Annotated in this window: 69 protein-coding genes, 2 tRNA genes and 2 pseudogenes (1 of these 73 only partly in view); 66 read left to right on the forward strand and 7 right to left on the reverse strand. The window is 57.0% G+C overall.

All coding sequences use genetic code 11. From position 1 onward, the window contains the following. Positions 1 to 853 precede the first annotated feature (853 nt). Together G7K71_RS19150 and G7K71_RS19155 are read right to left on the reverse strand one after the other, a co-directional pair. Positions 854 to 1,168: a hypothetical protein gene (locus tag G7K71_RS19150; RefSeq protein WP_243174783.1), complete on the reverse strand. Its 315-nt coding sequence runs from the start codon at positions 1,166 to 1,168 to the stop codon at positions 854 to 856. Positions 1,169 to 1,180: 12 nt separating this feature from the next. Further along, positions 1,181 to 1,369: pseudogene (locus tag G7K71_RS19155) on the reverse strand (helix-turn-helix domain-containing protein); the annotation flags it as partial. Positions 1,370 to 1,485: 116 nt separating this feature from the next. On the opposite strand from G7K71_RS19155, the gene G7K71_RS00010 reads away from it, so the two are divergent. The 4 genes from G7K71_RS00010 (at position 1,486) to G7K71_RS00025 (ending at position 3,223) form a co-directional block, all read left to right on the forward strand. Continuing rightward, entirely contained in the window at positions 1,486 to 1,722 is a 237-nt protein-coding gene (locus tag G7K71_RS00010) for a helix-turn-helix domain-containing protein (RefSeq protein ID WP_166342630.1), read from the forward strand. A gap of 93 nt (positions 1,723 to 1,815) precedes the next feature. Next, entirely contained in the window at positions 1,816 to 2,658 is an 843-nt protein-coding gene (locus G7K71_RS00015) for a Bro-N domain-containing protein (RefSeq protein ID WP_166342632.1), read from the forward strand. Between the two features lie 27 nt (positions 2,659 to 2,685). Continuing rightward, entirely contained in the window at positions 2,686 to 2,859 is a 174-nt protein-coding gene (locus G7K71_RS00020; protein ID WP_166342634.1) for a hypothetical protein, read from the forward strand. 136 nt (positions 2,860 to 2,995) lie between these two features. Continuing rightward, the gene (locus G7K71_RS00025; protein WP_166342636.1) at positions 2,996 to 3,223 is read left to right on the forward strand and encodes a hypothetical protein; all 228 of its coding nucleotides are present in this window, start codon (positions 2,996 to 2,998) and stop codon (positions 3,221 to 3,223) included. On the opposite strand, the gene G7K71_RS00030 is transcribed toward G7K71_RS00025, so the two are convergent. Continuing rightward, the gene (locus tag G7K71_RS00030; protein ID WP_166342638.1) at positions 3,220 to 3,540 is read right to left on the reverse strand and encodes a hypothetical protein; all 321 of its coding nucleotides are present in this window, start codon (positions 3,538 to 3,540) and stop codon (positions 3,220 to 3,222) included. The genes G7K71_RS00025 and G7K71_RS00030 overlap by 4 nt on opposite strands. A 371-nt stretch (positions 3,541 to 3,911) precedes the next feature. Between G7K71_RS00030 and G7K71_RS00035 the strand changes: the two genes are divergently transcribed. From G7K71_RS00035 to G7K71_RS00210, 36 genes are all read left to right on the forward strand, one after another. Continuing rightward, positions 3,912 to 4,409: a hypothetical protein gene (locus tag G7K71_RS00035; protein WP_166342640.1), complete on the forward strand. Its 498-nt coding sequence runs from the start codon at positions 3,912 to 3,914 to the stop codon at positions 4,407 to 4,409. Between the two features lie 14 nt (positions 4,410 to 4,423). Continuing rightward, positions 4,424 to 4,594, forward strand: coding sequence for a hypothetical protein (locus tag G7K71_RS00040; protein WP_165613268.1), 171 nt, complete (start codon positions 4,424 to 4,426; stop codon positions 4,592 to 4,594). A 33-nt stretch (positions 4,595 to 4,627) separates the two neighbouring features. Beyond that, a complete protein-coding gene (locus tag G7K71_RS00045; RefSeq protein WP_166342642.1) occupies positions 4,628 to 4,786 on the forward strand; it encodes a hypothetical protein in 159 nt (52 codons plus the stop codon). A 1-nt stretch (position 4,787) separates the two neighbouring features. Beyond that, positions 4,788 to 6,833 carry a Mu transposase C-terminal domain-containing protein gene (locus G7K71_RS00050; protein WP_166342644.1) on the forward strand — a complete coding sequence of 682 codons (2,046 nt, stop codon included), beginning with the start codon at positions 4,788 to 4,790 and terminating at the stop codon, positions 6,831 to 6,833. Positions 6,834 to 6,861: 28 nt separating this feature from the next. Further along, a complete protein-coding gene (locus tag G7K71_RS00055; protein WP_166342646.1) occupies positions 6,862 to 7,890 on the forward strand; it encodes an AAA family ATPase in 1,029 nt (342 codons plus the stop codon). A 10-nt stretch (positions 7,891 to 7,900) separates the two neighbouring features. Next, positions 7,901 to 8,089, forward strand: coding sequence for a hypothetical protein (locus G7K71_RS00060; protein ID WP_166342648.1), 189 nt, complete (start codon positions 7,901 to 7,903; stop codon positions 8,087 to 8,089). 239 nt (positions 8,090 to 8,328) lie between these two features. Further along, the gene (locus G7K71_RS00065) at positions 8,329 to 8,898 is read left to right on the forward strand and encodes a hypothetical protein (protein ID WP_166342650.1); all 570 of its coding nucleotides are present in this window, start codon (positions 8,329 to 8,331) and stop codon (positions 8,896 to 8,898) included. Then, complete coding sequence (locus tag G7K71_RS00070; RefSeq protein ID WP_166342652.1) at positions 8,880 to 9,092, forward strand: hypothetical protein; 213 nt, start codon at positions 8,880 to 8,882, stop codon at positions 9,090 to 9,092. Before G7K71_RS00065 ends, G7K71_RS00070 begins: the two co-directional genes overlap by 19 nt. After that, positions 9,067 to 9,294, forward strand: a complete 228-nt coding sequence (locus G7K71_RS00075; protein WP_166342654.1) for a hypothetical protein — start codon at positions 9,067 to 9,069, stop codon at positions 9,292 to 9,294. The genes G7K71_RS00070 and G7K71_RS00075 overlap by 26 nt, the downstream gene beginning before the upstream one ends. After that, the gene (locus G7K71_RS00080) at positions 9,291 to 9,794 is read left to right on the forward strand and encodes a host-nuclease inhibitor Gam family protein (RefSeq protein ID WP_207712553.1); all 504 of its coding nucleotides are present in this window, start codon (positions 9,291 to 9,293) and stop codon (positions 9,792 to 9,794) included. Before G7K71_RS00075 ends, G7K71_RS00080 begins: the two co-directional genes overlap by 4 nt. A 109-nt stretch (positions 9,795 to 9,903) precedes the next feature. Then, positions 9,904 to 10,254, forward strand: coding sequence for a hypothetical protein (locus G7K71_RS00085; RefSeq protein WP_166342656.1), 351 nt, complete (start codon positions 9,904 to 9,906; stop codon positions 10,252 to 10,254). 10 nt (positions 10,255 to 10,264) lie between these two features. Further along, complete coding sequence (locus tag G7K71_RS00090; protein WP_072870698.1) at positions 10,265 to 10,795, forward strand: hypothetical protein; 531 nt, start codon at positions 10,265 to 10,267, stop codon at positions 10,793 to 10,795. Between the two features lie 26 nt (positions 10,796 to 10,821). Further along, positions 10,822 to 11,220: a DUF5406 family protein gene (locus G7K71_RS00095; RefSeq protein ID WP_166342658.1), complete on the forward strand. Its 399-nt coding sequence runs from the start codon at positions 10,822 to 10,824 to the stop codon at positions 11,218 to 11,220. A gap of 29 nt (positions 11,221 to 11,249) precedes the next feature. Further along, positions 11,250 to 11,705 (forward strand): hypothetical protein, encoded by a 456-nt coding sequence (locus G7K71_RS00100; RefSeq protein ID WP_166342660.1) that lies wholly within the window; start codon positions 11,250 to 11,252, stop codon positions 11,703 to 11,705. A 3-nt stretch (positions 11,706 to 11,708) separates the two neighbouring features. Continuing rightward, positions 11,709 to 12,128, forward strand: coding sequence for a phage protein GemA/Gp16 family protein (locus G7K71_RS00105; RefSeq protein ID WP_166342662.1), 420 nt, complete (start codon positions 11,709 to 11,711; stop codon positions 12,126 to 12,128). Between the two features lie 133 nt (positions 12,129 to 12,261). After that, positions 12,262 to 12,588 carry a hypothetical protein gene (locus G7K71_RS00110; protein ID WP_166342664.1) on the forward strand — a complete coding sequence of 109 codons (327 nt, stop codon included), beginning with the start codon at positions 12,262 to 12,264 and terminating at the stop codon, positions 12,586 to 12,588. A gap of 11 nt (positions 12,589 to 12,599) precedes the next feature. Next, positions 12,600 to 13,373, forward strand: a complete 774-nt coding sequence (locus tag G7K71_RS00115; protein ID WP_166342666.1) for an N-acetylmuramoyl-L-alanine amidase — start codon at positions 12,600 to 12,602, stop codon at positions 13,371 to 13,373. 3 nt (positions 13,374 to 13,376) lie between these two features. Continuing rightward, complete coding sequence (locus G7K71_RS00120) at positions 13,377 to 13,763, forward strand: phage holin, LLH family (protein ID WP_166342668.1); 387 nt, start codon at positions 13,377 to 13,379, stop codon at positions 13,761 to 13,763. Then, the gene (locus G7K71_RS00125; protein ID WP_166342670.1) at positions 13,757 to 14,074 is read left to right on the forward strand and encodes a hypothetical protein; all 318 of its coding nucleotides are present in this window, start codon (positions 13,757 to 13,759) and stop codon (positions 14,072 to 14,074) included. The genes G7K71_RS00120 and G7K71_RS00125 overlap by 7 nt, the downstream gene beginning before the upstream one ends. Before the next feature lie 3 nt (positions 14,075 to 14,077). Beyond that, positions 14,078 to 14,380: a hypothetical protein gene (locus G7K71_RS00130; protein ID WP_166342672.1), complete on the forward strand. Its 303-nt coding sequence runs from the start codon at positions 14,078 to 14,080 to the stop codon at positions 14,378 to 14,380. A 1-nt stretch (position 14,381) separates the two neighbouring features. Beyond that, on the forward strand, positions 14,382 to 14,927 hold the full coding sequence (locus G7K71_RS00135; protein WP_166342674.1) for a phage protein Gp27 family protein: 546 nt from the start codon (positions 14,382 to 14,384) through the stop codon (positions 14,925 to 14,927). A 2-nt stretch (positions 14,928 to 14,929) separates the two neighbouring features. Continuing rightward, the gene (locus G7K71_RS00140; RefSeq protein ID WP_166342676.1) at positions 14,930 to 16,063 is read left to right on the forward strand and encodes a phage terminase large subunit family protein; all 1,134 of its coding nucleotides are present in this window, start codon (positions 14,930 to 14,932) and stop codon (positions 16,061 to 16,063) included. Then, on the forward strand, positions 16,041 to 16,565 hold the full coding sequence (locus tag G7K71_RS00145) for a hypothetical protein (protein WP_166342678.1): 525 nt from the start codon (positions 16,041 to 16,043) through the stop codon (positions 16,563 to 16,565). Before G7K71_RS00140 ends, G7K71_RS00145 begins: the two co-directional genes overlap by 23 nt. Further along, positions 16,565 to 18,115, forward strand: coding sequence for a DUF935 domain-containing protein (locus tag G7K71_RS00150; protein ID WP_166342680.1), 1,551 nt, complete (start codon positions 16,565 to 16,567; stop codon positions 18,113 to 18,115). Before G7K71_RS00145 ends, G7K71_RS00150 begins: the two co-directional genes overlap by 1 nt. Continuing rightward, entirely contained in the window at positions 18,099 to 18,812 is a 714-nt protein-coding gene (locus G7K71_RS00155) for a phage minor head protein (RefSeq protein ID WP_166342682.1), read from the forward strand. The genes G7K71_RS00150 and G7K71_RS00155 overlap by 17 nt, the downstream gene beginning before the upstream one ends. 247 nt (positions 18,813 to 19,059) lie before the next feature. After that, the gene (locus tag G7K71_RS00160; protein ID WP_313884846.1) at positions 19,060 to 20,391 is read left to right on the forward strand and encodes a phage protease; all 1,332 of its coding nucleotides are present in this window, start codon (positions 19,060 to 19,062) and stop codon (positions 20,389 to 20,391) included. Then, on the forward strand, positions 20,391 to 20,795 hold the full coding sequence (locus tag G7K71_RS00165; protein WP_166342684.1) for a hypothetical protein: 405 nt from the start codon (positions 20,391 to 20,393) through the stop codon (positions 20,793 to 20,795). Before G7K71_RS00160 ends, G7K71_RS00165 begins: the two co-directional genes overlap by 1 nt. A 15-nt stretch (positions 20,796 to 20,810) precedes the next feature. Beyond that, positions 20,811 to 21,686 (forward strand): Mu-like prophage major head subunit gpT family protein, encoded by an 876-nt coding sequence (locus G7K71_RS00170; protein ID WP_166342686.1) that lies wholly within the window; start codon positions 20,811 to 20,813, stop codon positions 21,684 to 21,686. A 17-nt stretch (positions 21,687 to 21,703) separates the two neighbouring features. Next, positions 21,704 to 21,919: an HI1506-related protein gene (locus G7K71_RS00175; RefSeq protein ID WP_166342688.1), complete on the forward strand. Its 216-nt coding sequence runs from the start codon at positions 21,704 to 21,706 to the stop codon at positions 21,917 to 21,919. Then, positions 21,919 to 22,365 carry a gp436 family protein gene (locus G7K71_RS00180; protein WP_166342690.1) on the forward strand — a complete coding sequence of 149 codons (447 nt, stop codon included), beginning with the start codon at positions 21,919 to 21,921 and terminating at the stop codon, positions 22,363 to 22,365. Before G7K71_RS00175 ends, G7K71_RS00180 begins: the two co-directional genes overlap by 1 nt. Beyond that, a complete protein-coding gene (locus G7K71_RS00185) occupies positions 22,365 to 22,844 on the forward strand; it encodes a phage virion morphogenesis protein (RefSeq protein ID WP_166342692.1) in 480 nt (159 codons plus the stop codon). The genes G7K71_RS00180 and G7K71_RS00185 overlap by 1 nt, the downstream gene beginning before the upstream one ends. Further along, positions 22,832 to 23,350 carry a hypothetical protein gene (locus G7K71_RS00190; protein ID WP_166342694.1) on the forward strand — a complete coding sequence of 173 codons (519 nt, stop codon included), beginning with the start codon at positions 22,832 to 22,834 and terminating at the stop codon, positions 23,348 to 23,350. Before G7K71_RS00185 ends, G7K71_RS00190 begins: the two co-directional genes overlap by 13 nt. A gap of 3 nt (positions 23,351 to 23,353) precedes the next feature. After that, on the forward strand, positions 23,354 to 23,563 hold the full coding sequence (locus G7K71_RS00195; protein WP_166342696.1) for a hypothetical protein: 210 nt from the start codon (positions 23,354 to 23,356) through the stop codon (positions 23,561 to 23,563). 5 nt (positions 23,564 to 23,568) lie between these two features. Beyond that, on the forward strand, positions 23,569 to 24,987 hold the full coding sequence (locus tag G7K71_RS00200) for a DUF2586 domain-containing protein (RefSeq protein ID WP_166342697.1): 1,419 nt from the start codon (positions 23,569 to 23,571) through the stop codon (positions 24,985 to 24,987). A gap of 15 nt (positions 24,988 to 25,002) precedes the next feature. Continuing rightward, positions 25,003 to 25,434 carry a hypothetical protein gene (locus G7K71_RS00205; protein ID WP_166342699.1) on the forward strand — a complete coding sequence of 144 codons (432 nt, stop codon included), beginning with the start codon at positions 25,003 to 25,005 and terminating at the stop codon, positions 25,432 to 25,434. 28 nt (positions 25,435 to 25,462) lie between these two features. Beyond that, a complete protein-coding gene (locus G7K71_RS00210) occupies positions 25,463 to 25,789 on the forward strand; it encodes a hypothetical protein (RefSeq protein WP_166342700.1) in 327 nt (108 codons plus the stop codon). 223 nt (positions 25,790 to 26,012) lie between these two features. On the opposite strand, the gene G7K71_RS00215 is transcribed toward G7K71_RS00210, so the two are convergent. Continuing rightward, positions 26,013 to 26,219, reverse strand: coding sequence for a hypothetical protein (locus G7K71_RS00215; protein ID WP_166342702.1), 207 nt, complete (start codon positions 26,217 to 26,219; stop codon positions 26,013 to 26,015). A gap of 62 nt (positions 26,220 to 26,281) precedes the next feature. Between G7K71_RS00215 and G7K71_RS00220 the strand changes: the two genes are divergently transcribed. The 14 genes from G7K71_RS00220 (at position 26,282) to G7K71_RS00285 (ending at position 39,843) form a co-directional block, all read left to right on the forward strand. Next, complete coding sequence (locus G7K71_RS00220) at positions 26,282 to 28,750, forward strand: phage tail tape measure protein (RefSeq protein ID WP_166342704.1); 2,469 nt, start codon at positions 26,282 to 26,284, stop codon at positions 28,748 to 28,750. Between the two features lie 2 nt (positions 28,751 to 28,752). Continuing rightward, positions 28,753 to 29,400 (forward strand): hypothetical protein, encoded by a 648-nt coding sequence (locus G7K71_RS00225; RefSeq protein ID WP_166342706.1) that lies wholly within the window; start codon positions 28,753 to 28,755, stop codon positions 29,398 to 29,400. Beyond that, positions 29,393 to 30,199 (forward strand): hypothetical protein, encoded by an 807-nt coding sequence (locus G7K71_RS00230; RefSeq protein ID WP_166342708.1) that lies wholly within the window; start codon positions 29,393 to 29,395, stop codon positions 30,197 to 30,199. The genes G7K71_RS00225 and G7K71_RS00230 overlap by 8 nt, the downstream gene beginning before the upstream one ends. Before the next feature lies 1 nt (position 30,200). After that, complete coding sequence (locus G7K71_RS00235) at positions 30,201 to 30,746, forward strand: hypothetical protein (RefSeq protein ID WP_166342710.1); 546 nt, start codon at positions 30,201 to 30,203, stop codon at positions 30,744 to 30,746. Between the two features lie 11 nt (positions 30,747 to 30,757). Next, the gene (locus G7K71_RS00240) at positions 30,758 to 31,189 is read left to right on the forward strand and encodes a GPW/gp25 family protein (RefSeq protein WP_166342712.1); all 432 of its coding nucleotides are present in this window, start codon (positions 30,758 to 30,760) and stop codon (positions 31,187 to 31,189) included. After that, positions 31,186 to 32,337: a baseplate J/gp47 family protein gene (locus G7K71_RS00245; RefSeq protein WP_166342714.1), complete on the forward strand. Its 1,152-nt coding sequence runs from the start codon at positions 31,186 to 31,188 to the stop codon at positions 32,335 to 32,337. Before G7K71_RS00240 ends, G7K71_RS00245 begins: the two co-directional genes overlap by 4 nt. Next, positions 32,334 to 33,845, forward strand: a complete 1,512-nt coding sequence (locus G7K71_RS00250) for a phage tail protein (RefSeq protein WP_166342716.1) — start codon at positions 32,334 to 32,336, stop codon at positions 33,843 to 33,845. The genes G7K71_RS00245 and G7K71_RS00250 overlap by 4 nt, the downstream gene beginning before the upstream one ends. Continuing rightward, positions 33,846 to 34,229 (forward strand): phage tail protein, encoded by a 384-nt coding sequence (locus tag G7K71_RS00255; RefSeq protein WP_166342718.1) that lies wholly within the window; start codon positions 33,846 to 33,848, stop codon positions 34,227 to 34,229. 15 nt (positions 34,230 to 34,244) lie between these two features. Beyond that, positions 34,245 to 34,673: a hypothetical protein gene (locus G7K71_RS00260; RefSeq protein WP_166342720.1), complete on the forward strand. Its 429-nt coding sequence runs from the start codon at positions 34,245 to 34,247 to the stop codon at positions 34,671 to 34,673. 15 nt (positions 34,674 to 34,688) lie between these two features. After that, positions 34,689 to 35,057: a hypothetical protein gene (locus G7K71_RS00265; RefSeq protein WP_166342722.1), complete on the forward strand. Its 369-nt coding sequence runs from the start codon at positions 34,689 to 34,691 to the stop codon at positions 35,055 to 35,057. Continuing rightward, the gene (locus G7K71_RS00270) at positions 35,058 to 36,596 is read left to right on the forward strand and encodes a hypothetical protein (protein ID WP_166342724.1); all 1,539 of its coding nucleotides are present in this window, start codon (positions 35,058 to 35,060) and stop codon (positions 36,594 to 36,596) included. It abuts the gene before it with no gap. Positions 36,597 to 36,679: 83 nt separating this feature from the next. After that, positions 36,680 to 37,012 (forward strand): diversity-generating retroelement protein Avd, encoded by a 333-nt coding sequence (gene avd / locus G7K71_RS00275; protein WP_072871395.1) that lies wholly within the window; start codon positions 36,680 to 36,682, stop codon positions 37,010 to 37,012. 310 nt (positions 37,013 to 37,322) lie between these two features. Continuing rightward, positions 37,323 to 38,381 (forward strand): reverse transcriptase domain-containing protein, encoded by a 1,059-nt coding sequence (locus tag G7K71_RS00280; protein ID WP_166342726.1) that lies wholly within the window; start codon positions 37,323 to 37,325, stop codon positions 38,379 to 38,381. Positions 38,382 to 38,688: 307 nt separating this feature from the next. Further along, the gene (locus tag G7K71_RS00285) at positions 38,689 to 39,843 is read left to right on the forward strand and encodes an RtcB family protein (protein ID WP_166342727.1); all 1,155 of its coding nucleotides are present in this window, start codon (positions 38,689 to 38,691) and stop codon (positions 39,841 to 39,843) included. A gap of 28 nt (positions 39,844 to 39,871) precedes the next feature. Here the strand turns inward: G7K71_RS00285 and G7K71_RS00290 are convergent, their stop codons facing one another. From G7K71_RS00290 to G7K71_RS00300, 3 genes are all read right to left on the reverse strand, one after another. Beyond that, complete coding sequence (locus G7K71_RS00290; RefSeq protein ID WP_013822593.1) at positions 39,872 to 40,081, reverse strand: 4Fe-4S binding protein; 210 nt, start codon at positions 40,079 to 40,081, stop codon at positions 39,872 to 39,874. A 541-nt stretch (positions 40,082 to 40,622) separates the two neighbouring features. Beyond that, positions 40,623 to 40,698, reverse strand: a tRNA-Lys gene (locus G7K71_RS00295). Then, positions 40,699 to 40,776, reverse strand: a tRNA-Pro gene (locus G7K71_RS00300). A 272-nt stretch (positions 40,777 to 41,048) separates the two neighbouring features. On the opposite strand from G7K71_RS00300, the gene G7K71_RS00305 reads away from it, so the two are divergent. From G7K71_RS00305 to G7K71_RS19160, 12 genes and pseudogenes are all read left to right on the forward strand, one after another. Next, entirely contained in the window at positions 41,049 to 41,360 is a 312-nt protein-coding gene (locus tag G7K71_RS00305; RefSeq protein ID WP_166342729.1) for a phasin family protein, read from the forward strand. A 231-nt stretch (positions 41,361 to 41,591) separates the two neighbouring features. Then, on the forward strand, positions 41,592 to 42,353 hold the full coding sequence (locus G7K71_RS00310) for an AAA family ATPase (RefSeq protein ID WP_166342731.1): 762 nt from the start codon (positions 41,592 to 41,594) through the stop codon (positions 42,351 to 42,353). A gap of 246 nt (positions 42,354 to 42,599) precedes the next feature. Continuing rightward, positions 42,600 to 44,615: an anaerobic carbon-monoxide dehydrogenase catalytic subunit gene (gene cooS, locus G7K71_RS00315; RefSeq protein WP_166342733.1), complete on the forward strand. Its 2,016-nt coding sequence runs from the start codon at positions 42,600 to 42,602 to the stop codon at positions 44,613 to 44,615. A gap of 27 nt (positions 44,616 to 44,642) precedes the next feature. Beyond that, positions 44,643 to 46,845, forward strand: a pseudogene (acsB, locus tag G7K71_RS00320) (acetyl-CoA decarbonylase/synthase complex subunit alpha/beta). A 125-nt stretch (positions 46,846 to 46,970) separates the two neighbouring features. Then, positions 46,971 to 48,308 (forward strand): acetyl-CoA decarbonylase/synthase complex subunit gamma, encoded by a 1,338-nt coding sequence (gene acsC / locus G7K71_RS00325; protein ID WP_166342735.1) that lies wholly within the window; start codon positions 46,971 to 46,973, stop codon positions 48,306 to 48,308. Between the two features lie 146 nt (positions 48,309 to 48,454). After that, on the forward strand, positions 48,455 to 49,213 hold the full coding sequence (locus tag G7K71_RS00330) for an AAA family ATPase (RefSeq protein WP_013822587.1): 759 nt from the start codon (positions 48,455 to 48,457) through the stop codon (positions 49,211 to 49,213). A gap of 40 nt (positions 49,214 to 49,253) precedes the next feature. Further along, positions 49,254 to 50,204 carry an acetyl-CoA decarbonylase/synthase complex subunit delta gene (locus G7K71_RS00335; protein WP_166342737.1) on the forward strand — a complete coding sequence of 317 codons (951 nt, stop codon included), beginning with the start codon at positions 49,254 to 49,256 and terminating at the stop codon, positions 50,202 to 50,204. A 29-nt stretch (positions 50,205 to 50,233) separates the two neighbouring features. Next, positions 50,234 to 51,028: a methyltetrahydrofolate cobalamin methyltransferase gene (locus G7K71_RS00340; protein ID WP_013822585.1), complete on the forward strand. Its 795-nt coding sequence runs from the start codon at positions 50,234 to 50,236 to the stop codon at positions 51,026 to 51,028. 227 nt (positions 51,029 to 51,255) lie between these two features. Further along, the gene (locus G7K71_RS00345; RefSeq protein WP_166342739.1) at positions 51,256 to 53,265 is read left to right on the forward strand and encodes a CoB--CoM heterodisulfide reductase iron-sulfur subunit A family protein; all 2,010 of its coding nucleotides are present in this window, start codon (positions 51,256 to 51,258) and stop codon (positions 53,263 to 53,265) included. Between the two features lie 17 nt (positions 53,266 to 53,282). Continuing rightward, entirely contained in the window at positions 53,283 to 53,855 is a 573-nt protein-coding gene (locus tag G7K71_RS00350; protein ID WP_013822583.1) for a 4Fe-4S dicluster domain-containing protein, read from the forward strand. A gap of 3 nt (positions 53,856 to 53,858) precedes the next feature. Beyond that, a complete protein-coding gene (locus tag G7K71_RS00355) occupies positions 53,859 to 54,749 on the forward strand; it encodes a CoB--CoM heterodisulfide reductase iron-sulfur subunit B family protein (RefSeq protein ID WP_013822582.1) in 891 nt (296 codons plus the stop codon). A gap of 87 nt (positions 54,750 to 54,836) precedes the next feature. Next, positions 54,837 to 54,870, forward strand: partial view of a hydrogenase iron-sulfur subunit gene (locus G7K71_RS19160; protein WP_013822581.1) — the start only. The gene runs 419 nt beyond the window's last position; the window shows 34 of its 453 coding nt (coding positions 1–34); the start codon lies at positions 54,837 to 54,839; its stop codon lies off the right edge, out of view.

Genomic DNA, 54,870 nt, shown 5'->3' on the forward strand with positions numbered 1-54,870 from the left:
GTGATTTCTCAAATAAAATGAAAAAGATGGGATAAGGCGGGTTTGGGAGGGAAAAGACGGGTTAAGCCAGGAGTGATGCGGGTTTGGACCGCTTTTATTTTTTTCATTTTGGTGTGAGAAAAATTCAGATGATCGGCCCGGTGTTTGCAATCTTATGGCAATATGGTGATTATTACCTGGAAATTTAGTCGTGGTCTGGTGGGTGCGTTACCGGCTATTTATAATCTGTTACTATATCGTTACCGGGCATAGATTTGCGGAGCACCGGTGTTCAAGAATCCAGGAATGATGGGAGTTACAAGGATCGATACAGGGTAACAATGTCGGTGAACGATTGTTTTGAGGAGAAGGTGTTATACGGTGGCTGGGCTTCCGGAGGGTCATTTTTGTGGTTAATTCAGATGGTAAAACTGGCAATTCGTGGGATTGGATTGCGGAACTTGATTGCGGAACCGGTTTTGATTGCGGAACCACTGCTGAGGCCTTGAAAATCAAGGTTTTAGGGCAATGGGTGTGCAGTTGCGGGCGGGTGATTGCGGAACTGGGGAGGGTCCCAAAATATGCATAATTATGCATTAGAATTGTATAATTATGCATATTCAGCGAAAGGCGGAATGTCCTGTAAATACTGGGGAAATTGAAACTGCCGCAGGCCTGGCGCAGTAAGAATGCAGGAAAATCAATTGCTGGCGGATTCCATAAATACTTTAAGGTAACAAAAGTATCATTAAAGAATTCTGGCCGATGTATCTCCAGGACGAGGAGGGCCGACCGGTAAAGTAAATGTGGGGGCCGTCATCAATTTATGGTAAACTAGATATTTAGATGGCGGCAACTGGTAATAAGTGTAAGGTTAGCCAGCGGAGGCCTGCCCCAGGGATTCTTTTTGTTTTTTTTGGGCTTCCCCGATGACATCATCAGGGAAGGCCCGGCGGAATTGAACTTTAATCCAGCCCTTCATATCGTCGTCGGCAGCGGACCAGAGGTCGTAAAGGTCGTTCAGCATCCGGTCCAGGTCGGGGTCACCGGTGTCGGCGCGGTGGGCAGGCCGGCCGGCGGCCACGGCCAGGCCGCGTTCTTTCATTATACTATTGACGGCTTTCAGAAAGTCCTGCTCTCCAAAGCGGGCAAGCAAGTTTTTAAGGGTTTCTTCCGGGGAGATAAACATCTCCCCTTTTCCTGTTTTTAGCCATTCATCTGAGATGCCATATTCATGTTTAATGAGGCTTAGTAACGTCTGAGATGGTTCTCTTAAGCCAAGCTCAAGCGAAGAGACGTAACCCCTATCAATACCAAGAGGCTTGGCAAATTCAGCTTGCGTAAGTTTTAGGGTTTTCCTGGCTTTTCGCAGCCGTTCAGCAAGACTCATAAAATGCACCACAGATAACTTTTGTTATTGACTACTCACCACAGTTACATTATCATTATGTCCAGAGGGTGTTAAAAATTTTCCAAGGGCATGTCTACGGAAAGGAGGCTTCAGTGTTGGCCACAAAAAAGGGCCTGACCGGCCTGGAAATCAGGATCGAGCTGATGAGACGGGGCATCAAGCTCGTGGACATAGCGGCCCGGGCCGGGGTGAAGCCACCTGCAGTCACCAGAATGCTTAGCGGCAAAGACAATTACAAGGGCCGGCGGCTGCGCCCTGTTATCGCCGAGGCCCTGGGCCTGCCGGAAGACGAGATCTGGCCGCCCGAGGTCGAACGCAGAGCGGCGCGCTAAGGGCCGCCGGTCATTTCCACTGGAAACTTGTTTACACCGATTTAATCTTATCAGAACCAAGAGGGGGTGGCAATGGAAAGGAGGCGGTAATTTTTGGACCGGGCACGGTCAATTTTCCGGCGAAAGGCGGGTGTGGTCATGGAAAATGTGCTGCCGGTGCTGGCAGAGCGGAGCGAGGTCCGGATCGTGGAGGTGGACGGCCAGCCGGTGGTGACGGCGCGGGACCTGGCCAGGGCGCTGGGGTACAGCCAGGAGCGTAACCTTCACAATCTTTACTATCGCAATAAGGCTTCGTTCACTGACAGGGATGCGGGTATCGTCAAATTGACGACCCCTTCTGGAGAGCAACCGGTTCTATACTTCACCAAACGCGGCGCTTTGAAAGTTTGTATGAAATCCAACCAGCCGAGGGCGGTGATGGTGCAGGAGATCCTAATCGACCTGTACGAGGCGGTGGAGCGGGGCAACCTGGTACCGGTGCAGCAGCTTTCCCAGTTGATCGTCCAGCAGGGGCAGGTGGTGGCCCAAAGCCTGCAGCTGATGCAGGCGGTACAGAAGGAGATCCGGGGCCAGGGACAGTTGCTTTCAGCCATGCATGGTCAGATGGAGGTGGTGGTGCAGGCGGTGGTCACCCTCCTGCAGCGGGCGGCGGCCTCGCGGTGCACCATACCGGTGCCGGAGGCCGGACCGGGTGAGGACCTGCGGGTGACTCTACAGGTGAAGCGGCAGAAGAGCGCCAAGAGCGGTCGGCGGTCAGTATCCAAGCTAGAGAGGCTGGGTGTGGCAGACCTGGTGACAAGGCTTTTGGGCAAGGGATATAGCTATCAGGAGATCGGGGAGGTCTTGAAGGCCCAGGGGATCAGCGTGGGCAAAAGCTCCATCGCCAGGTTCGCCAAGAACCGCATCCTGGACGGCTTCGGCCCCGGGGTGATTTAACCGAGAAGCCATAAGGAGGGGTTTGAAATGCCGGAGCGCGAGAAAAAGGGAACCGCTTTTGAGATCCCTTTTGAAGATGCGGCCAAGGTGTGCAAGTTAATCCTGGGGTTCACGCCCACCGGCATCATATACGGGCGGGAACAGGCCGGCGACGGGTGTACCGGTTCGTGGAGTTCGTCGACGGCATTTACGGCAGCGTGAAGATGGATTACTACTGGCTGGAGGACCACCTGTGCGAGGTCAGGCAATAGCGGCGTTAGCCCGAGCGGCCAACAGGCGGGGTATACCGGTGAAAAGATAAGGCCCGCGAGGGGCCGGGCTGAAAGGAGTGAGCGGCATGGAGATGCAGGGCAAGGTCGTTTCACATGATGAGGAGAAGATTGGTGAAGCCAGGAAGTGGATAATAGAACAAGGGTTTGCGTTCGTTGCGCGGTACTCAGAGGTCCCACATGTCATGTTAAATCTATTCTGCAATGGTAGGTTGCCGAAACAGGTTGCGCTTAAAGTTGCCTGCAAGGTGCTAAAGCTTAAGGAAGAGCTAGAAGAACTCCTTAAAGATATCTAATAGTTCCGCGGAAAAATATAGTCATCGCTGTTATACCAAAATTCAATGAAAAACCATTTAAAGAGGGTATCTATACCGGCAGGGACTTTGATGGTGGCACTTTTGATTTCTTCAAGCAGTTCCCTTGCTGCGTCATAACGACCTTTAAGGTTAATCTGTATGTGAAGCGGTAATTTTTTAAAATATTGGGCGGCCTTCTCCTGGAGGGTAAAAATACTGGCCAGCTTTTCAATATGTTCATTTACCTCGCTGTCGTAACGGTTATAAATGTTGATATCTTCTCCGATATCCTTGCAATTGTCGTAGACCAGATCCAATCTGCGGCAAGTGGCGGGTGGAAGAAAGTTTGATACGAAAGCGTCCAGGATCAGGACTAAAAACTTGGGGTCGGAGGCGATCGTTGATATAGTAGCTCATCTCCTTTCCGGATGAATAATCCGGGTGATATTCACCGGGAGAACCTCCGTAATTTGGATGCTGGCAACTCCATTTTACACCGGGGGGTTCTCCCGGTCAACAATATAACCGCCGGTGAGGCAGGGTCTGGATGCGGTACGCGCCCTGCTTCACCGGCTGAAAGGGGGCGGCCGGAGGCAGCCCCCGGATGCTGCCCCAAGTTTAAGGAAGGATTATAAGAATTTTTGTAATCTGTGGAAGCGGGATTATTGAATTGAGGGGGGATTACGCGGTGGCCACAGGCAGAAAGAAGAAAAACGTGGCCGCCTCGCGGGGAGGGTTCGAGCAGCTCACGATCTTCGACGTGATCAGGGAAGACGAGGCGCGGCAGCAGGAGGAGAGACCGGCGCCGGGCAGCTTCAATATTTCCAGCCGGCTGAGAAACGCGATTTCCGAGGGGCTGAAAAGGTCCAGCCTGAGCCGGTACGAGGTGGCGGCCAGGATGTCGGAGCTGGTGGGGGTGGAGATAACCAAGAGCCAGCTTGATTCGTGGACGGCCGAGTCGAAAGAGTATCACCGGTTCCCGGCGGAATACCTCCCGGCGTTCTGCCTTGTGACGGGACACCTGGAGCCCCTGCGGATGATGGCCCGGATGCTGAAGTGTTATGTCCTTGAATCCAAAGAAGCCCTACTGGCGGAGCTGGGCCGGATAGACCAGGTAAAGCGGGACCTGGCCCGGCGGGAAAAAGTGGTAAGAGAGATGATCGAAAAGATGTGGGCTACCGGCTAAAGGAGGTACGGGCGGTGAAAAAAGTGTGCTGCGTGTGCGGCAAACATCCCCGGGTGCGGCGGAAGGACCCCTGGGGCAAATGGGAAAGGATAAGCGACTTAAGGCCGGCGGCGGGAGGAAAGCTGATCTGCAGCGCGTGCCTGGGCGAACTGGTGAGGGATACGGTGGTCATGCTGAAGAGTTAAGCCCGGAACCGGGCTAAACAAGGGGGTCTAAAAATGACGAAATTACTGACCCTGGAGGAGCTGAAGAGCGCATTCAAAGGATATCTCGGAACTTATCAACAGAGCAGGCACGCCGGGGGTTGGAACGAGCCTGGAAAACGCAAAAGATATAAGGACAAATGTCGTGAGAGGTACCGGAAGCGGATTAAGTAAAGTGGCATATTTTTCTGGCATATTTTCTGGCATATTTCCCCTGCATGGGCTAAAGGAGGGAGCTGGGCTGCTGCAGGCGGTATGGCTGTCCACAAGCGAGGCGGCGCGCGCCCTGGGGGTGACCGAGCGGGCCGTGAGAAAAAAGATCATGGCGGGCGAGCTGCAGGCCCGGGTCCAAGCGGGCCGGGGCGGCTTGGGCGGACAGGTATACCTCGTGCCCCTGGATGCCCTCCCCCCGGAAGCCCGGCGGCGTTACCTGGCCGAGGTTGCGGCCGCACCTCCTTCTCCCCCTACCCCGCCGCCGGAACCGGAAAACGACCCGAATGAAGGGGAAAAAATCGGGTCCCTGGCGGAACTGATTGCCAAGTACGGCGAGGAGAAGGCCCGGAAGATCATCAACGATGCCAGGGCAAAGTGGGAGGCGGTTGTCCTGGAGGCATTGGAGGTGATGAACGGCCCCTGGGGAGACAAAGCCAGACGCCTGGAGGCACTGGCCAGGCGGCGAAAAGTAAGCAAGACGACACTGTACCGGATGGCGGACCGGTACCTTAACGAGGGGGTGATCGGGCTGGTACACGACCGGTACCGCAGGACGGGCGAGGGCACAAAAGGCAAGAACCGGCGCTCGGTAACACCGGAGGTGGAGAAGTTCATCCGCGCCATGTACCTGAAGTACCCACCACCGAAGAAGAGCAAGGTATATGAAGAGCTGAAGAAAGCGGCGGCGGCGAAGGGCTGGCCGCTGCCATCCCGGGCGACGGTATACCGGGTGATCGCGGACATCAAGCCGGCGGAGGAAGTGCTGGCCACACGCGGGGACAAGGAATACGAGTCAAAGATGATGCCCAAGGTGCGGCGCACGTACAGCCACCTGATGGCCATGGAGGAAATAGTAGGAGACGGGCACCCGTTCGACATCTTCTTAGAGTTCAACGGCCGGGCGGTGCGCCCCAATCTAAGCGCCTGGATGGACCTGCGCAGCCGGAAGATTGTGGGCTGGTGCGTCACCGCCGGCCCGGCCAACAGCGACACCATCGCCGTGGCCCTGCGGCACGCCATAATCACCCACGGACTGCCCGGGACTTTATACACCGACTGGGGTAAAGAATACATCAACGAATACATAAAAGACGTGTGCCGACGGCTGGACATCGGTATCAGAAACTGCATCCCCAGGACGCCACGGAGCAAGGCCATCGAGCGCCTGTTCCGTACGGTGCACGACCAGTTCACGCTCTACCTGCCCGGCTACTGTGGCAACACTCCGGAAAACCGACCGCCGGGGTACGACGAGAAAAAGCTGCTCAAGCAGGGCAAGCTCTTGAAGTTTGAGGACTTCGTGCGGCGGTGGGCGCAGTACGTAGAAGTTTACAACAACCAGGTGCACAGTCAAATTAAAGACACGCCGGCAAACGCCTTCGCGGCAGCGCAGCACGTGCGGCCGGGCCTGGTCGACGAGCGTGACCTGGACATCCTCATGATGCGCAAGGAGCGCGTAAAGGTCCAGCCCGGCTATATCAGGCTCCTCGGAAGAGATTACTGGTCGCACAACGTGGACCTGGGCATGCTGGTGGGCGAATGGGTCCAGGTCTGGTACGACCCGCACCGGGTGGGCGAAGTGCTGATCTGGTACCGGGGCAAGTGCATCGGCACCGCCAGAAACGAAGAGGCCCTGGCCCACGGCCTGGACCGGGCAGAACTGGCAGAGAGGCTGCGGGCCAACCGGCGGGTAAAAAAGGCCCTCAAACTCAAGATGGCCAGCTACGTGGAGGGAATCGAAGACGTCCTACCTGGTGAAATCGTGCGGAAGGCCAAGCGCATCAGGCGTTCATACGCGGGCACCGACCTGGACGGACCTGTGGAAAAAGCTGTGGATGAAAACGTGCAGCGCCTGACGGGCGGGGAAAGCGCAGCCCGCCAGGTTCGGGAGGTGCTGGAGAGCACCGGGGAAGGTGCAAGCCGGGCTCCCGGCAAGGGCAAAAGCGGCGCGGGCAGCCGGTCGAAAAGGCTGCTGCTGGCCTGGGGCGACCGGGTGCTGGCGAAATGAGAAAAAACGTTACGGAGGTTGATAGAGCATGGCGGAACCGGCCGAGGTAATCGGAATGCAACCCGCAATCGAAGAGGACGCGGAAAAGCTGCGGGCGTGGCTGAATGACCTGATCAAAAACCGGGGGGTGACGGTGACCACCATCGCCCGTGAGATGGGAGTTTCTCACTCCCTAATCAGCCAGTTTCTCAGCGGGACAAAGAAAAGCGCCAACCTCATAGCAAAGCTCCAGCAATTCAGGACCAGGGTGGAGCAGGCCGCCGCCGGCGAGACACAGGAGCGGGCGGCTGAGAGCACAACAATCCTCCCCCACCCTGCTTTCCCGGCGGGGCTGTTCATGACCGAGGATCTGCGGCAGGTGCTCGGCCTGTGTGCCATGTGCCAGGAGGACGGAGAGATCGGGGTAGTGATCGGCCCCGCGGGGAGCGGCAAGACCACGGCCCTGCAGGAATTCTGCCGGCGGGAGCAGCGGGCGGCGTACATCAAGGCCGACGTGACCATGTCGCCGAAGGAGCTTTTATTCGAAATTGGACAGAAGCTGGGTGTGAGCCTGAGCGGTTCCCGGCGGGCCATGGCCCGTCAGATAGTCAACCAGTTGCGCCTGGACCCGGTGCTGATCATCGTGGACGAGGCCGACGTGCTGGTCAGCCGGGACTCGGTCTTAAAACTGGACGTCCTGCGGGGCATATGGGACGAAGCCCACAGCGGACTGGTGCTAGCCGGTCCGCCCGTATTGGCGAAGTACCTGGTCAAGGGACCCGGGGGGCAGAGCAACCTGGCCCAGTTTTACAGCCGGGTGCGCAGGGCCTATTATATGAAAGGCGTGACCAGGGATGAAGCCATGCAAATTCTCTCCGGATACAGAATGACGGAAGGGGCCAGGAATTACCTGGTGGCGGCCGCCGTCAGCAAGGCCCACGGGGGTTTGCGGCGGTTCACCAGGCTGTTGCAGAACGCCCTGGACCTGTGCGAACCGGGCGAGACCATCACCACGGAAATCGTCAGGGAGGCCGACGGCATGCTGGTGTCACCAAAGACATTGGGGCTGGAGTTCTGAGGTGCCGGGTATGAAACAGCAGGACTATTTAAAGAGGGTTATAACGGAAAGGATCCGGATCCTGAAAGACTGCAGGGAGAAGGCGAAACCGCAGTACAGGGAGAGCTACGACATTTCAATCAGGACTCTTGAGTGGGTCCTGACCCAATTTCCCCGGGAGGGAGGTGCAGGCACGGATGGCGATAGTCTGCACAATTAGGGAGTGCATCTAATACAACCCGCTTTGCGACGGGAACTGTTCTTTCGATGGCAAAGCGGGAATCGAGCTGTTATATGAAAATGGCGAATATGTTGGAGCTTGCGTCGCCATGACGCTGTAGGAATAGCCGAAAACCCCGGGTAAAACCGGGGTTCGTGGAGGGGATGGCCTCCCCCACCTGACGACCGCGATGGCGGGCCGGGACCGGTGCCCGGCGGCAGGCCGCGAAAGGAGGGATAATGTTGAACAAGAAAAGCGTGGTAGACCGGTTCACCCGCCCCATATGCCGGGTGGACATACGAACCGGCGAGGGCTTTTGCCGGTTGAAGGAGTTCTGGATGTCGGGTGGATACAGGGAAATAACGCCGGAAGAATTTGAGCGGATGGAGGGGCAGGCCGGAGCCACATCCCCTCCCCGCCCCGCCACCATCCCGCAGGATGTGGAAGCGGCTGACAGCTTGCTCACAGCGGAGGAGATCCGGCGGATTGAGATGATGGCCTGCGACGGGTGGACGATCAAGGACAAACTCCGGGTGCGGGCCTGGCTGGCCGCCGGGATGGACTGCCGCCAGGCGGCCCGGCTGCTGGGCCGGGATGCCCGGAGCGTGGCCGGGCTGTCCAGGCAGCTGGGGACGCTGGAAGAGCATATCAGGGTGCTGGTCCTGGCGGCCCGGGGCATGAACGATGCCGAGATCGCGCGGGAACTGGGTATGAAGCTGAAGCGGGTGGCGGGCATCAGGTTGAAGTACATGCCCGCTAAAGAAGCATGTACAAATTCGGGGGGATCTAGATGCAGGCGGTGGCAGTGACCTGGGATGAGGTCCGGGCGGCGCTGGAAGCCGTGGAGGCCGCCAGGCAGAGGCTGGATTACGCCGACCACCCGGACCTGGTCGATGCGGCGGTGCTGGAGCTGGGGGCGGCGGAGAAGCGGTTGAATTACCTGTTGCGGGTGGCCAGGAAAAACGGGGGGATGAGCCGTGGAAAAGATCTTTACTGTCGGTGACAGGGTGATGGTGGCGGGACGGGCGATGATGGCCGGGCGGGTAATGGCGGCATGCCCGGGGAAAGGCCGTTACCTGCTGATTGAGCTGGAGGATAATGATCCGCCTGAACAGATGACCCTGCGGGAGCTGGAAAAGGCCCGCCGTGGCCGGCGGGAGAACTACCGGTGGGCCGGATTTGAGCTGAGGAGGTGCGGCGCGTGAGGAAGCGGCTGGAGGAAGAGAAGATCAGGAGCTTAAAGGATTGGGTCGAGGTGGACGATGCGCTCAAGGAAATCGGCCGGCTGACCCTGGAAATCGAGGGGCTGGAGGCCAGGTACAACGAAAAGATGATGGCGATGAAGGAGGAACTGGCCGGGCTGGCCAGGCCGCTGATGGAGCGGCGGGAGTACCTGGAACTGCTGGTGAAAGACTTTGCCGAAAGGCACCGGGAGGACATGGACGGGCGGAAGTCCAAGGTGCTCAACTTCGGCCGGCTGGGGTTCAGGCAGTCCACGAAGGTGGTTTTACGAAATGTGAAAGCCATCCTGGCGGCACTGAAAGCGAAGGGAATGACCGATTGCATTATTGTTAAGGAAGAGGTGAGCAAAGATGAGCTGAAGAAATATGACCCCACCGTTATAGAATCCGTCGGTGCCAGGCTGAAGGTGGAGGACGTTTTCTGGTACGAAGTAAACAGAGACAAACTGGCGGAGGTGTCCTGACAATGGATGCCAGGGAAAAAGCTGCGCTGGTCTTCCTGGGGTTCGTGGGGGGCTACCTCCTGGCGGCCCTGGTGGTGGCCAGGCACTGGATGCAAGGGTGATGGAAGGGATGGCGAAACGCGCGGGCCGGTCCTTCTCCCCGGAGGAGAAGGACCTGGCGGAATACCTGAAGGAGAAGCTCAAGTCCCGGGGGGTGCACAAGTTCCCCCGGGACTGGCACCTGCGGCAGATGGCGGTGGCCCGGACGATGCTCGCCGGGGAAAACGCGCCTTCGGTTGAAGATTGGAAGGCCTGCATCGACTGGCTTTTCCGGCACCCGTACTGGGGGGATAAAGTGGACCACCTGGCCCGGGTGCTGGACCTGTGGCCCAGGTACGTGCTGCAAGCAAGAAACCGCCGCCAGGATGACGAGGAGCGGGAGCGAAGGCGGGCGCTTTTGAAATCCCTGTACCTGAGTTAGGAGGGAAAACGTGGAGGTATCAAAGCACGCCCTGAAGCGCTGGCGGGAGAGGGTAAACCCGGATGCGGGCCCCGAGCGGGCACAGAGCGAAATGCTAAAAGGATTGGAACAAGCCATCCGGGTATATGATGAGCTCGACAACGCATATTTCATAAAGGACAATATATTGTTCATCGTCAAGGATGAGGTCGTGGTAACGGTGGTGAACCTGGATTTCGGTTTTTCCGAAGACATTAACCGGGTGATCTGCCGGATGCAGACCGAACGCCTGCTGGAACTGAAAAAAAAGCTGGAAGAGGCGCAGGAGCAGGCACAACAGCACATAAGCGCGATTAACGACAGGCTGGCGGTGCTGGACAGCGAGAAGGCGGAGGTCGAAGCCAGGCTCCAAGAGATCTGCTCTAAAAGAAGGAAGCTGGAGCTGGCCAGGGAGGAAGTGGAAAAGGGATTGGAGGCCCTGCGGAAACAGTATGCGGCCGAATTCAGCAAGCTCAAGTATTCACTAGATTTCCGCCTGGAAACGGTGAGGAAAAACGCTTAATACGTTGCGGCAAGGAGGGTTTCAAATTGGACCGAATAGAGATTGCACCTGATACCGCCAGCCCGGTAAAGAGCGACAATGCTACCAAAACGATGTATAATTACGCTCCCTATGGTTTCGGAGAGCACACAATTAAAATAACCATTCAAAGATGGGACTTTCGTGGCCACATATGGGTAAAGGTCGGCGGTAATTGCAGGGGGATCAGTGTGATGAGCGACATAGCGGATACTATTTGGGAATTGGCACTTTGCGATCCCTCTGAAATTAAATCCGATTGTAATTTCAAAATTGACGACGATTTTTGGTATACAGCAGTGTTAACGAATAAGCAAGGAGATACACTTAATGATTGCGGCGACCAGCATGAATTCGAGGATGCCATTGTGGGGATAGAAATTGTCGACTACAAGCCAAAGAAATAATTGAAAAGCTAGCCGGAAGGAGGAATAAAATGCCCAGGGTTTTAAAGAGCCTGAAGGCGGAACCAGCGCCGCCGGAGGATCATCAGGATCAAAACGATGCCGGCGAGGTGGTCACATACTGGGACCCCGGCGCCTTCACCTGGTACGGTGCGGAAATCCAGCCGCGCGGTTTCAGGGATGAGCTGAGCCTAACCATTACGGATAAAGGAATCAGGCTTTCGCATGCGGCGGGAGGCAAGTTCGCCCCGGAGGCCCGGATAGCCGTGGGTTTGAACAGGGGTTTTTTGGCCCTGCGGGAGGCGGCCGACGGGATAAAGGCGAGGAGAGAGAGAAAGGAAGGGAACACGGCAATTTACCTGAATTCAACAAAGCTGGGGAAACTCTTGCGTGACGAGGGCTGGCCCATACCCTGCCGCCTGCCGGCGGTGTGGGACGAGAGAAACGGGATGCTCGTCTGCAGGAAGCCCCCGGGAGAGGTGGTGTAAAACATGCCCGCGCCCGCCAATGCAAAAGCAACCGCCCCGCAACTGCGGAAGCTGTTCTGCCTGGCCAGGGAGCTGGGCATGGACCACGAAGACCTGCGCGGGCTGGCGCACAACATGGCCGGCGTGGACGGCCTGTCGCAGCTCACCAGGCGGGACGCCATGAGGCTGATCGACTACCTGGTGGACCGCAGCCGCAAGGACTACCGCCCCACCGCCGCATCCAGGCAGCAGATATATCTCATCGAAAAACTGGCGGTGGAGCTGGGCTGGAACGACAATCCCCGCCGGCTGGCCGGCTTTGTCAGGCGTACGGCCGGTGTCGCCCACCTGCGCTGGCTGGACGCGGCCGGTGCGTACCGGGTGATCGAAGGCCTTAAGAAAATGGTGGAACGGCGCAAGAAAACCCTGTACAACAGCCGGTAAGTGAGGTATAATTAAGCAAACAAACCAGATCACAACGATGGAACCGGGGTTGCCGGACGAATGAACGTCCGGCAGCCCCATTCGGCTTTTTTGGGGGACTGTTAATTTTTTAACACCCGGCCGGGGCGATAACATGAGGGGATTTTACAACGACGACGACGGGTTGAGCATTACCGAAACGCTGGCCCTGGTTTTTTCAGGGGTATACGTTTTGGTGGTGATCGTAATGCTTGCGGCACTGATGCGGGGCCGGCTGGCCGACCTGCACGTGGACTTCCTGTCGGTGTGCTCGTGGCCCGTACTCACCATCCTGGCAGGGTATTTCGGCGATCGGGTTGCCTCCCGGTTCGGGGGAGTCCTCCGGAGAAGCGGGGCGCGGCGGCCCGCACCGGTCATGGAGGAAACTGGCGAGCCGGCGGTTGGGGAACTGGAACCCGGACCGCAACGCCCCACAATATAGGAGGTGTAATCATGCAGAAGCGCACCCTCCTGCTCACTTCCGCGAACCGCCCGGGGCGCAAGATCAAGCCCAAGGCGGTGGTCGTGCACTGGACGGCCAACACCAATCGCGGCGCCAACGCCCGGGCCAACCGCGACTATTTCGAGACGCACCCGCAGGATAAAGTGTCCGCCCACTGGATTGTGGACGACCGCGAGGCAATCCTGTGCATCCCCGAAGATGAGATGGCCTACCACGTGGGCGCACGGGTTTACCGCCCGGAAGCTTTGCAAAAATTGTCCCGCTACCCCAACGACTGCACTATCGGCGTTGAGATCTGCGTAAATGCCGATGCGGATTTTGCCGTGACTTACAGGAACGCGGTGGATCTGGTGGCCGACATCCTGCGCCGCTATGGCTGGGGCGTGGACCGCATATGGCGGCATTATGACGTCACCGGCAAAGACTGCCCCCGGTTTTTCGTGAACGACGCCACGGCGCGGCAGTACGGTTTTGCCGGTGCGGAATCCGCCTGGAGCGGCTTTAAAAAGGACGTGCAGGCGGTACTGATCGGAAGGAAGGTGGAAAAAGTGTTCACCGACATCTCGGGACACTGGGCGGAAAGTATAATCAAGGATGCCCTGGGATGCGGCCTGGTTGCCAGGGATGAGAAGTTCCGCCCGAACGACGGCCTCACCCGGGCCGAGGGTGTGGCGCTGTGCATGCGGCTCAAGGACATCATCATGGCCGGGATCAAGGACCTGGTCCGCCAGGTCGTGCAGGAAGAACTGCGAAAGGCGGGATAAAGCTTGTGGGGCGAACTGATTTTGGAAGTTAGCAGGGCGGCCCTGGCGGTCATCATTCCCGTGGGTGTGGCGGCCGGCCTGGAGTGGCTACGGCGCAAGATGGGCGTGGAAAAGCTGCGCAGGGTCCAGGAGGAACTGCAAACAAAGAAAGACATGGCCCTCATCGCAGTGAAGTACGTCGAACAGGCCTGGAAGGGCGCCAGCGGTCCGGAGAAGTACAATGCGGCCGCCGCCTGGCTGGCCTCCCAGGCGGCCCGGGTGGGTATCACCCTTTCCGACGACGAGATCAAGGGCCTGATCGAGTGGGCGTTGCGAACCACCAAGGACGAGCTCGGCAACCAGTGGGCGGACCTGCTTGAGGTGCGCAAGGAGGCGGGCAGCACGTGCTAGACCTGCCGTCCGATTTGTACCGTCCGGTGGCCACGCTGCTCTACACCCTTCTGTGCGTGGCCATGGGAATTATAGCCTATTTCCTGCGCGACATCAGGCAAAGCGTGAAAGAAAAACAGCAGGAGCAGGATCAGAAGATCGACGGCATCCAGAAGGATCTCAACGTCATCAGGGAAACCCTGCCCCAGCGTTACGTCTTTGCGGGACGACTTCATCCGGGCGATTGCCGGGCTGGACAACAAGGTGGACAACATCGGCAAGGAAGTGAGCGAAATCAACAAGGCATTAAACCGCCTGATTGGGGGCGTTAAGTGATGGGGCTGGAAAAGTACGAAGCCCGTATTGTGCGGGGACACATAATGCAAATCCTCAAAGTGGCCTATCCGGGGCCGGCCAGCGTGGAGCTGCTGGAGGTCACCCTTAGCGATCGGTCCTGCCCCACCTCCCCTGCCGTTCTGAACGGCTACCTGGCATACCTGGCCGAAAAGGGCTACATCACCCGGTGGGAGGAAAAGGACGATATCCTGGGCGTAACCCGCACCCTGGTCAAATTGACGGCCACCGGTGTCGACCTGCTGGAAGGGAATATCCCGGCTGACCCCGGCGTGGTGTTGTAGTGTGGGCAAGCGGCGCAAGCACTTCAAGGTCGAGACCCTCCCCCCGGAAATAGTGGAAGCCATCAACCGCAAGCTGGTGGAGGGCTATACGTACCAGCAGCTCGCCGACTGGCTCGACCAGATGGGCCACCCGGTGGGGAAAAGTTCCCTGGCGCGGTACGGCAAGGACTTCCTCTCCCGCCTGGAGCGGCTGCGGGTGGTAAAAGAACAGGCCAGGGCGATAGTGGAAGTCAACCCCGACGCCCCCGCCACGGAGATGGCTGAGGCGGCAAACCAACTGGCCACCCAGCTGATCATGGAGTTCCTGATGCAGGTGGATCTGGACGATCTGGCCCAGGCCAAGGTAACGGAAGTTCTCAAGGCCCTGGCCAAGCTGGAGGCTTCCGGTGTGCGCCGTGAGCAATTGAAGTTCAACTTCAACCGGGGCGTGGATGCAGCCGTGTCCAGGATCAAGGAGGCGCTGCGCGCGGAAGTGGCCGCCGACCCGGAACTGGCGGCGAGGCTGGCGGAGATGGTGGACCGGCAGGCGGAGGCGCTGAGGAAGTAGCCATGCTGATCAAGGATCTGATCGGCGAGCGCCAGGCGGGCCTGGACTTCGCCGAGTGGATGCACAAAAACGTGCGCCTGGATGACGGGAGACCCTGGGACATGAGCCGGCGCAGGGCGCTGGTGGAAATCGTCGGCAACATGAAGCACCGCCAGATGACCATTCTAAAGGGCGCCCAGACGGGCTTCTCCACCCTGTTCCTTGGGTTTGCCATATACCTTCTGGACCAGGCCCGCCGGAACGTAATTTACTTCCTCCCCACGCAGAAAATGTCCGACCGGTTTTCTACCACCCGCATGGATGCCTTCGTCAACCGGAGCGAATACCTGCGCAGCCGGCTGCGGGGCACCGACCAGACGGGGCTCAAGGAGATCGACACGCATTTTCTGTATTTCGTGGGGCTGCAGTCGGTCCTGGGGGCCATCTCGATTCCCAGCGACTGCAACCTGTACGACGAGGTGGACCTGATCGACCAGGAAAACTTAGACTGGTCGCTGGACCGAATAGCGGCCTCCGACCTGGCACTGCTCAGGTTTTTCTCGGTGGGGATGTTCCCCGGCATAGGCATCGATGAGCGGTACCAGGACGGCGACCGGCGGCGCTGGCACGTGCGGTGCCGGGGATGCCGCCGCGAGCAGGTGGTGGAGGACGAATTCCCGCAGAACTTCATCCGCCATAAGGGAGAGGTCATGCTGGTGTGCGTGAAGTGCGGCACCCCCCTGGACGTAAACGAGGGGCGCTGGATCCCGGAGAAGCCGGAGCGCACCCGTGACCACGTGAGCTATCGAGTGCCGCAGCTGATCATGCCCGGGCTCAACCTGGCCTTTATCTGGGACAGGTGGCAGAAGGCCCAGAACAAGCCGAGCAAGCTGGCAAAGTTCAGGTGCTCCGTACTGGCCAGGCCCGACGGCGGCGACATGCAGCCCATAACGGACGAGGTCCTGCAAAGGGTCAGGCAGGCCGGCGATTATTACTGGCACGACCGCTGGGGCGACACCATTACCGGTATCGGCATCGATATGGGCGACCGGGCGCATATCGCGGTGGCGGCCCCCTTCGCCGGGGAAGGTATCCGCTTTCCTGCACTTCGAGGAGATCGATGTCGAGGACCTGGTGGAGCGGGTCAAACACCTTGAACACGCATTCAACGCCGGTGCACTGGTCATAGACGCATTGCCATACAAGACGACATCCAAGCAGGTGGTCCGGAGCCTCACCCGGGCCGTGGGATACATTCAATACTTCAAAGGTTCCGACCTCAAGGAGAAGTCAGAAGGCGAAGGCGACCGCACGGTGCGCGTGGTGACCGTGGACCGCGACGAATCACTGGATGAGACTACCGACCTGTTCGCCACCGTTCCCCCGCTTGCACTGCTCCCGAAGCCGCGGACACCGGCTGAGGAGCAGGTGCTGCGTACGGTCGAGAGTCACCTGAAAAAGCTGGTCAAGGAAAAAGAGAAAGAGTCCGAGGACAGCCCGGCCCGCTACAAAAAGAACGTGGCCAACCACTACGGGATGGCAATCAATTCGGCCCGGATTGCCCTGTGGCTGGCCACCGGAAAGGGATTGAAGATAGGTCCGGTGGAGTACACTACGGTGGTTCCAAGGCGGGCCAGGTTCGGTAAAGGAGCGTACTGATGGTTATTTACGGTCCGGACGGCAAGCCAATCAAGAAGAGCAAAGGACCCCTCCTGGACGAGATCGCGGTGGTTTCCGTGCGCGACCGCTGGTCATCCTACCCGTCCCAGGGGCTAACGCCAGAAAAGCTGGCCAGTATCTTCAAAGAGGCCGACGCCGGTGACGTCTACCGCCAGATGGAGCTCTTTGAAGAGATGGAGGAGAAGGACTCCCACCTTTTTAGCGAGCTGCAGAAGCGCAAGCAGGCCGTCCTGGGCCTGGACTGGGAAATAGTCCCCTATTCCAGCAGCCGGGCGGACAGGAAGGCCGCGCAACTCGTCCAGGACGCCCTGGAGTTCGAGGGCCTGGAGGACGCACTGCTCGACCTCCTGGACGCCATTGGCAAGGGGTTCTCGGTCTGCGAGATCATGTGGAAAATTGCCGGCGGCATGGCCATGGTGGACCGCTTGAAGTGGGTCCACCCCAAGCGGATCACCTTCGGTGGAAAGGACGAGTTCCGCCTGTTGACCGAGCAGGAGCCGGTACGCGGCATCGAGCTCCCGGAGAACAAGTTCGTCGTCCACCGCTACCGGGCCAGGAGCGGCCACCCGTCGCGGGCCGGCATCGTCCGGGTTTGCGCCTGGATGTACCTGTTCAAGAATTATGCGGTCAAGGACTGGGTTACTTTTGCCGAGGTCTACGGTATGCCGCTCAGGGTCGGCAAGTACGATGCTTCCACCAGCCCGGAGGACAAAGAAAAGCTGATCCAGGCCATCGTCCAGCTGGGTACCGACGCCGCAGGCATCATTTCTAAAAGCACTGAGATCGAGTTCGTGCAGGCGGTCAAGGGGGCGACGGACAACGTCTACGAAACCCTTGCCGAGTTCTGCAACAAGGAGATGAGCAAGGCCATCCTCGGCCAGACCCTGACGGCGGACGTGGGCGACCGTGGTTCCTACGCCGCCAGCCAGACGCACAACGAGGTTCGGCGCGACCTCACCAGGGCGGATGCCAAGGCCCTGGCCGAAACCCTGCGGCGGGATCTCTTCCGCCCGCTGGTCCGGTTCAACCTTGGGGACGGCCCGAACCTACCCTGGTTGAAGTTCGACCTGTCCGAGCCGGAGGACCTGGAAAAAACGGCCCGGGTCTACAGCATATTGATTAAAGACTGCGGCCTGCCCGTGGCCAAAAAGCACGTTTACGAAAAGTTCGGCATCCCGGAGCCGGAGTCGGGAGAAGAGATCCTGACTCCGCCGGGTGCGGCAGTCTCGCCCACGGGGCTGGCGCTGAAGGCGCTGAAAGATGTACCCCCGCCTCCCCAGGAGGAAGCGCAGGCGGCGGTCGACGACCTGGCCGACAGGGCGCGCGAGCGGGCTGCGGCCGCATTGGAAACGCTCCTGGCCCCGCTGCGACAGCTCATTGAGTCCGGGGCGAGCCTGGAGGAGATCCGGGACCGGCTGCCGGAGGTTTACCCGGAAATGGACACGGCGGAGCTGGAAGAACTGGTCGCACGGGCCATGTTCGTAGCGGACCTGTTCGGAAGGTGGGTGGCCGATGGACATCAGGCTTGAGCCCCTTGCTTTCGAGGAGGCGGTGGAGTTCTTCCGGGACAAGGTTGTGCTCCCGCCCGGCGACTTCGAGAAGCTCTGGGGCGAGTACAGGAGTCTGGCCTTCTCGGTGGCCGGTATTGCCGCACTGGACGTGCTCAAGGACATTTACGAGGCCCTGCTCAGGGCCATCGAAGAGGGCCTGACGCAACAGGATTTCGCGCGGCAGGTGAACGAGATACTTGAAAGCCGGGGCTGGCAGGGTCTCACCCCCTACCGTCTGGACAACATCTTCCGTACCAACATCCAGACTGCCTATATGGTCGGCCATTACCGGCGAATGACGGATCCCGATATCGTTGAGCGGCGGCCGTACTGGATGTACAATGCGGTTAACGACAGGCGCACCAGGCCAACACACCGGGCGCTGGACGGGAAGGTGTACCGCTACGACCACCCGTTCTGGGATACCTGGTATCCCCCCAACGGGTACCGGTGTCGCTGCGGGGTGATCAGCCTCAGCGAGGAGCAGGTCCGGCGGCGCGGGTTGACGGTGGAGACGGAAGTGCCCGGGATGATAGAACCGCCCGGCCAGCCGGCCCGCCCCCTGCTCCCCGACCCGGGGTTTGCTCACAACCCGGCGAAAACGAAGTGGGAGCCGGACCTTAGCAAATACCCGCCGGCCTTGCGCCAGGCGTACCAGGCCAGGGCAACGGAATGATTTTAGTTAGCAAGTAACGGGCGGCGGTAACAAACCAACGGGGAAAAAGTGATCAGGTAACGGGCCGGTAACGATCAGGTAAAGCAACAAGTAACGAAAGGTAACGGTAAGGTAACAACACAGTAACGGGCGGTAACGATGGGTAACGAAGGGTAACAGGCGGCGGAAAGGCCGCAAACTCCCGAAAATCAAGGAAAGTGTGGCGGCCAGTAACGTAAGGTAACGGCCCTGAAGGTGGTGGTAACGGGTGGCGGACAAGGAAGCCAGGCGGCGCCAGGAAGAGCGGGCGCGCCGTTACGGAATCGGCATTAAGGAAAGAGGAAACGTAACCATTCCTTCCGAGCACCGGGAACGGTGGCCGGACATAGCCGACGAGGATTATCTGGACCCGGTCAATTACCGTTACCCCTGCCCTGATGCGGAGCAGACACGGGTGGCGGCGCGCTACTGGGCGCAGGAAGACAACCGCAGGCAGTACACGCAGGAAGAGCGGGAGATTATCTCCCGCCGGCTGGAGGCGAAGAAGAAAAAATTCAAGATCGGCGAGTACGCCCAGGAAAACAAGGACCTGCGGCAGATCGTTTTGAGCGTTGATGCTGGTCCGGGCCGGGTGCCGGAGTTTATCCAGGTGCTGCCGTTTGGGGAGGTCCGTTCCGAGAAAGGTGATTTCGTTGTTGATGAGGAAAGCGTCCGGGAGATACTACACAACTGGAAAGCGCGGCAGAACGACATGGTCATTGACTATGAACACCAGACCCTGAGCGGCCAGGAGGCCCCTGCGGCCGGATGGGTCAAGGGCCTGGAGGACCGGGGGGCGGACGGCATCTGGGCCCGGGTGGAGTGGACTCCCCGCGCGGCGGAGTACCTGCGGAACAAAGAATACCGGTACCTCTCGCCAGTGGTCCTGGTGCGGCGGAGCGACCGGCGTGCGGTGCGGCTGCACTCGTTCGCGCTCACAAATACGCCGGCGATTGACGGCATGGTGCCGCTGGTCAATAAATCAGGAAGCGCATGCTTCCAGGTGAACAAGGAGGGTTCGGGTTTGGAAGAACTGCTCAAAGCATTGCGGAGTGCGCTGAACCTACCGGATACGGCGACCCAGGAAGAGGTTCTCTCTCGCGTAAGGGACGTAAATGCGCGCCTTGAGTCCGCCGGGAAAGTCATTGCGGCCAAAGAAGTCCTGGAACTGCTCGAAGTTCCGGAAAACGCCGACCTGAACACAGTCAAAGGCAAAATCCTGGCGCTCAAAAACCCGAGCGGTTACGTGCGCATCGAAGAGTTCAACGCCCTCAAGGAAAAATTGGCCCTGAAAGAGCGGGACGAACTGGTGGAAATGGCCCTGAAGGCCGGCAAGATTGCCCCGGCACAAAAGGAATGGGCCGAGCAGTACGCGCTCAAGGACCCGGCAGGCTTCCGGGCCTTCATCGAGCATGCCCCCCAGGTGGTACCGGTAGGCCGGGACATTTCCGGCGGCGGCAAAGATGACAACAAGACTGCGCTGGACGATGCGGCCGTTCTGGTGTGCAAGCAACTGGGTATTTCCCACGAAACCTACAAAAAATACGGGGGTGATTCCTGATGCCGCTGGGCAGTGACCGCAACACACCGGTACGCACCGGGGAACTGTTGCACCTCCCCGTGGCCGCAAACGCCAAAATCTACGCGGGGGCGCTGGTGGCCCTGAACACAGGCGGCTATGCGGTTCCGGGATCTACGACCACGGGCCTGAAGGCGGCCGGCCGGGCCGAGGAACAGGCGGACAACACGGGTGGGGCCGACGGGGCCAGGTGGGTAACCGTCCGCCGGGGCGTGTTCAAGTTCGCCAACAGCGGTACGGACCCGGTGGGCCAGGCCCATGTGCTGGGGGACTGCTACATCGTGGACGATCAAACGGTGGCCGCCACCGACGGGACCGGAACCCGCTCCCGGGCCGGGAAGGTCCTGGGAGTAGAGGCGGACGGTGTATGGGTTGAAATCAGGTAAAGGAGGAGAACCCGCTTGCTTCTGAACGCTCAAAACCTGAAAGCCGCAGCCAGGGGGTTCCGGGCGCTGTTTTTCGAAAGCCTGGAAGGCGTGAAGACGCCGTACGAGCTCCTGGCCATGGTGGTCAATTCAACCTCCCCGGAAGAGACATACAACTGGCTGGCTTCCCTGCCCCGGATGCGCGAGTGGGTCGGCGACCGGGTGATCCATGCGCTGGCCGCCCACGGGTTCACCATCAAAAATAAGGACTGGGAAGCAACCATCGAGGTCGACCGCAACGAGATCATCTTCGACAAGCTGAACCTGGTGCGGCCGCGGATACAGATGCTTGCCCGGGCGGCTGCGGAGCATTACATGGACCTTATCATCGACCTCCTGGTGAACGGGTTCAACCAGACGTGTTACGACGGCCAGTATTTCTTCGACGAGGATCACATAGGGGGCTCCAACAGGACCAGCGCGCCACTCAGCGCGACGTCTTACAACGCCGCCTACGCGGCCATGATGAGCCTGACGGACGAAAACGGCAAGCCGCTCAACATCACGCCCACGCACCTGGTGTTCGGCCCGGCGCTGCGCGCTACCGCGCTGGAGATCCTGACCGCGGAACGCGACCAGTACGGCGCCACAAACATCAACCGCGGTTCAGCAGAACCCCTGCTACTGCCACAGCTGGCGGCGCACCCCACGATGTGGTTCTTGCTCGACCTGTCCAAGCCGATCAAACCCTTCATACTGCAAATCGTGAAGCAGGTCGACTTTGTAGGCTTTGAAAGCCTTACGGACGAAGTTGTATTCATGAAAAAGAAGTTCCTCTACGGCATCGACAGCATCGACAACGCCGGGTACGGGCTCTGGCAGCTCGCCTACGGTAGTACCGGAACGGCTTGATGGGGGGAGTGATTGCATTGCCGCTTAAAATCATCTCGAAAAAGGACGGTTTCCGGCGGTGCGGCGTGGCGCATCCCGCCGCGCCGGTTATCTACCCCGACGGCACCTTCGCGCCTGAACAGGTTGAAAGGCTGAAATCCGAACCCATGCTTATTGTCGAAGAAATACCCGGGGAAGAGCCAGGGAAGCAGAAAAGCAAGGGCGTGACCGGGCCGGAACCGGGTGACAGTTAATGTACTGCACCATCGAAGACCTGAAACGCCGGCTCCCGGAAAGTGTGCTCATCGAACTAACCGACGACGAGGGCAGCGGACCAGCCGGCCTGGACCAGGCCGGGGAGGAGATCACCGCACGGCTGAACGAGGCCATTGCGGATGCCACCAATGAGATAAACGGTTACTGCCAGGCGCGCTACCCGGTGCCCTTCGACCCCGTTCCCGGATTCATCCGCAAGCTTGCGGTGGACATAGCGGCATACAACCTGTTCTCCCGCCGGGGGTACAGCGAGGATAGCGCGGACAAATCCGTCATCGACCGATACAGGGCGGCCGTGCGTACCCTGGAGAACATCGCCCGCGGCCTCATTTCCCTGGGCGCCCCCGAGCCCCGTTCCTCGTCGGAGGTGGAAGTTCGGGGCCAAACGCGAGTTTTTTCCCGGCAAAAACTGGAGGCCTTTTGATGAGCGGGGTCAGGTTGGAAGGTGACTGGAAAAAACTCGAAGAAAACCTGCACCGCCTGGCACGGGTAAACTGGACCCGGCTGCACAAGGAAATCGGCGAACACCTGGTTTCCAGCACCCAGGAGCGGTTCAAAACTGAAACCGCGCCGGACGGCACGAAGTGGCCGCAGTCGATCCGGGCACGGGAAGAAGGCGGCCAGACCCTCTCCGACACCCGGCGGTTGCGCAACTCGATCAGCTATGCGGCACGGCCGGACAGGGTGGAGGTCGGCACCAACGACAAGCGTGCGCCAGTGCACCAGTTCGGGGCCACTATCCGGCCCAGTCGCGCCAAAGCGCTGAAGTTTCAGGTCGGCGGGCGCTGGGCGGTAAAAAAACTGGTCCGCATTCCCGCCCGACCCTTCCTGGGCTTGAGCGATGATGACCAGGTGGCCATCAGCGAAATCATCCGGGAGCGGCTGGAGGAGTGTTTGAAGTGATCGGGAGCTGCCGCGAATACCTGGAGGAACACCTGAAAAGCCTCGGTATCATGCGGGTGTATACCCGGGCGGAAGACGCTGCAAAACACCAGGCTCTCCCCTACGCCGTGGTGATGATAGACGGGCAGACCGCGCAGCGGGACGGCTCGCTTGTGGCCAGGGCCGACGGCCCGGGTCCCGACGAGCGCACGCTCAGGCGCCGGTTGTACAGGCGCACGGTCAAAGTTCTGGTCACCATTGTCCACCGCGACCGGGCGGCGGCCGACGCCGCGGGCGAAGCGTTCCTTTCCGGCCTGACCCGGCGGATATTCGATACGGGCGGCAACGCGATCCTGGTCGCCGCCCAGGGGGCGGAACCCGAGGAAGAGGCGAGCCTGCTCAAGCCCAGGGAAACGGCGCACATCCTGGTCGTTTTCGAGGGCGGGATATATGCGGACCGGGTGGTGAAGGTCTATGATCTTGAGACATCTTTGCAGGTGGAAGGCGAGATAAGCCAGGAGGTGTAAACCTTGCCGAAGAAGGACGAGACGCAGGCGGTCGAGTTTCCCCAAGGAGAGCTATTGACCATCGAGGAACTGGCAGCGCGCCACAGCGTGCCGGCCTGGACCATGGCCGGTTTGAAAGTGGCGATGGCCTGGGGCCAGGGAAAACGGGTCAGCGAGCAAGAGTTCCTGGAGGCCTTAACCAAGTGGCTTTCCGGTCCGATGTCGAGGAGGTGAGGTAAGTGCCCCTGCCTGATGTAACTGTAAAAATTCTGGATGGCGGTCTAGGTATGTTGCCGCCGGGTACGTCCGGTTTGCACGCCAAGGTCGGCGTAAGTTCGGCCGGCACGGTCGGCGAGATCGTGTCCGTGACCGACCCGGGCAAAATCGCCGATCTATTCGGCACCGGTCCGCTGGCAAACGCTCTGTACGATTCCTTTGCGGCCGGAGCGCGCCTGGTATACGCGGTGCGGGCGAACGGCGACATCCCGGGACAAATCGGGACGGTGACAAAAACCAAGACCGGCCAGGGCGATCTCAACGTTACAGGCTCCCCCCTGGACGCCTACGAACTGGTGGTCGAGATAGTGGACCCGGGTGCCAAGAACGTGGCCACGTTCAGGTACAGCCTGGACGGCGGCGACACGTTCTCCGCCAAGATCACCGTGCCAACCGCGCTGACGTACGAGATTCCGGGAACAGGTCTGACCCTGAATTTCTCAGAGTATGTAACCGACCCGAACAATTCGTTCCTGGCCGGCGACAGGTACACGTGCAGGACCACGGCGCCGCGGCCTTCGGTCAACAGCGTAAACGCGGCCATCGACACGCTTTTAAATTCAAAATACCTGTACGAGTTCATCCACGCAGTGGGGGATTCAGACGCAGCCATGTGGGCGGCCCTGGCTGCAAAGGCAGCGGAGGCGGAAACGAGGTACCGCTACATCCATTTCCTTTCCGAAGCGCGCGGACCGGAAAGCACTGAGACGGTCGACCAGTGGGTGAGCGCCCTGCTTGCCGAGAAAAGCGGTTTCGCCAGCACCCGGGTAAGTATTTGCGCCGGGCGGTTCGAACTGGTGGACATGGGCACCGGCCGGATCGTGGACCGCAACGGCGCGGGCATATACGCGGGCAGGGTGAGTTCGATACCGGTACAGCGGTCGCCCGGCGAGGTCATGGAGGGGCCGCTGCCGGCGGTGGTGCGCCTGAATCCTCCGGGGATCAACGACGGCCACATACTCGCCCTGGACGAGGCGGGTTTCGTAACCTTCCGGCAGTACATCGGCCTGTCCGGCCTCTACGTCACCAACGGCCGGATGGCGGCGGAGCCGACCAGCGATTTCCAGTACGTGGAGCTGCGCAGGGTGATGGATAAGGCATGCGCCCAGGTGCGCGCCGCAGCACTGCGCCTTGAACACGCAGAAATCGATCCCACCAACATGGAAAAGAGCCTCTCGGCTGCGGAGGCGCAGCTCACCGCGCCCCTGGACAATATGGTGGGGGCCAGAGAGATTGCCCGGGGCCGCGTGGTCATCCCGCGGGACCAGGACGTGCTGGCCACGTCCAAGATCCGCGTGAAGGTGCGCATTGTGCCCATGGCCATCATGCGGTGGATCGAGCTGGAAATCGGCTTCGAGAACCCGTTCCGGGCCGCGGCTTAAAGGGGGTGCCGAAGGGTGATTAACGGCAAAAAGTACAGCTGGGAGGATATCAGTGTCATCCTGCCCTACGGGGAGATAATCGGCTTCCAGAACATCGAGTATTCCGACGGGCTCGAAATCGACCCGGTATACGGCAAGGGCTCCAACCCCCAGGGTTACGGGGTGGGAAACTATTCCGCCGAGGGAAAGGTGACCCTGCTCAAGGATGAGCACGACAGGTTCGTGGAGTATGCCAAAAAGCAGGGCAAGTCCCTGTACCGCCTGCCTCCCTTTACGATCACCGTTTCGTATGCGAACGAGGACCAGCCCACCAAAACCGACGTGCTCAAAGCCTGCAAGATCGTCAAGGTCAGCCAGTCCGGGGGGCAGGGGGACAAGGAACTAAAAGTGGAGTACGAGCTGAAGATCCTGGGAGGCATCCACAGGGACGGCCTGGCGCCGAATTAATTAACTGAATTATGGGAGGAATCTTAGGATGGCAAGCGTAAGCGAGCAGCAGTTGCAGGAGTGGAAGGAAAAATACGGCGACGTTTACGAGGTCAGGGTGAGCGACGACGAGGAAAAACTACCGGTCTTTTACTTTAAGAAGCCGGGGCGGGGAGAACTCTCCAGGCTCTCGAAAGAAATGATGAGCAATATGTACAACGCCTTGAACAACATGGTCTTCGCCTGCCTGATCCACCCGTCCGCCGAGGTGGTGGCCGGCCTGGTGAACGATAAGCCCGGGCTGGTCATTTCCCTGGGCGCAGAGCTGCAAAAAATAGCGGGTAGCAACCAAAATTTTACGTCGAAAAGATTATAAGGCGGGTAGAGCAGCTTCGCGAGGACGGACTGCACCAGGCGGAAGCGCTCATATCGCTGCATTTCGGGCTTGCGCCGCAAGAGGTCCAGGCCCTTGACGACGAGACATTCTGCGAGCTGGCGGCGCGGGCCTACTTCCTGGAGGACCGCCAGGTGCTGGCAGTAAAACGCGGGGTCTTAATGGCCGTGGCGGAGATGTTCAAAAAATGAAAAGCCGGCAGCGGTCACTGCCGGCGGGCCTGCCGCGCCTGGCGGGCGGCCTCGATCTGCTTGATTCTTTCGCCGCCTTCGCGCCAACCTTCGCGAATGCCAGCACATATTTGACCGATGCACCAAACGAAAGTAGGAATACCGTACCGAATCAATGCGTAAGCGGCCCCGATAGCGCACCCAAAACCAAAGAGCAAAAGGAAAATTAAAAGCCAGGACATTGCGGGAACCCCCCCCTTTCCTTTCTTGTTAATGGTAACACTGTCTGAAAGCGGGTGTCAAGGTGGATTCGCTGTACAACCTGTCCGTGATCGTGAGCGTGGTGGATAAACTTACCGGGCCGGTCAAAAAGATGGCCGAGACTTTCCAGAACTTCGAGAAAACGGTCCAGAAGGCCAGGGGGATGATCGACTTCGGCCAGCGGATGGCCGTGTCCGGGGCGCTGGTCCAGGGGGCGGCCGACACAATGGTGCGCGCCCTGGGCAACATTCTGACGCCTACCGTGGAAAACCAGCGGGCGCTCGGCGAACTGGCCTCCCTGGGGATAGAAAACCTCGACGCCCTCTCTGAAGCCGCCCGGAGGTTCAGCTCCAGGTGGGCGGGCACGACCACGGCACAATTCATCAGTGCCGCCTACGACATCAAGTCCGGCATCGCTTCCCTGAGCGATGAAGCCGTGGCCCAGTTCACTATCATGGCGGCGCTGACGGCGAAGGCCACCAAGGCCACCACGGCCGAAATGACCAGCCTTTTCGCCACCGGCTACGGCATTTTCAAGGACCTGTACGCCAACCTTTCGGACTTTGAATTCGGCGAGATGTTCAGCGCCGGCATAGCGGCAAGCGTGCAGGCCTTTAAAACGACGGGTTCTCAGATGGCCCAGGCCCTGACCACGCTGGGGGCTTCGGCCTCCATGGCCCGGCGGCCTTTCGAGGAGCAACTGGCCGTTCTGGGCATGCTCCAGGCCACCATGCCCGGGGGCGAAGCGGGGACACGCTACAGGGCGTTCATCAAGGCCGCCGCCCAGGCCGGCAAGAGCCTGGGGTTGAGTTTCGTGGACAGCAACAACCAGCTTTTGGGGATGGCCGACATCCTGGATAAGCTGCGGAGCAAATACGGTGAAACCCTGGATGCAATCGAGAAGCAGGAGATCCAGAAGGCCTTCGGCACCGAGGAGGCCGTGGCCCTGATCGACCTGCTCTACGGAAAAGTGGGCCAGTTGAGGAGCAACATAGACCAGCTGGGGATGAGCATGCGCCAGGGAACGGCCTTCACGGAGAAGATGGCCAGGGCCATGAACCAGGACCTGGGGGCGCAGTTCCAGCTGCTCAGGCAGAACATCGACATTCTCAAGGGTTCCATCGGCGACGAGCTGGCCCCGCTGATCAAGGCCTTCATCCCCACGGTGCAGGGCTGGGTGGAGGGGTTCCAGAGGCTGGCCAGAAGCCATCCCACCCTGGTGAGGACGGCCCTGCTGATAGCCGCCATCGCCACCGCCGCGCTGGTGGTCATCGCCCCCATCCTTACCGTGGGCGCCGGAATAGTTATGATGGCCGGGTATTTTATATGGGGATTGGCGCAGATCAGAAAGGCGTTCATTTCATTGCGAGACGTTGCCTTTAGAAGTATAGCAACAATAAGAACTGGCCTCCATCTTTTACGAATAGCGATCTCAGCGTTATCATCCCGACTCATCCTCCTGGCCGAGCGGGCGGCCCTCACCGCAGCGGGGGCGATCTACCTGACCGCCCGGCACATCGCCGGCCTGGCCAAAAGCGCCATGGTTGCGGCAACGTCCGCCCTGCCCCGGCTGATCGCCACAGTCTGGCGGTTTACTGCCGTGCTCATAGCCAACCCCATCACCTGGGTGGTCCTGGCCGTCGCGGGCCTGGGCGCGGCCCTATACGCCTTATGGCGAAACTGGGACACCGTGACGGCATTCCTCGGGCGCACCTGGGAAGCGCTGAAAAACAAGTTCGCCGGCGCCGGCCAGTGGTTCTCGGGAGTGTTCCAGGGCATCATAGCCGCCGCCCGGCAGTACGGTCCCCTGGTTCTGGCGGCGCTGGCGCCGGTAATCGGCGTACCCCTTCTAATCGCGCAGCACTGGGGAACCATCAAGGACGTGGCGGGCAGGGTTTTCGGGCAACTGGTGCAGCTTCTGCCCCAATGGCTCACCCAGATTATAGCGGCCATCCGCGCCAAGGCGGCGGAGTTCACTGCCTCCGGCCAGGCGCTGATTCAAGCTTTCACCCAGGGCATCCGCAACATGATCAACGCGCCGGCGGAAGTGGTTAAATCGGGCCTGGCCAGGCTGCGCCGGCTGCTCCCCTTCTCCGACGCGAAGGAAGGCCCCCTGTCCACCCTCACCCGCTCCGGCATGGCGCTGGTAGAAACTTTTGCCGGCGGGATCACGGCCCGCTCGGGCCTGCTGAAAACAGCAGCGGCCGCCGTCCTGGCCGGGATAACGCTGGCCGCTCCCGCAAACGCCCTTGCGCTGCCAGTGCAAATCGACCCGGTGCTGGGCGCCGTACCGGAGCTGCCGGCACTGAGCACCCGTTCCCTCATGCCTGACGGCGGTTACCGCGTAAACCTTCGGGAGATCATCCGGGAGAGCGTCAAGGAGCGGGAAACCGTCCGGGAGGCCGGCAGGCCGGTGATCATTGTGGTCGATGGCGGCCGGAGCGGGGCCAGGGACGACTTCAGCGACCTGATCGATCTTGCCTACAGGTACCTTTCCATGAGCGGTGACTGACCATGCTGCTTATAACCACCGACATCGGCCAGGTGAAAGTGGGCGACACCGTTTTGCCCGGGGTTTTTGAAAGCCTGGAGATAACCGGATCGGTAAAGCTGGATATGGTGGAGATACGCGGCAAGCAGGATAAGGTTACCCAGGCCGTGGGTTACGACAACGCTCGGGTCAGGCTGACCATAAACCTGGTGCCCACTGACGAAAGCGGGGACTGTTATCAACAGATAGCCGTGTTCCAGAAAATATTCAGGAAGTCCCCCCAGCAGGCCAAGCCGGGTGTCTACAAGCTTATAAACAAGCATGCGGTCGCAAGGGGTATAAGCGAAGTAGTTTTCTCGGACCTCAAAACATTCGAGGACAATAGAACCAACAAGGTGCTGGTCATAGCGGAGTTTATCGAACACGTGCCGGTACAGGTAAAAGTTGCTCAGAAAACTTCACCGTCCACATCGAAATCAAAGCCAAAACCAAAGCCAAAACCAAAACCGGTGACGCCTGCAGAAAAGGTCGCCAAGACCAGGTTGGGATATGGTGACCTGCGCCAGAAAATGGCTTTACAAAAAACGGAGTCAACTCCGGCAAAGGATACCCGCGAACCGGGACTGGGTAAACGGATCCTTGCCTGGCTGAGAGGTGCTAAGGATGTCTGACCTGTTTTCCCCGTTCGTCAAGCTTGTAGTTGGCGGCAACGAGGTGCGCAACCTTTTCGATCAGTTAGACATCTGGCTATCCCGCAAGGAACCAGCGGACGTGGCGGAGTTTACCTTGAAGCCCGGCATACCGGACCTGGGCCTGGTTAGAGATACCGCCGTGGAAATCTGGATGGGGTACGACGAAAAAAACGCCTGGCGCGTTTTCACAGGATACGTGGTGGAGCCCATGCCGCCGCGCTATTTATGCAAGGACGGGGCGGTAAGGCTGTTCAAAACAAGAATCGTGCAGACCTTTCTCAATGCAACACCACAGGATATAATACGTTTCGGGCTGCGAAAGGCGGGGGTTCAGGAGGGAGTGTTGGCGCCAGGGCCGTTCCCGGCCAAGCCGCGGTTTGTAGCCGCGGGGGAGAACGTATCCGATCTGGTCAAGCGGGTAAATGCTACCTGGGGCCTGGATTACGACCATTACTTCGACGGCGACGGGCGCTTTTACTGGGACCCTCCTGCCCCGAAGCCTGGGCCGGTGTACAGCTACCGCTTTGGTGAAAACATCATCGACCTGGAGTTTTACGCTGACCGCGAGCCGTCCGGTCAGCGCTCAATCGGGAGTACAGTCGGCAGCGGGAAACTCCTGACGGTGGCTTCCCCCTTTGTGGGGCACTCCCGGGAAATCGAAATTATCTGGCCTGAAGTGGCCGGCAGTCGCTACCTGGTGGAAACGGTCCACCATTTCATGAACGACAAAAAATCATTAAGGACGGAAATATTTTTCCGCGAACTGGAGGCCGGCTAGCATGGATGCCAGGATGGACAGGTTGATCGAGGTCGTGAGAAAAATCGTTATCAGGCTTTTCCCTGAGCTAGCCGGCAGGTACCATCTGACCGGCAGAGCCAGGGTGACCGGGTTGACCGGAGGGCTGGTGCTGCAACCTGTCACCAGGGACGGCAGCGACGATCCGGAGACGCCGGCGGTCAAGTGCGAAACATTGCCATACACCCTGAAGGTTGGCAACATCGTGCGGCTGGGGTTCATGTACGGCGACCCCTCAGAACCGTTCGTGGGCGTGCTTTCCACGGCCGCAATCGGGACGTGGGCCGGCGGGAAAATAGAAATCCCGGGGTACGGTACCAGGGACGCGCTGGTGGTCGAATGCCTCCGGGAACACTCCCGGCTGGTCACCATGACGGCGCCGGTGGACGACCAGGGGAACCCGCTGCCGGGGGCCTCCACCTCCCCGCTTACGCGCATCGAATACCGGGCCACCCTTGAGGACGGCGATCAGGTTGTGGCGCTGCCCATCGAAGAAGGGGAACGGTTCATCGTGGTCGGCAAACTGTAGGAGGGTTGCCTTTGGAAGATATATTGCTGGATGCGCAGGGGAATTTCGTCGTGGCCGCCGACGGGGATGTGGAAACTGTGTCGGGCCTCGAATGTTTGCTCCAGGACGTGAAGCACCTGCTACTGACCTTCCCGGGAGATCTGTGGGCGCATCCGGAATACGGGGTAGGCCTGCAGGTATTTATACAGGCTGAAGACAACGAACTGAACCGGCTGGAGTTGGAACAGCTTATCAAGGATAGATTGGGCATGGACGACCGGATCGAGGCCGAATCCGTGCGAGTAAACATCAAGAACTGGGATCTGCGGCGTATAACGCTGGAGCTGGCCTTTCGCCCCTCCCCCGTCTTTTTTGAGGAGGAGGAAGAAGAGCCGCAGGAAGGAGAAGCAGTCGTCCTGCTTCAGATATCCCAGGAGGGCATAGCTTTCGGAGGCACGCCATGAGACCGGAAGAGCTTATACCGCAGAAAACACTTCAAGAGCTGGTTGATTCGGCCATCGCGGAACTGCGCAACCAGTCTTTCAGGGTTACGAACTTCAAGCCCGGCGGCGTGTTTAGAACCTTACTTGAAAAATGTAATCAGGGCGTGGAAGACCTGTATGGGCTTCTGCGGAAAATAGCTCCGCAAATGTTCCTGGCTACCGCTACGGGCGTGTGGCTCGATCTCAAGGCCGCCGAATACGGGGTCTTCAGGAGGCTGGAGCAAAAGACCCAGGGGGTAGTGTTTATGGGAAGATTCGAGCCCGGGGACAGTGTTATTATCCCCCAGGGGACTGTGGTAGCCACCGACATTGACCGGTTCGGGGACCGGTTGAAGTACGTTACGACCGGGCCGGTTGTACTGGAAAACGGCACCCTGGAAGTCGCGGTCCCCGTAGAGGCTGAACTTCCAGGCGCCCGGTACAACGTGGGGGCCGGGCAGATAAAAACCTTTCTCACCCTTGTGCGGGGCATAGATTATGTTCGCAACGACGAGGGGTGGATCACTCGCGAGGGGGCGGATGTCGAGGACGACGAAACCCTGCGGCAGCGGGCGATAGACAGGTGGAACCAACTTTCCCAGGGAGGAAACGATGATGCATATAGATCCTGGGCTCAGGAGATTCCCGGTGTGGTAGTGGTGCACGTCGACAGCCAGCATCCCCGGGGGCAGGGTACTGTAGATATAATTATTACCGGCACGGCGGGTATTCCTACGGATGACCTGGTCTCCGCCGTGCAGGAGCATATACGCAAGAAGAAGTCCCTGGTTGCGGACGTGCTGGTCATGAAGCCGGAGCCGGTATACGTCAATTTCGATTTGACGCTATACCTGCATCCCGACTACGGCGATGAAGAAACGGCCAGGAGTGAGGCGGAAAGTATTATCGACATCATGTTCATGTACGGCGATACAACGCACCCGCAGATCAGAAAGGTATCGCCAGTGTTCGGGTTGCCGGTCGACCAGGTGAAGTACAACCTGCTAAGCAACATTGAGCACATCGTAAAAGTGGATATTCGCGAGCCGGCCGCCGACCTGATGCCCACAATACGACAGGTGCTGGTAAAGGGTTCCGTAAGCATAACGGTTGAGAGGGTGGCCACATGAGCTTTGCCGACTACCTTTATGACCTGGCCCACGTGATTTTCAAGCGTACGGCCAAGCCCGATGACAGCGACCTCTATAAGCTTACCCGTGCTTTGGGTCCGAATTTCGACGACCTCCAGGAAGCCATGTTTTTGCTTCGCGAAATTTCCATGGTGGCTACGGCGACCGGCAAAGCTCTGGACATGTGCGGTAAAGACCGCAAGATGCCCCGCTACCGGGGGGAAACCGACGACGAATACCGGCTGAGGTTGCTCAGCGCCATGGACATATATGCAATGGCCGGCACGGAGCCAGGGATGGAAATGGTCCTGGCAACGCTGGGCTATAGGAACAGTGAAATATATCCCCTCTACAAGGAGAAGTACAAGTGGCGCTTTCTCAACACAACAACGCCGCTTGACGGCAGCATAACCCTCGAACCCACGGAACCCGATGCCAAGCTGGAATACCTGGGTCGCTGGGCGGAGTTCATTGTAAAACTGAACATTGGAGACGCAAGCTTTACGGAAACCCAGTATCAAATTGTCAGGAGTATGATCAACAAGGTAAAGCCCAGCGAAGGGAAGCTTTACGCCCTGCAGCTGATGACAGCTGCGGCGACGTGGTTTGCCCTGGTAAGCAGGGTTTCCCTTGTTGTGTCAGGCCGATTCGGCGGCGAAGTCAGCCCCCACGTCCGGTTCCTCAATGGTCGGCGTACCCTTTCTTCTGACCCCCTGCCTTTGCTGCTGGACGGCACTGGTTGGCTGGACGGCCGGTATGTACTCTGCGGCTATAAGGAACGGCCGCCGGATACGTGGTTCATGGAAGACAGCCGCAACCGCCAGGGAATGCTCCTGGCCCACAGGTTCTTTTCCTGGCCTGTGGTGACGGTGAACATGGACGGCCGGTACTGGCTGAACGGTAAACTGGACTTGAAAGGCGCCCGGAGGCTGACGGGAGCCAGGGTGGCAGTAAGAACGAAAGCAGGCATATCGATCGTTCCGGGCCACTCCGGCCGGGTAGGCCATAAGGTAAAATCAGGAGCGCTTAGAACCGCGGGCAGGCTGAGCGCCTACTACAGAGAACTGGACGGAATCCTGCGCCTGGACGGACGCTGGGTGCTGGCGCCGGACAGGACGCTTGACGGCCGCGAGCAGCTGTTCGATGGCCAGGTGGCCCACCGCGTGGTTACTAGGCTTTCCTTCCCTTATTCATTCGGCCACGGCCCGGATATGGGCACAGGGCTGTGGTGTCTGGACGGCGGGGGCCCGCGATATGTGTTAGACGGCCGGATATGCATGTCCGCAACGGCCATGATGGACGGAAGCGTTACCCTTAATGGCCTAAATCGCATGCAGTGGCTGGCTTTCCTGGGAGACACCGTCTATCTCCTGAGCGGTCGCCGACTAATGGGTGGAGACGGTCTTTTGCTGGACGGGCAACTGCAGATGAGGTCGAGCCCCACGTCACACGAGCTAAGAATAACGGTTTATAAGAACAACCGTTTTGTTGAAAAGGTGGTGGTATAGGTGAACACCGTAACGACAAAGCAGGCACGCATTGACATGGCCAGGGCCAGAGCAGGGGAAATTGTCCTGCCCCAGGTGACGCATATAGCATTCGGAACCGGCGGACATGAGCCTGGCGATGTGACCAAGCCAATTCCCCCATCGGAAAACGACACCGCCCTGGAGCAGGAAGTAATCCGGGTACCGATAGCCAGCAGAACCAGGATAAATGAAACCACAGTTCGGTATAAAGTATCTCTGGCAGGTGACCAGGCCAACGGAATGCCTCTAACAGAGGCGGGGCTGATAGACAGTAACGGCCGCCTGGTGGCCAGGAAAACTTTCGGGGCGAAGGTGAAGGAGCCAGATGTAAGCATGGATTTCGAGTGGGATGAAGAGTTCTAAGAAGGAGGAATAAAGATGGCAGATATTGTAGGGCAGCCCATCTGGAAGGACAGGGTAAGGAAACATGAGGCGAGCGACCCTGTTGCGCCAAGTACGTGGGATCCCATCCATACAGACTTGATCAACAACGACGTTTACTTAAAGGGACAAATCGATGCGCTTAACAACGAGGTAGCGGCCGCCAGGGGTGGTTACGCCAATCTGGACGCGCGACTGGACGCCCTAGAAACCCAAACGCTGCAAGGCGAGAGCACTTTCAATAGTACGGCTGGTCGCACCATTACCCATAACCTGGGACATACGAACTATATCGTTAACATTGTGCCGCTTCAGGACACCGGCGGCGACCTTGGGGACGTGTACATTTCCAAGGCGGCCAACGCCTTCACTGTATACAACACGGGCGGTTTTACCGGGAGTTTCCGGTATCAGCTCATAACGTAAGGAGGTAGGAATAAGATGATAATTCAACACGACCCCAATAAGCCTAATGAAGTTATATCTATTGACCAGGCTTCCCCCCATCGCCTGGTGGTGGCGGCTTTCCGCTTTCCGGGCGGTGAGTGTACCGGCGGGACTATAGACCTAACACCGTTTCAGGGTGGTCCGTTCAGGCTTTATTTAGAAAAGGATGGCAGCCTAAACACCGAGCTTTACGGGGACCATTACTGGCTCCTGGCGGAAGCCGTTTTGCCGGAAAAGCAATTTGATAACCAGCCTACCGGAAGGGCCGACGAAAATGGGCAGCCTATTATGGAGATGGTAGAACGTCCGCTAAACCTGAACGATATCCAGATTATTTTATTCCCTTTACCGGAGGTGGAGTAAATGGCAAACGTAAGCAAGCTATCCTTGGCAGCTCTGCGGGACCGTATAGCTGCCGGCACCCGTGAGGTGGACGTAATCCACAACTCCAAAGCCGACGGGACTGGCACAATGGTGGTATCCAAGATGATTTATATACCTAAGTTCCGCATTCCCGCTGGCCTATGGGACAGCGGAACCTTCCCGCCCCAAGACCTCAAGCTCGGCGGCTTTCTGATAGATAAATATCCCTGTAGCCAGCCCGATGCAACAAACAGCAGCAGAGGCAGTACTTCGCCCAATAACCCCGGCCAGGTAGCGGCCGTATCTCAACAAGGTGTGGTGCCTTGGACAGACATCGATTGGTATAATGCCAAAAAGGCCTGCGAGAACCGCAAAATAAACGGACGTTCTTGTCATTTGGTAACGATGAAAGAATGGGCCACTATATGCTTTTTAATTAAACTTTTAGGGCACGACATCCGGGGCAACAACAACTGGGGCCGCGACATAAGGGACCCGGACTCCTGGGAGTACTATGGAATAGCAGACCCGGTAGTGGCAAGCTATACTCAGCAGCAGGGTAAAAGTTATTCGCGATGCCTCACTGGCACTGGCCCCATTTCCTGGAGCCATAACGGCATGGCCAATGGTGTCTTCGACATCGTGGGCAACCTCTGGGAGTGGGTAGACTTCCTCATTGACTGCGGGAGGTACCAGGCTATAAAGTCCGCGGTCATAAGTGATTCGGATGGAATTACGGCAACTGATACGGCTATAGTAATCGGCAACGTGGAGAGTCCCGAACTCTGGCCGGCAAGCAATGGCCTAATTCTAATCAAGGCAGAGGGCACCAACACCGATGAATACGTAATCTACAGCTCCATGGTAAACAACGGCAACGGCACATATACCCTGACCGGCTGCCAGCGCGGCCAGAAGGGGACGGCCCCCAGTACCCACTCAAACGGCGCCGTAGTACAGCAGATTACTGACTATTGCGTAATCCCCGGCGGTTGGACGGCCAAAATAGCAGATTCCGGCCTCAATAACACCACCAACCCGGCCACCTTTACTATCTCGGACCTCGTCCTAGGGCCCGGAAGTTCCGGCCCGGCGGTCGGAGACGTCCTCCAGTGCGAGAACGAGCAGCTTACGGTCGTCGCCGTGAGCGGAACGAGTATCACCGTAAACCGCGGAGCTAATGGTTCCGCCATAGCAGCCCATGCTCAGGGTACCGGCGTTGCGAGGATTTCTCCACAGATGAGTAACGATAGCCCAGCGGCTACTGGGGATTATGGAGCTTCGCAGTTCGGCAAATTTGTGACCATGAGGGCCGAAGCTGAACTTGCTGCCCTGGCGCTGCCAGCCGCTGTGTCCTCTGGTGGAAGTGAAGAGTGGAAAGACGGCTTCTGGTTGCGCAACTATAAACAACGCGCGGCTCTCCGTGGTGGGTACTGGCCCGATGGCTCGCGCGCTTGGTCGGGCTTCGCCCTCAACCTGTACAATCCGCCGTCGTACGCGAACATCGGCATCGGCTTCCGCGCCGCTTTAAGTTTATAATCTGAAATCTGAAATCTGAAATTCTGGTAATCTGGGGGCGGAGCGATAGCGAAGCCCCCAATCCGAAATTAGAGGTAGGAGAAATGCAGGAGTTAAAGATAAGACAAAAGTGCGAAGACATGATTGCTTACGGCTATACCGCTCTTCGCCAGTTCCCTAAAAGTGAGCGTTACACGTTGGCGGCTGACATTAAAAAGTCGATGTATAGGCTCCTCAACCTCATTATCGCTGCCAACAAGAAGTATTACAAAAAGACCACGTTTCAGGAAATGGATGTGGAGCTCGATTACCTGCGCTCGCTTATACGGTTAGCCATGCAGCTCGGCTTTCTACCGTTCAAGAAATACGAAAACTGGGCTGCAATGCTTAACGAGATAGGCAAAATGCTTGGCGGATGGATGAAATCCATGCGCTAGAGCTTTTTGCAGGGGCCGGGTTGTAACGCGCGGCTCTCCGTGGTGGGAACTGGAACAATGGCTCGAACGCTCGGTCGGGCTTCGCCCTCAACCTGAACAATCCGCCGTCGAACGCGAACATCAACATCGGCTTCCGCGCCGCTCTGCCTGGCAAGCCAGAAGTCGAAACCCTACGGGGTTTCGTCCAGTGCGCAGGCAAAGGAACCCGGTTCCTTGTCGCGCCAGCTTGTCTGGCCGGCAAAAAACAAAAAATGCCTGTCCCGGCCAGTAGGAAACGAAAGCCGGAGCCAGGCCAGGTAGGAGGATGAAGATGAGGACTTATAAGAACCTATACCCGCAAGTCTATGATTTTCAAAACCTATATGAGGCCTATATCAAGGCGAGGCGGGGCCACAGGTACCAGCCGGAAGTCCTCATCTTCACCAACAACCTGGAAAGCGAACTGATCCAGTTACAGAATGAACTAATCTGGAAGACTTATAAGACAGGCTCTTATCGGCGGTTCTACGTCAACGACCCTAAAACCAGGCTGGTGGCCGCTCTTCCTTTTCGGGACCGGGTGCTGCAGCACGCCTTATGCAACATCATTGAGCCGCTTTTTGAGCGCAAGTTTATCTATGACAGCTATGCCTGCCGGAAAGGCAAGGGAACTCACGCCGGCGCGGACCGGGTAACGGAATTTCTCAGGCGGGCTACCAGGTTATGGCCAAAGCCTTACTGCCTAAAGTGCGATATAAGCCAATATTTTCCTTCTATCCGGCACAGCACACTGCTGGCGATTATCAGGAGGACTATTACCTGCGAAGATACCATGTGGCTGATCCAGGAAATCCTCTCTAGTTGGGTCGATACCACCGACCCTGACCCAAGGGGGCTGCCTATAGGTAACCTGACAAGCCAGTTGTGGGCCAACATCTACCTGGACCAGCTTGACCACTTTATCAAGGAAGTCCTTCGGGTCAAGTTCTACGTCCGGTACATGGACGACTTCGTAATTATTGGCGGCAACAAGGCCGAGCTGTGGCAGGTAAAAAAGGAGATTGAAACCTTTCTGGCTGATAAGCTGGGTTTGCGCTTGAATGGTAAGTCGGGGATTTTTCCTATATCTCAGGGAGTAGATTTTCTAGGATACCGCATTTGGCCAGACCACAGGTTGTTGAGAAAAAGAAGTACAAAACGGATCAAACGAGCCTTAAAGCATTTCCAAAAGCTGTATAGCCAGGGCAAGATTAGCTTTGAGCGGATTAATGCTACAGTACAGAGCTGGTTAGGCCATGCAAAACACGCGGATACTTACCGCTTTAGGCAGAAGCTCTTTGAAGCCCTTGCCTTTGTGCGGGACAAAATGAAGAACATTGAAAACTTCTAGAAAAAGCCGCCAAGGGCGGCTTTTATTTAGGGTAACCAAAATAGGCTCCAGCGTAATTTCCTACGCTAGGATTGCATAAATATAAAAATTATTTTGTTTCATTTTGCTGTGAGAAATTTTCCCGTTTTGCGAGAGAAGCTACAAACCTCCTTAATACTCATGCCTTTTACCTGCGCGGAATATAATTTGTCCCCTTAAAGTATGTACAATGAAAACAAACTATATCCTAAAAATCCTCTAAAAACCTTCCTGGCTTTTTATGGGAGGCCGTGGTATAATAGGTTCTGTCGCTGGCGAGGTGAGGACAATGAGGATTATTACAACTGAAAGGCTACCCATTAAAATTTGGGCCCGGGAGGTGGAAGAGGGCGCCCTGGAACAGGCCCGCCACCTGGCCAATCACCCGTATGCCCGCCATCATATTGCCCTGATGCCCGACGTCCACCAGGGTTACGGCATGCCTATCGGAGGAGTGCTGGCCACGGAAGGGGTAATCATCCCTAACGCCGTAGGGGTGGACGTGGGGTGCGGGGTGCGGGTAGTGAGAACAAATCAGACGGTGGAAGCTGTACGGCCCCGTTTAAGGGATATCCTAAACCAGATCCAGCGGGCTATTCCCACCGGCTTTAACCATCATAAAAAACCTCAAAGCAGCTCCCTTTTTCACCGCGCCCCAGATGTACCGGTAATCCGGGAAGAACTGGAAAACGCCAGGTACCAGCTGGGTACGCTGGGCGGCGGAAATCACTTTATCGAAATCCAGAGGGACGACCAGGATCATGTATGGATCATGCTGCATTCCGGTTCCCGGAACTTTGGCAAAAAAGTGGCCGATTATTACAACCGCCTGGCCATAAACTTAAACGAGAGGTATGGTCCCCCAGTACCCCGGGAATGGCAACTGGCTTATTTGCCTTTAGATACCCATGAAGGACAAAATTACCTGGCGGCCATGCAGTATTGCCTGGAATTTGCCCGGGAAAACCGGGCTCATATGATGAAAGTAATCCTGGAAATCTGTCATTCCCTGTTGCCTGATTTTACCTGGGGAGAAGAACTGGACGTGCACCATAATTACGCCTTTTTAGAAAAACACTTTGGCCAGCAGGTGATGGTACACCGCAAGGGGGCCGTGCGGGCGGTAGGGGACGTAATCGTACCCGGGTCCATGGGCAGCCCGTCTTACATCTGCCGCGGCCTGGCCAATCCGGAAAGTTTTGCCAGCTGTTCCCATGGGGCAGGACGGGTAATGGGTCGCAATGAAGCCCGCCGGCGCATACCGGTGGAAAAAGTTATTAAAGAAATGCAGGCTCTGGGAGTTGAGCTATTTAAGGCCAAAAAGGGAGACCTGGCGGAAGAGTGCCGCCAGGCCTACAAGGATATTGATCAGGTAATGGAAGACCAGAGGGATTTGGTGGAGATCAAGATCAGGTTGCAGCCCCTGGGAGTAGTCAAAGGTTAGGCACCCGCGTTCATCAACCATTCATGCGTTAAGGATTGGGTACTCTACTAATTGCCCCTGCCGGGCAGGCACGGTAACAACGACCACAGCGGGTACAATTGTCCAGGTTAATATTATAGTGTACCGTGTCGTCAATATAAATGCCCCCATCCTTACATTCCAGCTCACAGGCCGCACAGGACATGCAAAGCTCCTGGTTAATCTGGTAATTAAACTTAAACTTCTTTGGTTTTGTCAAGAAAACCCCCCCTTAATAAACATTAGTATGTACCCTTTCTACAGCCCGGGAAAAATTCCTCCCAAAGTTTTTAAAATAAAATACATTGCGGCAAGACAAAATACTAATAAAAAGCTTAGAAGGAGGGCTTATTTTGATCAGAAGGCGCATTCAGGGGGTAATCCGTCGGTACCGCATACCAGGTTCCACCAGCACCGGATACCGGCCGGTATGGGATATGGGGTACGCGGCGGAATATAAAAAAAGAACACGTATTTCTGGCGTTAACAGGCCCAGTACCTAACTGCCGGCAGGGAAGTTAACTCTTCCCGGGGGTTTCCAATCTAAATGCTCGGACACTCAAAGATCGCCATAACCCTTGACACACACAACCATCTGGTGCCGGAACTGATGGAGCAGGCGGCGGAGAAAGCTGATGCCGTATTCGGGCAAAAGAAAAACCCTTCCGCAAAGGAAGGGAAAAGTAAGGACGCGCCAGGGGCTTCCGCATTGTCGTAAGATTGTCGTAAACCGGCCGCCCCTGAGCCCTGAAAGCCTTATCTGGTGGGCCATGAGGGAATCGAACCCCCAACCTGACGATTAAGAGTCGCCTGCTCTACCAGTTGAGCTAATGGCCCTGGTCGGGATGGAGGGATTTGAACCCCCGGCCTCTTGCTCCCAAGGCAAGCGCGCTAACCAAACTGCGCCACATCCCGCTAGTAATACAAGCCAAACTTTAATGATACAAATTTAATTATAATCTCCCCTACCGCCGGCGTCAAGGGTACCAGGATCAAAAAAAAGTCCAGCTTTGCGCTGGACGGGGAGAGATAGAACTCACCAAAGCGGAGTATTCTTAGTATTTCCCGGCAAAGTCTTTTATATACCTATTCAAGTAAAAATTACAAAAATCTATCCCTAAAAAGCTACCTGACACGTGTTATACTTGGTAATGATAACCCAATAACCTTTAAGGAGGCGGAAACACATGTTTAAGACAGCCGAAAGGTTAATCCTGGCCGGCATTGGTGCCCTGGCTTTAACCACCGAAAGGGCAGAAAAAATGATCAACGAGCTGGTGGAAAGGGGACAAATGAGCAGAGAAGAAGCACGCAATTTTCTGCAGGAACTAATCGCAAAAGGGGAGCAGGAAAAGGCTAACCTTGCGGAAACCCTGCGCCGGGAGATCTCCCAATTAAGAGAAGATCTGGGTCTGGTTACCAGAGCAGAAATAGAGGAACTTAAAAACAGGGTCGCCCGCCTGGAAGAACAACTATCACAGAAACAAAACGAGACCTGAGCTCAACACACCGGTAACGATAGAATATAAACCTGCATGAGTTCAAAATTTTTCTTTGCGCCAGCAGGAAAAATAATAGCCACGTCGAAATCGTAACTTCAAAATTTTAAAAATATAAAGATGAAGCAGGAATTACCCCCGGCTTTGTAGAAGAAACACATTTAGTTACCTTATAACTATAGCCCAGCAGATGGAAAAAGTATTTATGAAATACGCCCGAGGTGAAACTTAATGAAGCTGGCCATCTCCGGAAAGGGCGGTGTCGGCAAAACCACCATCGCTGCTGCACTGGTCAAGTCCTTTGCGGAAACCCACCAAACCGTCTATGCCATTGACGCCGATCCCGATGCCTGCCTGGCTGCCGCCATAGGGATCCCCGAGGAGGTTGCCAGCGAATTAAAACCCATTGTGGAAATGCGGGATCTCATCCGGGCCAAAACCGGAGAGGGTGCCTTTTATACTCTCAACCCGCAAGTGAACGATGTGCTGGATGATTACAGCTACCAGTATAAAAACATCAAATTTATCCGCATGGGTGGAATTAAAAAAGGCGGTTCGGAATGCTATTGCCGCGAAAATACCTTCCTTAACGCCGTGGTTTCTTCCTTGCTTCTGGATAGCAATGAAGTAGTAATTATGGATATGGGGGCCGGCATCGAACACTTGTCCCGTGGGACAGCTAGAGGCGTAGACCTGATGCTGGTGGTGGTGGAGCCTAGCCGCAACAGCATAAATACCGCGCACCTGGTCAAGCGGTTAGCGGCCGACCTGGGGATTCGCAAAGTAAGGATCATTGGCAATAAGATTCGCACTGCACGGGAAAAGGAATATATAGAAAATCATTTTTCACCGGAAGAGATATTGGGTTTCATCGAGTTCAACAACGAAATATGGGAAAAAGCTATGGAACCGAACTCAGATGCAGCGGGAGAACTGTTAGCCGGCATGAGGGAGGTTCGCGAAAAAATACTGCGAGAGGCAGGTGATCGGTAAACACCGGGGTTGGGAGAGGATATGCAGTTTTTTACTATACTATTATTCATCCCTGTCTAAAGGGTGGGTACAGTTCGGTGACCCCGGCACCAACCACACTGGATGCCGGAAAAACAACGCCGCCAAAGACAGCCACTGGTTTAAAAGAGGTAATTCCAGCTGCAAAAGGGTAGATCCCAGGAGCTTAAGCTAAATTAAAGACAAAATTGCTAACCAGCTAATTTTTTAGCCAAGGAGGTTAAAGCAATGCCAAGGTTTAGAGATCCCAGCCATACCTGCCGGCCCTCGGATGCCCCCCGGGTTGTTGATCCGAAGGTTGTAAAAAGGTCCATAGATCCGGCAGTGATAGAAATGATCGATGTAGCCAAGGAAAGGGGAGTAATTACCACCTTTGACCGGGTGGTGGCACAGCAACCCCAATGTCAGTTTGGCTACAAAGGAATTTGCTGCCGTTTTTGTATGATGGGTCCCTGCCGGATTAAAGCCGATGAAGGTCCCGCCAGTAAAGGAATTTGTGGCGCTTCCGTATGGACCGTTGTGGCCCGCAGCGTCGGCCTGATGCTGCTTACCGGTGCAGCTTCCCACAGCGAGCATGCCAGCCATATGGCCCATACACTCCTGGAGTGCGCAGAGGGGCATGCTCCAGACTATACGGTCAAGGATCCCGATAAGTTACGCCGCATTGCCAAGCGCATTGGTATAGAAACTGAAGGCAAGGATGATATAACACTGGCCAAGGAAGTGGCCGAAGCAGCCCTGGCCGACTACAGCCGGTTAAAAGGCTTTGGTGAGTCCACCTGGGTAAAAACTACCATTACCCCTGGAAGGTTGGAAAAATTCCGCACCCATAACATTATGCCCAGCGGTGTTTACAATACCATTTCTGAACTGGTCAGCCAGGCACATATCGGTATGGATAACGACCCGGTAAACATTATCTTTAGCGCCCTGCGGGTAGCGCTGGCGGATTATACGGGAATGCACGTGGGCACCGACCTTTCCGACGTTCTCTTTGGCACCCCAAAACCGGTGGTCAGCGAAGCCAATATGGGAGTCATTGACCCGGCTAAAGTAAACATCGTCCTCCACGGGCATAACCCGATCCTCTCCGACATTATTGTCCAGGCCGCCAGGGAAATGGAAGATGAAGCCAGGGCTGCCGGAGCCGCGGGCATCAATCTGATGGGTATCTGCTGTACCGGCAACGAGGTGCTCATGCGTCATGGTGTACCTCTGGTTACCTCCTTTGCTTCCCAGGAACTGGCCATTACTACCGGAGCCATCGATGCCATGGTGGTGGACGTGCAGTGCATCATGCCGTCGATCCGCACCGTTGCTGAGTGCTTCCATACCGTGATTATCACCACTTCACCTATTGCCAAAATTCCTGGATCTTATTACCTGGACTTCCAAACCACCAAAGCGATCGAAAATGCCAAACAGGCAATCCGGCTGGCCATTGAAGCCTTTAAGCAAAGAGACCCCAACAAAGTACACATTCCCAATATCAAGAATAAGGTGGTGGCCGGCTGGAGTTTGGAAGCCCTTTATGAACTCTTCCGCACCGTGGAGCCAGACAATCCTGTGAAGGCCCTTACCGATGCAATTTTAAATGGCGAGCTCAAAGGGGTGGCCCTACTGGCAGGTTGCAATAACCTGAAACGCTTCCAGGATGACACCCATATCACCATTGCTAAGGAAATGATTAAAAATGATGTCTTTACCGTAGCCACCGGTTGTGCCGCCCAGGCCTGCGCCAAGCTGGGGCTGCTGGCTCCCGAAGCCATGGAGTTTGCCGGCGAAGGTCTGAAAAAATTCCTGGCCCGGATCAGTGAAAAGGCCAATTTGAGCACTCCGCTGCCGCCCATTTTCCACATGGGCTCCTGCGTGGATAATACCCGAGCCTCCGACCTGCTCATGGATATGGCCAACACGCTGGGCGTAGATACACCCAAGGTGCCTTTCGTTGCATCCGCCCCCGAGGCTATGAGCGGCAAGGCAGTGGCCATCGGTTCCTGGTTTGTAGCCATGGGCACACCGGTACACGTGGGCTCCATGCCGCCCGTAGAAGGCAGCGATCTCATTTACAGCATCCTTACCCAGGTAGCCAGCGACGTCTACGGTGGGTACTTCATTTTTGAAATGGATCCCAACGTGGCCGCTCAAAAGATGCTCAGCGCTTTAGAATATCGTACCTGGAAACTGGGCGTGCACCGCAAAGTGGCCGAGGACTTTGAAACCGCCCTGTGCCAGAACTATTAATTAGCCAGGACGAAAGGAGGAACCAGCATGTCTGAGCAAATTAACTTTGACCAGATTTTTGAAGGAGCGATCGAGCCGGGGAAAGAACCCAAACGGCTCTTTAAAGAGACCTATGAAGGAACTATCACCGCGTTGAGCTATGCCGAGATACTGCTCAACCAGGCCATTCGCACCTACGGGGCGGACCACCCGGTGGGTTATCCCGATACGGCATATTACCTGCCGGTGATTCGCTGCTTGAGCGGAGAAGAGGTTAAGACTCTCGGCGATATGGTTCCCATCCTGAACCGGGTTAGGGCCCAGGTGAGGGAAGACTTCCGTGACTTCACCAATGCCCGGCTGGCCGGCGAGGCCACCTGGTACGCGGCGGACATTATCGAGGCCATTCGCTACCTTCAGTATAGCCCGGAGAACCCCCTGCACGTCCCACCCTGGACCGGCTTTATCGGCGACCCGGTGGTGCGCCAGTACGGCACCAAGATGGTGGACTGGACCATCCCCGGCGAAGTCCTGATCCTGGGCCGGGCCAGGGACCCCAAGGAACTGGCCCGGGTGGTCAATAAGTTAATGGGCATGGGCTTCATGCTTTTCCTCTGTGACGAGGTTATCGAACAGCTGCTGGAAGAAGGGGTCAAGCTGGGTGTGGACCTGATTGCCTACCCCCTGGGCAACTTCACCCAGGTGGTCCACTGCGCCAACTACGCCCTGCGGGCCGGCATGATGTTCGGCGGCATCAAGCCGGGCTTGAGGGATGCCCAGAGGGACTACCAGCGCCGGCGGATCCGTGCTTTCGTGCTCTACCTGGGCGAGCACGACATGGTCAAGACGGCCGCCTGCATGGGGGCAATCAACATCGGCATTCCCATTATCACCGACCAGCCCCTGCCTGAAGACAAGCAAATAAAGGACTGGTTTATCTACGAGCCGGATCTGGAAAAAGCCATCCAGCTGGGCATGGAGCTGCGCGAAATTAAGATTACCAGCATAGAAATCGATGCACCCATCACCGTCGGTCCCGGCCTTCGAGGGTGAGTCCATCCGCAAGAAGGACATGTATGTGGAATTCGGCGGCACCAGGACTCCCAGCTTCGAACTGGTGCGCATGGCCGGCCCGGACGAAGTGGAAGACGGCAAGGTGGAGGTTATTGGTCCCGACATCGACACCGTACAACCGGGAAGCGCCATGCCCCTGGGTATCATCGTGGATGTTTACGGGCGTAAGATGCAGGAAGACTTCGAGCCCGTGCTGGAGCGGCGCATCCACTACTTCACCAACTACGGGGAAGGTCTGTGGCACGTGGCCCAGCGGGACATCATGTGGGTGCGCATAAGCAATGGCGCTTTTGCCAAAGGCTTCCGCTTAAAACACCTGGGCAATATCCTCTACGCCAAGTTCAAATCGGAATTTGCCGCGGTGGTGGACCGGGTGCAGGTAACCATTTACACCGACGAGCAGAAGGTACTGGAGATGCGGGAACTGGCCCGGCAGTACTACAAGAAACGGGATGACCGGTTGAAGGAGTTGAAGGATGAAACCGTGGACACCTTCTACTCCTGCACCCTGTGCCAGTCCTTTGCCCCCACCCACGTGTGCATCGTTCCTCCCGAACGGACGGGCCTGTGCGGTGCGGTGAGCTGGCTGGACGCCAAGGCTTCCTATGAAATCAACCCCCACGGGCCAAACCAGCCCATCAAGCTGGAGGGGCTTATAGATCCGGTCAAAGGACAGTGGAAGTCGGTCAACGAATTTGTTCACGCCAACTCCCAGCGGACCATCGAGGCGGTCAACTTCTACACCATCATGGAATATCCCATGACTTCCTGCGGCTGCTTCGAATGCATCCTGGCCATGGTGCCGGAGTGCAACGGCTTTATGGTGGTCAACCGGGAGCACGGCGGCATGACCCCCTCGGGGATGACCTTCTCCACCATGGCCGGCACCATTGGCGGCGGTGCCCAGATGCCCGGGTTCATGGGTATCAGTAAGTCCTACCTGGCATCCCGCAAGTTTGTCCCGGCCGACGGCGGCCTGGCCCGGGTGGTGTGGATGCCCAAGGCGCTGAAAGACCAGCTGCGACCGCAACTGGAAGAAGCCGCCGAAGCAGCCGGCCTGGGCAGGGACTTTGTGGATAAGATTGCTGATGAAACTGTGGGCACCAGCGGCGAAGAGATCCTGCCCTTCCTGGAGGAGAAGGGGCACCCGGCCCTGAGCCTCCCACCGCTGCTTTAAATAACCTAAATCGCGCAACTAAATCAATTTGTAGGATTTAGAAATGAGCATATCCTGGAGGACACCTGTATAGCAGGTGTCCTCCGGATATGTGTTAATTAATTACGAGAAAGGAGAAGAGGAGAATGGGTTTAACAGGTTTGGAAATTTTTAAGCAACTGCCCAAGACCAACTGCAAGGACTGCGGTCACCCGACCTGTCTGGCCTTTGCTATGGCCATGGCGGCCGGTAAAGCTGGTCTCGACCAGTGCCCCCACGTAAGTGAAGCAGCAAAGGAAGCCCTGGGCGCTGCTTCCGCTCCGCCAGTGGCCCTGGTAAAGATTGGCACAGGCGAAAAAGAGCTGACGCTGGGTAATGAAACCGTGCTCTTCCGCCATGACAAGCGTTTTGAACATCCCACGGGAATTGCCATCACTGTGAGCGACACCGCCGGCGAAGAAGAAATTGCCGCCCGTGTAGGCCAGATCAATAAGCTTGTCTTTGACCGGGTTGGCCAGCTCCACAGTGTGAACCTGGTAGCCGTCACAAATGATTCCGGTGATGCGGATAAGTTTGCCGCGGCAGTGAAGGTGGTGGCTGAAAACACCGCATATCCCCTGATCTTGATTACCGAAGACACGGCGGCCATGGAAAAAGCTCTGGAAGTTGTGGGCAGTAAGAAGCCGCTGCTGTGCGGGGCTACCGCGGCCAACTACGAAGGTATGACCGCGCTGGCCAAGAAGTATGAGGCCCCCATGGTGGTCAAGGGAGCCGACCTCAATGGACTGGCCGAGTTGGTGGAAAAGGTAGTGGCCCTGGGTTACAAACAACTGATTTTGGATTCAGGCGCCCGGGAAGTCCATAAGGTCCTGGCCGACCAGACCCAGATCCGCCGCCAAGCATTGAAGCGTTTCCGCCCCTTTGGCTATCCCACCATTACCTTTGTTACCAACGAAGACCCCATTCAGGCCGTGGCCGATGCCACAGTGTACATTTGTAAGTATGCGGGGATTGTGGTGCTTCAAACGGCCGATCCGGCGGACATTTTATCGCTGATCACCCTGCGTCTGAATATTTACACCGACCCTCAGAAACCAATCGCCGTGGAATCCAAGATTTACGAGATTGGCAATCCCGGCCCCGATTCCCCGGTTTACATCACCACCAACTTCTCCCTTACCTATTTCTGTGTGGCCGGGGACGTGGAAGCCAGCCGCGTACCGGGTTATATTCTCCCCGTAGACACCGACGGCATTTCCGTCCTTACCGGATGGGCAGCTGGAAAATTCACCGCCGAGAAAATTGCCGAGATGCTCAAAAACTCCGGTATTGCTGAAAAGGTATCCCATCGCAAGGTAATCATCCCCGGGGGGGTGGCCGTGCTGAGCGGCAAGCTCCAGGAACTCTCCGGCTGGGAAGTACTGGTGGGACCGCGGGAATCTGCAGGTATTCCTTCCTTCCTGAAGCAACGCTGGAACGCCTAGCCAGGGCTGGTTAGCGGGCTCTGGCGGTAAACCGTGGCTGGTCGGGCGCTTTTCACTGTATGGGCACTGCCTGGTAAAAAGTTACCGTTCCTGCTACCCGACCTGAATATAACGGAACAATAATCACCAGAAGGGAAGTGGTACTCATGGCCTTTACCATTGCCATTGCCGGTAAAGGTGGAACGGGTAAGACCACGCTGGCCGCCCTTTTAATCAGACAGCTGATCCAGGCAGGTAAGGGGCCCATCCTGGCTGTGGATGCCGACGCCAACGCCAACCTGCACGAAGCCCTGGGTATCGAGGTGGAAGATACCATCGCGAACATTATGGCCCGGATCAATAACAACCTGGAACCGCTACCGGCGGGCATGACCAAGGACCAGTACGTAGCTTTCCGGGTACACCAGTCTTTAGCCGAAGGAGATGAAGTGGATCTCCTGGTAATGGGTGGCCCCGAAGGACCGGGTTGTTATTGCTACGTCAATAATCTGGTGCGGGGCTTCATGCAGGAACTGAGTAACAATTACCCGTTTGTAGTTATGGATAACGAAGCAGGTCTGGAACATTTGAGCCGGCGTACCACGCAGAATGTGGATATTCTCTTTGTAACCAGCGACGCCAGCGCCCGGGGTATCCGCTCGGCCGGCCGGGTAAAGGAGCTGGTGGAATCCCTGGCCCTGGAGATCAAAAAAATGTACCTGGTGGTAACCAAAGTTAACGATGGCTCAGTGGAAGCCCTGCAGGACGAGATCCAGAAAACAGGCCTGGAGTTAATTGGCGCTGTTCCGCGGGATGAGCAGGTTTTCCAGTATGACCTGCAGGGCAAGCCACTGGTCGAGCTACCCGATGATTCCCTCGTAGTTGCTGCCGTTACGGAGATAATGCGTAAAACAGCCATCCTCTAATTTCATGCATTTACTTATCTAAGAGAAAGGAGCGTCTACCATGGCCGTTACCATAGCCAAAGAAAGGTGGACTAACAAGGTTGCAGAAGTGGTTTTGGGAACCGAGCCGAACATCGTTAAAATCGGGGGCGAGAGCACCCTGCCCTTCCTGCACTTTGAAGGAGAAATGCCCAACCGGCCCGCGGTGGCCCTGGAAGTCTGGGACATGGAACCCACCGGCTGGCCGGAAGTTCTGGCCAGCGCCTACGCCGGTGTATTAAACGACCCCGTAGCCTGGGCAAAAAAGTGTGTGGAATACGGGGCGGATCTGGTCTGCCTGACCATGGTCAGTGCTCATCCGGACAATAAAAATACCAGTCCGGAGGAATGCGCCCAGGTGGCCAAGGCGGTGGCTGACGCCGTAAATGTTCCCTTAATCATCCTTGGCTGCGGTGTAGAAGAAAAAGACGCCCAGGTGCTGGAAAAAGTGGCCGAAGCCCTATCCGGCCGGAACTTCCTCCTGGGTTGTGCCACGCAGGAAAACTACAAGACAATTACTGCTGCCTGCATGGTACACGGCCACAACATCATTGCTTCCAGCCCCCTGGACATCAACCTGGAAAAGCAGTTGAACATTTTAATTACGGAAATGAACCTGGCCGCCAACCGCATTGTCATTGACCCCTCGGTGGGCGCCCTGGGTTACGGCATCGAATATGCCTATTCCATCATGGAACGGACCCGTATCGGTGCCCTTACGGGCGACAAAATGATGGCCATGCCTGTCATCTGCCTGCTGGGCCAGGAGGTTTGGAAAACCAAGGAGGCCAAGAGCACCACGGAGGAGGCGCCAGAATGGGGGAACCAGGAGCGCCGGGCCATCCTCTGGGAAGTAACCACTGCCGTGGCTTTTGCCCAGGCGGGCGGATCCCTGTTTGTCATGCGGCATCCCGAATCACTCAAACAATTCCGGGCCCACATCGACAAATTGATGCAGTCCAATGCCTATTAATTAAAAAAAGCAAAGGAAGGTGTTAAAACATGATCCTCATTGGTGAGCGGATCAATGGCATGTTCAAGGATATCCGGGAAGCCATATTAAACAAGGACCCGGAACCCGTCCGTTACTGGGCCAAACGCCAGTATGAAAACTGTGCCGCTTACCTGGACATTAACACCGGCCCCACCGTGGACCCCAAGGATCAGCCGGCGGTAATGGAGTGGCTGGTAAAAGTCGCCCAGGAAACCGTACCCCTGCCCTGCTGCATTGACTCGACCAACCCGGAAGCCATCGAGGCCGGTTTGGCCGTACACAAGGGTAAGGCCATGATCAACTCTACCAGTGCCGACCAGTGGAAAATGGACATCTATTTCCCCATGGCCAAGAAATACAATGCTGCCATCATTGGCCTGGCCATGAATGAGAAGGGCGTACCCAAGAGTGCGGCCGACCGGGTTGCCCTGGCCATGGAAATTGTGGTTAATGCCGACGCCCATGGCATCCCCATGGAAGACCTGTACATTGATCCCCTGATGCTGCCCTGCAACGTAGCCCAGGACCATGGACCCGAAGTGCTGGAAGCCATTCGCCAGATCAAAACCCTGGCCGCTCCACCGCCCCGGACCACACTGGGCCTGAGCAATTCCTCCCAGCGTTGCACCAACCGTCATCTGATAAACAGGACTTTCCTTATTATGTGCATGGCCGCGGGGTTGGATTCAGCCATTGCCGACCTGGAAGACCAGGAATTGCTGGATGCCGTGGCTGCCGCCAATATCCTCCTGAATAAGGACATTTACTGCGACTCCTTCTTAAAGACCTTCAGGCAGCGGTAAGGTCACGGCCTCAAAAGGGGAAAGCGGTCGGTTGCAGGCCGTTTTCCCCTTGGTTTGTTTAAAAATTTTAAGGACATTTGCAGGATTTGCAGGATCCATGGACGAATTATAATACCTGTATTCACAAAAGCCGCACGCTTTAATCCCTCAAGCCACGAGTTGAAGGTAGCCTAAAAAACAAAGGTCGCAACGCACTCTTATTTTTGTTCTTTTCGGGAGGGGATATAGTGCCTAGGATTGGCGTCTACATCTGCCATTGCGGCGAGAATATCGCCGGTGCTGTGAATGTAGAAGAGGTGAGAAAATACGCCGAGAAGCTCCCCGGGGTAGTCCTTGCACGGAACTATCTTTTCATGTGTTCGGATCCGGGACAGGAATTAATCAAGCAGGATATTAGGAACGGCCTCATTGACCGGGTGGTGGTGGCAGCCTGTACTCCCCGCACCCACGAGCCAATCTTCCGTAAGGCGGTGGAGGACGGAGGGCTCAACAAGTATCTCCTCGAAATGGCGAACATTCGTGACCAGGATAGCTGGCCGCACTGGCAAGACAAGGAGGGAGCCACCGCAAAAGCGAAAAAACTGGTTGCCAGCGCCGTAGCGAAGGCGGCTTTCCTGGAGCCCCTGGAGGACAGATTTGTGGAAGTAACGCGCGCGTCGCTGGTAGTTGGCGGTGGCGTTGCCGGTATGTTCGCAGCGCTCGATCTGGCCAATATGGGCTATAAGGTCTACCTGGTGGAAAAAAACCCCTCCGTTGGTGGCAATATGGCCAAGCTCGATAAAACCTTCCCCACCAATGACTGTTCGGCCTGTATCCTGACCCCCATCATGGTACAGGTGGGCACCCATCCGAATATTGAACTTCTAACTTACTCCGAAGTGGAATCCGTAGAGGGTTCCGTCGGCAACTTCAAAGTGAAAGTAAGAAAGAAACAGACGTATATTGACTGGGATAAGTGTACCGGATGCGGCGACTGCGTGAATGCCTGCCCGGCCAAGGTGCCCAACGACTTCAACGAGGGCATGAATAACCGCAAGGCTATTTATATTGAGTTTCCGCAGGCCGTACCGAAACGGGCGGTTGTGGATATTGCGCACTGCCTTAACTGCGCGAAGCGCATTATCGGTACCCAGCCGAAGACCCATTCCAAAACTGGCGAACCCATCCTTGCCCCGTGTGAGAAGGCATGTAAAACCGGTGCGTGTGACCGTTCAAGGGCGTATAACCCCGAAGGCGAGATCGTCGAGCTCAACGTGGGTACCATCATTGTGGCTGCCGGTTACAAGGTGATGGACAAAACGCCGTTCAAAGAGTATTCACCGCAATCACCCAACGTTATCACGGCCATGCAACTTGAGCGCATCCTATCGGCAACCGGTCCCACGGAAGGCCAATTGAAACGCCCGTCGGACGGTGAAAAGCCCAAGACCATCGCCTTTATCTCCTGTGTTGGCAGCCGGGATAAGAGATACCACACCTATTGCTCCAAGGTCTGCTGCATGTACATGCTCAAGGAAGCCCGGTTGATCAAGGAGAAGTACCCCCATATTGACATTTACATTTTCTTCATTGACGTGCGAACCGGCGGTAAAGACTTCGAGGAGTACTACAACTACTGCCGTGATCTCGGTATCAAGATGCTTCGCGGCCGTGTCGGGGCGGTAGACGAGTTGCCAGGCGACAGGTTAAGGGTGCGCGCCTACGACGTTGACCTGGGTGCGCCCGTAGAATTGGAGGCCGACCTGGTGGTCCTGGCCACGGCTATCGAGCCTGCGCCGGGCCTCGAAGAACTCGGCCGGAAGCTGGGTATCACGTGCGGCAGCGAAGGGTTCATGAAGGAGTTGCACACCAAGCTCTATCCGGTGGAAACGTCAGTGAAGGGCATTTACATCGCCGGTTGTGCGCAGGGTCCCAAAGACATTCCCGAATCGGTATCCCAGGCACGGGCTGCTTCTTCAGCGGCCGCAGTACCTCTCACCTTAGGCAAGGTAATTGTGGAGCCGCTGATTTCTGAAGTGAACCAGAGGAAGTGCTCCGGCTGCGGTACTTGCGTGCAGTTGTGTCCGTACTCGGCCATCAGCCTGGTGGAGGATAAAGGAAGGCTGCGGTCCAAAATTGACGAAGCCCTGTGTGCCGGCTGCGGCGTATGTGCAGCGGCTTGCCCGTCGGGAGTCATCACGCTGCACGGCTTTACCAACGCCCAGATCCACGCACAAATTAAAGCTTTAGCCTGCTGAGTTCGGGGGTGGTACGAGTGTCTAGCGATCAAGTAGCAACGGGGGTAATCAACCTCTCGGAAGGCGATTCCAGTCTAGTTAATGAGATAAAAGAGTTAGGCGGCGAGGAATTGATGGAATGCATCCAGTGCGCCAAATGCGCCGCCGCCTGCCCTATGGTGCTGGCTGGCTTTCCCTTTTTCAACAAGCGGATTATTCAAGCGATCTTCCTGGGGTTGCGCGACGCATTGCTGGACGATTCATCCATTTGGGCCTGTCAGTCCTGCAATCGCTGCACCGAAGTATGTCCACGGGAGGTTAACCCCTTTGAAATCATTCAAGCCATGCGGCGAGTGGCGATAAGGGAGTTTGCCCTGCCTACCCTTTCCATTGAAGGTCTTAAGTCCCTTTACGATACCGGCCATGCCGTTTACCTGGCGGGAGCTGGAAACACGCGGGCAAAAGTTGGTCTGCCGGAAAAGCCGCCTTCCACGGTCGCGAACCCGGAAGCTTTGAAAGAACTGCAGGCGGTCATACGAAAAACAGCCCTGGCCGACCTGGGGATTATCCCCATGGACGAGTCCGGCGTAAAGGAAACTTGTGAGGTGTAGCCAATGAAGGTAGGTTTTTTTGTCGGCTGCAACACGGCGTTTAATAGACCGGATTTAGAGCAGGCGGTACGGTATGCGTTCCCGGCACTGGGGATTGAACTGGACGACCTTGAAGGACAGTCGTGCTGTCCCAGTTGGGGGACGATGCCCTCCGTAGACGTGGTGGGCTGGTGCGCCGTTGGAGCTAGAAACCATACCATAGCTGAGGAAAAGGGCCTGGACATAGTCACCGTGTGCGGCAGCTGTTACGGTAGCCTGGCTGAATCAAAGTACAAGATGGATACCCACCCGGAGATAAAGGCCCAGGTCAACGAGATTCTTAAGGATATTGGCAGGGAATATAAGGGAACCAGCAATGTCAGGCTCGCTTTCTATTATCTATACCATGAGCTTGGACCTGACAGGATTAAAGAGGCCGTTAAATATAAACTCGACGGCCTTACAGTGGCTCTTCAGCCCGGTTGTCACACCCTCTGGCCAAGCAAAGTTTACTATGACAAGGAAGAAGATCCCTTCCACCCCAGGGTGCTCAAGGAAATGTGTGAGGCCTTGGGCGCTACAGTTGGTCATTATACCCGCTTGATCGACTGTTGCGGTATGGGTGCTATGCGGAGCACCGACATGGAAAAATCCTTAAAGCTTGTGGAGAAAAAGCTTATCTCCATGAAAAACGAGGTTAATCCCGACCTGATTGTGACCGGTTGCAGTTCCTGCTTAATCCAGTTCGACACAGCCCAGGAACTCCTGCGTAGCGGCAAGAAGATTAATTTCGAGATTCCCGTCCTCCACATCATGCAGGTTCTGGCGTTATGCCTGGGAGCCGATCCGGAGAAGGTTACCGGTCTGGCGAAAACGGATGTAAGTCGCGTTGTAAACAGGATTTTGGAAGGATGATAAAAGATCATCTCTGCCTTTAATTAACTGTAAGCTTTTCTCAGCTTCTGGCTTTTCTTTGGGCAGTGAAAGGAGTGAAAAAGGGTAATGCGGACAGAGTTTGAACCAAAAATTATTGCCT

The organism is Desulfofundulus sp. TPOSR, assembly GCF_011393055.1.
Taxonomy (GTDB): Bacteria; Bacillota; Desulfotomaculia; order Desulfotomaculales; family Desulfovirgulaceae; genus Desulfofundulus; species Desulfofundulus kuznetsovii.

What these genes read in the sequence shown, in the direction of transcription:
- G7K71_RS19150 (WP_243174783.1), bottom strand. Translation starts at nt 1,168, where the DNA reads ATGTTTATCTCCCCGGAAGAAACCCTTAAAAACTTGCTTGCCCGCTTT.
- G7K71_RS00020 (WP_166342634.1), top strand. Translation starts at nt 2,686, where the DNA reads ATGCCGGAGCGCGAGAAAAAGGGAACCGCTTTTGAGATCCCTTTTGAA.
- G7K71_RS00025 (WP_166342636.1), top strand. Translation starts at nt 2,996, where the DNA reads ATGGAGATGCAGGGCAAGGTCGTTTCACATGATGAGGAGAAGATTGGT.
- G7K71_RS00045 (WP_166342642.1), top strand. Translation starts at nt 4,628, where the DNA reads ATGACGAAATTACTGACCCTGGAGGAGCTGAAGAGCGCATTCAAAGGA.
- G7K71_RS00055 (WP_166342646.1), top strand. Translation starts at nt 6,862, where the DNA reads ATGGCGGAACCGGCCGAGGTAATCGGAATGCAACCCGCAATCGAAGAG.
- G7K71_RS00060 (WP_166342648.1), top strand. Translation starts at nt 7,901, where the DNA reads ATGAAACAGCAGGACTATTTAAAGAGGGTTATAACGGAAAGGATCCGG.
- G7K71_RS00065 (WP_166342650.1), top strand. Translation starts at nt 8,329, where the DNA reads ATGTTGAACAAGAAAAGCGTGGTAGACCGGTTCACCCGCCCCATATGC.
- G7K71_RS00070 (WP_166342652.1), top strand. Translation starts at nt 8,880, where the DNA reads ATGCAGGCGGTGGCAGTGACCTGGGATGAGGTCCGGGCGGCGCTGGAA.
- G7K71_RS00085 (WP_166342656.1), top strand. Translation starts at nt 9,904, where the DNA reads ATGGCGAAACGCGCGGGCCGGTCCTTCTCCCCGGAGGAGAAGGACCTG.
- G7K71_RS00100 (WP_166342660.1), top strand. Translation starts at nt 11,250, where the DNA reads ATGCCCAGGGTTTTAAAGAGCCTGAAGGCGGAACCAGCGCCGCCGGAG.
- G7K71_RS00105 (WP_166342662.1), top strand. Translation starts at nt 11,709, where the DNA reads ATGCCCGCGCCCGCCAATGCAAAAGCAACCGCCCCGCAACTGCGGAAG.
- G7K71_RS00110 (WP_166342664.1), top strand. Translation starts at nt 12,262, where the DNA reads ATGAGGGGATTTTACAACGACGACGACGGGTTGAGCATTACCGAAACG.
- G7K71_RS00115 (WP_166342666.1), top strand. Translation starts at nt 12,600, where the DNA reads ATGCAGAAGCGCACCCTCCTGCTCACTTCCGCGAACCGCCCGGGGCGC.
- G7K71_RS00130 (WP_166342672.1), top strand. Translation starts at nt 14,078, where the DNA reads ATGGGGCTGGAAAAGTACGAAGCCCGTATTGTGCGGGGACACATAATG.
- G7K71_RS00140 (WP_166342676.1), top strand. Translation starts at nt 14,930, where the DNA reads ATGCTGATCAAGGATCTGATCGGCGAGCGCCAGGCGGGCCTGGACTTC.
- G7K71_RS00150 (WP_166342680.1), top strand. Translation starts at nt 16,565, where the DNA reads ATGGTTATTTACGGTCCGGACGGCAAGCCAATCAAGAAGAGCAAAGGA.
- G7K71_RS00155 (WP_166342682.1), top strand. Translation starts at nt 18,099, where the DNA reads ATGGACATCAGGCTTGAGCCCCTTGCTTTCGAGGAGGCGGTGGAGTTC.
- G7K71_RS00165 (WP_166342684.1), top strand. Translation starts at nt 20,391, where the DNA reads ATGCCGCTGGGCAGTGACCGCAACACACCGGTACGCACCGGGGAACTG.
- G7K71_RS00180 (WP_166342690.1), top strand. Translation starts at nt 21,919, where the DNA reads ATGTACTGCACCATCGAAGACCTGAAACGCCGGCTCCCGGAAAGTGTG.
- G7K71_RS00185 (WP_166342692.1), top strand. Translation starts at nt 22,365, where the DNA reads ATGAGCGGGGTCAGGTTGGAAGGTGACTGGAAAAAACTCGAAGAAAAC.
- G7K71_RS00210 (WP_166342700.1), top strand. Translation starts at nt 25,463, where the DNA reads ATGGCAAGCGTAAGCGAGCAGCAGTTGCAGGAGTGGAAGGAAAAATAC.
- G7K71_RS00215 (WP_166342702.1), bottom strand. Translation starts at nt 26,219, where the DNA reads ATGTCCTGGCTTTTAATTTTCCTTTTGCTCTTTGGTTTTGGGTGCGCT.
- G7K71_RS00225 (WP_166342706.1), top strand. Translation starts at nt 28,753, where the DNA reads ATGCTGCTTATAACCACCGACATCGGCCAGGTGAAAGTGGGCGACACC.
- G7K71_RS00230 (WP_166342708.1), top strand. Translation starts at nt 29,393, where the DNA reads ATGTCTGACCTGTTTTCCCCGTTCGTCAAGCTTGTAGTTGGCGGCAAC.
- G7K71_RS00235 (WP_166342710.1), top strand. Translation starts at nt 30,201, where the DNA reads ATGGATGCCAGGATGGACAGGTTGATCGAGGTCGTGAGAAAAATCGTT.
- G7K71_RS00245 (WP_166342714.1), top strand. Translation starts at nt 31,186, where the DNA reads ATGAGACCGGAAGAGCTTATACCGCAGAAAACACTTCAAGAGCTGGTT.
- G7K71_RS00250 (WP_166342716.1), top strand. Translation starts at nt 32,334, where the DNA reads ATGAGCTTTGCCGACTACCTTTATGACCTGGCCCACGTGATTTTCAAG.
- G7K71_RS00260 (WP_166342720.1), top strand. Translation starts at nt 34,245, where the DNA reads ATGGCAGATATTGTAGGGCAGCCCATCTGGAAGGACAGGGTAAGGAAA.
- G7K71_RS00265 (WP_166342722.1), top strand. Translation starts at nt 34,689, where the DNA reads ATGATAATTCAACACGACCCCAATAAGCCTAATGAAGTTATATCTATT.
- G7K71_RS00270 (WP_166342724.1), top strand. Translation starts at nt 35,058, where the DNA reads ATGGCAAACGTAAGCAAGCTATCCTTGGCAGCTCTGCGGGACCGTATA.
- avd (WP_072871395.1), top strand. Translation starts at nt 36,680, where the DNA reads ATGCAGGAGTTAAAGATAAGACAAAAGTGCGAAGACATGATTGCTTAC.
- G7K71_RS00280 (WP_166342726.1), top strand. Translation starts at nt 37,323, where the DNA reads ATGAGGACTTATAAGAACCTATACCCGCAAGTCTATGATTTTCAAAAC.
- G7K71_RS00285 (WP_166342727.1), top strand. Translation starts at nt 38,689, where the DNA reads ATGAGGATTATTACAACTGAAAGGCTACCCATTAAAATTTGGGCCCGG.
- G7K71_RS00305 (WP_166342729.1), top strand. Translation starts at nt 41,049, where the DNA reads ATGTTTAAGACAGCCGAAAGGTTAATCCTGGCCGGCATTGGTGCCCTG.
- G7K71_RS00310 (WP_166342731.1), top strand. Translation starts at nt 41,592, where the DNA reads ATGAAGCTGGCCATCTCCGGAAAGGGCGGTGTCGGCAAAACCACCATC.
- cooS (WP_166342733.1), top strand. Translation starts at nt 42,600, where the DNA reads ATGCCAAGGTTTAGAGATCCCAGCCATACCTGCCGGCCCTCGGATGCC.
- acsC (WP_166342735.1), top strand. Translation starts at nt 46,971, where the DNA reads ATGGGTTTAACAGGTTTGGAAATTTTTAAGCAACTGCCCAAGACCAAC.
- G7K71_RS00330 (WP_013822587.1), top strand. Translation starts at nt 48,455, where the DNA reads ATGGCCTTTACCATTGCCATTGCCGGTAAAGGTGGAACGGGTAAGACC.
- G7K71_RS00335 (WP_166342737.1), top strand. Translation starts at nt 49,254, where the DNA reads ATGGCCGTTACCATAGCCAAAGAAAGGTGGACTAACAAGGTTGCAGAA.
- G7K71_RS00340 (WP_013822585.1), top strand. Translation starts at nt 50,234, where the DNA reads ATGATCCTCATTGGTGAGCGGATCAATGGCATGTTCAAGGATATCCGG.
- G7K71_RS00355 (WP_013822582.1), top strand. Translation starts at nt 53,859, where the DNA reads ATGAAGGTAGGTTTTTTTGTCGGCTGCAACACGGCGTTTAATAGACCG.